Below are 55,826 nucleotides of genomic sequence, written 5' to 3' on the forward strand. Positions count from 1 at the left end.
CCGCCGAGGGGCTTGAACTTCTCGCGGTGAACGGAGACACAGCCGTGGCCGCCGGTACCGCCGGATACGTGCAGTACTACCCGGTCTACAAAGCTCGCCACGTGGATCTCCTCAGTGCTGTTTCCTGGACGTCCAAAGACACCAAGATGATTGTAATGCGGTTAAAAGAACAGTGGAGCGGACCAAATGGCCCGCCCCACCGATTTAGAACTTGTAGCTACTCTGCAGCTGCAGCAGTCACGATGTTCACAACGCGACGACCACGGCGGGTGCCGAACTGGACTGCACCGGGGGCCAGGGCGAACAGGGTGTCGTCCCCGCCGCGGCCGACGCCGGCGCCCGGGTGGAAGTGGGTGCCGCGCTGGCGGACGATGATCTCGCCTGCGGAAACTACCTGGCCGCCGAAGCGCTTGACGCCGAGGTACTGGGCGTTGGAGTCACGACCGTTGCGAGTGGAACTCGCGCCTTTTTTATGTGCCATCTGAAATGCCTGCCTTCAAAAATTCTGGGGAATCTGCTGGAACCTGAACAGTAACGAAGAGTTACTTGATACCGGTGATCTTGACCTTGGTCAATTCCTGACGGTGGCCCTGGCGCTTCTTGTAACCGGTCTTGTTCTTGAACTTCTGGATGACGATCTTCGGACCACGAAGGTCTTCGAGGATCTCAGCCGTAACCGTTACCTTGGCCAGGTCCGCAGCAGCAGACGTGACCTTGTCACCGTCTACCAGGAGCAGTGCGGGCAACTCAAAGGTGCTGCCGGCTCCACCGGGGACGCGGTTCAGGGTAACGAAGTCTCCAACGGAAACCTTCTCTTGGCGGCCGCCTGCGCGGACAATCGCGTACACCACTGGGGAACTCACTTCTCTCGACGTTTATTACTAGATTTGCGTGCGGAACCTGGTCCAAATTGTTTGGCTGGCTCACGCTGTGCCTCTACGCCGGTGGATTCCCCGGGGGAACCCATGAGCTATCCCGTGGACAATGCCATTCGATATCGAATGACGTGATCCTCAAGGTCATAACCCAAGTGTTGGCGTAAGCACCGAAGACCTAGACTACGCTAATTTTGCCTTCGGCCGCAAATGAGGCTGGTTCCGGAGGGGCCGTGCGTGATGAACGCAACTCGATCAAGACTTCATTCAATCAAGACTTCATTCAATCAGGACAGAGCGGTCCTGCAACGACTCCCGGAACCGTGCCTCACCATCGTACAGGCTGGCCGGGGAGGCCGTGCTCAGGCGTGCAGCCTCGGCGCGTCGAAGAACTCGACCTCGTAGCGGGCCGACTGCCTGAAGGCCACCGCCATGGCGTCCCGCTCGCTGGCGGAAGCGCGCCGCGCCGCCTGATCCGTCAGGGCGATGGCCTGCCGCGTCGCCGCGGCAAAGTCCTCGTCGGCGTAGGTCCGCAGCCATTCGGCGTAGGGATGACCTTCCGGGGCGCCGGCCGCCAGGAACTGCGCATGGAGTGTTGCGCCGACCTCGGCATACAGCCAGAAGCACGGCAGGGCGGCTGCGACCAGGACGCCGTAGCTGCCGGAGACCGTGGCGGCCAGCAGATGGTCCACGTAGGATTTCGTGACGGGGCCCAGCTTCACCTCCACGGCCCGTGTGCTGAGCCAGTTCCGGTGCAGCTCCGATTCGACTTCAAGGCACTGCTGCGCGGAGCGGGCCCAGAAAAGCTGTTCGGCTTCGGAAGGTGCGATGGCTGCCGCCCGGGCCAGCACCCGCGAGTAGCCATTGAGATAGAGGGCGTCCTGGGCCAGATAGTAGGCGAAATCCTTCTCGGCCAGCGTGCCGTCGGCCAGGCCCTGGATGAACGCCAGGCCATAGATCGCGTCAAGGTCCGCCGCGGCACTGTTCCCGAGGGCAGCGGCGAACTCCCCCTCGTCCGGAACGCGGTGCCCGGTATTCATCTGGTCTGTGCCGCCCTGGTCTTCGGTCAGATGCTGCACGTGGTGGAAATGGTGCACCGGACCGTTGCCCGTTCCGACGTCGAGGCGGTCCGAGGCACGCAGCGCACCCGTCAGCCAGGGCTTGACCTCGCGCAGCGCCGCCTCCCAGTCCCCCACCCGGGCCTGCACCGTGGCCAGCGCCGAGGACAAGGAGCATCCGGTGCCGTGGCTGTTGCCGGTGGGCACGCGTGCGCCGGTCACCACCACCGTCTCCTGGTCCAGGAGCCCCACGGTGTTGACGAGCGCATCGGGGCAGCCGTCGTCGTCGTTGTGGTCATCTCCACCGGCGCTGCGGCCCAGATGGCCGCCCTTCACGAGTACCGTCGTGCCGGTCAGGGCGGCGAGCCGTTTGCCCTGGTCAAGGGCCTCGGCCCAGTCGGCTGCGACGGGTTCCCGGAGGAGGATGGCCAGTTCGGCGAGATTGGGTGTGACCAGGTCCGCGAGGGGCAGCAGCGCGTGCAGGGCGGCCTCCGCCGTTTCCTGCAGGAGCCGGTCGCCGCTCGTCGCCACCATCACCGGATCCAGGACCACGACGCCGGGCCGGGCCTGTTCAAGCCAGCCGCGGACGGCAGCGATCACGGTGGCGTCCCCCAGCATGCCGATTTTGACGGCGTCGATGCCGATGTCCCCGCTCAGCGCGTCCAGCTGGGCGGTCAGGAACGACGCCGGCGGAACGTGGACGGCGCTGACGCCGCGGGTGTTCTGGGCCGTGAGGGCCGTGATCGCGGCCATGCCGTAGCCGCCGTGCGCGGCAATGCTTTTCAGGTCGGCCTGGATCCCGGCGCCGCCGGAGGGGTCCGAACCTGCAATAGCCAGCACCCGCGGGATCCGGCGCCCGGCGGGACGCGGCACGGAGGGCAGAAACGGTGAAGTCAGAACAGGTGAAGCCACGAGAGACATCCCTTCGCCGGTGCTAACCGGACAGGTTCGACGGGTTTGGATCTCAGCCGGCTCGATGCGCGGCACCCCGTGTCAGTCCTACAGCCTAGTCCGAATCGCTTAACGAAGTCACGGGGGCGGCCCGGGCCTCAGCGTATTGCTACGCCGAGTCCCGGACCGCCCCCGCGGTCACGCGGAACTGTCCCGTACTGCCGGGTTGTCAGAGCTCCGAAGCCGGGACGCCGACGCCGAGGATGATCGGCTCGTTCGCTGCCGGCCTGGCTGCTGCCTTGCCCACTGGCTTGCCCGCGGACGCGGCCGGGGCGGGCGCTTTGGCCACGTGCACCGATCCGGCCGCGGCGGAGGCCGCTGCCTCACGGTGTTCAGCCGCCTCGTGGTGTTCAATGGTCGTCTCGTTCGCTGCACCCTGGGCGCGGCTGGCGCTCCGGTTGCGGCGGACTCGGCGGCCCCGGGAGGTGCCGGCTTCGAGCTCCGTCCTTGCCGGGACCACGGCCGGGGCAGGGGCCTTGGCAGCCTGAGTCCGGTCCACGGCGGGCCTGGCTCCATCGGCTTCGCCCAGGTTGGCGAAGGCCTCGGTCAGCAGGTCGAGGGTGAGGGCAGGAGACGGTGTCTCGTCGGCGTGCTCAACGAACGGCAGGGCGACCTGCTCGCCGCCGAAGGTCAGCACGGCCGCGGGACGTCCGGCTGCCTCCTCTGTCGCGGCAAGCCGCGCGGCTGCCTCGACGGCGGCCTGGCGGGCCTCCGCCGCGTGAGCGGATACCGTCTCGCCGTCGTGGAGGTGCGCGGCATGCGCGGCGGCTGCGATGTTTGCCAGTGCGGCACGGGTCGCCTCTGCCTTGGCATGACGCTCGGCCTCGGTAGGCTCCGGATGGACGGCTGAGGCTGCCGATGGGGCGGACTCCGGCATTCCCTGGCCGCCCTTGCCGCGGCGGCGGCTCTTGCGTTCGGTCCGGGGTGCCGGCAGGTTCTCGGTCCGCGGGACATGGTGCTCGGCGGCCACGACGTTGGCGCGGCGGTGCTCCACCGGCTCGTCGTGCGTGACGATGCCGCGGCCGTCGCAGGCTTCACACTGCTCGCCGAAGACTTCCAGAAGCCCGGTGCCCATCCGCTTGCGGGTCATCTGCACCAGACCCAGGGAGGTCACCTCGGCCACCTGGTGCTTGGTACGGTCGCGGCCCAGGCACTCCACCATGCGGCGCAGCACGAGGTCTCGGTTCGATTCCAGCACCATGTCGATGAAGTCGATCACGATAATGCCGCCGATATCGCGCAGCCGGAGCTGCCGGACGACTTCCTCTGCCGCTTCCAGGTTGTTCTTGGTGACGGTTTCCTCGAGGTTCCCGCCGCTGCCGGTGAACTTGCCGGTGTTGACGTCCACCACGGTCATGGCCTCGGTCCGGTCGATGACGAGGGAGCCGCCGGAAGGCAGGAACACTTTGCGGTCCAGCGCCTTGTGGATCTGCTCGTCGATGCGCCAGGCCGAGAAGATGTCCGCGTCTTTGGTCCACTTCTCGAGCCGGCCCACCAGGTCGGGTGCCACGTAGGTGACGTAGGCCTCGATGGTGTCCCAGGCTTCCTCGCCGGAGACGATCAGCTTCGAGAAGTCCTCGTTGAAGACGTCACGGACCACCTTGATGGTCAGGTCCGGTTCGCCGTAGAGCACCTCGGGGGCGAGGACCTTGGTCGACGTCGACTGGCTCTCGATTCCTTCCCACTGCGCGCGCAGCCGGTTGATATCGTGCGTCAGCTCCTCCTCCGAGGCGCCTTCCGCCGCGGTGCGGACAATGACGCCGGCATTCTCCGGCAGGCGGTCCTTGAGGATCCGCTTAAGGCGGTTGCGTTCGACGTCGGGCAGCTTGCGCGAGATGCCCGTCATGGAACCGCCGGGCACGTACACAAGGTAGCGGCCGGGCAGCGAGATCTGGCTGGTGAGGCGGGCGCCCTTGTGGCCGACCGGGTCCTTCGTGACCTGGACCAGGACGGAGTCGCCGGACTTCAGTGCATTCTCGATCCGGCGCTGCTTGCCTTCAAGGTTGACGGATTCCCAGTTCACTTCACCGGCGTAGAGCACGGCGTTGCGGCCGCGTCCGATATCCACGAAGGCAGCTTCCATGGAGGGCAGCACGTTCTGGACCTTGCCCAGGTAGACGTTGCCGATCAGGGAATCCTGCTGGGTCTTGGACACGAAGTGCTCGGCCAGGACCCCGTCTTCGAGGACGCCGATCTGGATTCTGTCGTCGCGCTGGCGGACGATCATCTGGCGGTCCACGGATTCACGGCGGGCCAGGAACTCGGCCTCGGTGATGACGGTGCGGCGCCGGCCGGTGTCGCGGGACTCACGGCGGCGCTGCTTCTTGGCCTCAAGGCGGGTGGAACCCTTGAGGGACGTGACGCGGTTGTTGACCGGCGCCTCGGTCTGGGCACGCGGTGCACGGACGCGGGTCACTGTGTTGGGCGGATCGTCGCCTTCCCCGCCGGTCAGCTCCAGGTCCTGGTCACCGCGACGGCGGCGGCGGCGGCGCCGCGAGGTCACACCGTCCTCCAGCGTCCCCTCGGAGCCTTCGTCTGTTTCCTGGGCTTCCTCGGCTGCCTCGCCGGAGACCTCGGTTTCGGTCTCGGCACCCGGCTCGCTGTCGGCTCCCCGGCTGCTCCGTCCGCGGCGTCCGCGGCTGCGGCGGCGACGGCGGCCGCTGGCGTCTTCGCCCTCGCCCTCTTCGCCTTCTTCATCTTCGGACTCTGCGGGCGCGGCGGCAGCCGGAACCGGGCGCACGACGGCGCTCAAATCCGGAGCCTGGAAGATCATCGAGGTGACCGCTCCCGGCTCAAGGAAGAGCGAGGAGGCTGCGGACGATGCTTCGGCAGGGGTTTCCGCGGCGGGGGCTGCTTCGGCAGGGGTTTCCGCGGCGGCCGGCGTGCCGGCGGGCTCTGCCGGGGACGCGGCAACTGCTTCGGGGGCCGTGGCGGGGGCCTCGGCTACTGGCCCTGCTTCGGCCACCGGGGCGGCGGCCTTGGCTCGGCTGGCACGACGCCGGACGGGCTTTTCTGCAGGCGCTTCGGCGGCGGGCGTTTCCGCCGCGGCCGTCTCAACTACTGCGGGGACGTCCGCCACCGCAGCGCCGACTGCGCCAGATGTTTCGGTCTCTTCGGCGAAGGCCGGCAGTGGCTCGGGCACCTCGGCGACCTTGCGGGCGCGGCTCCGGCGGGCGGGTGCCTTGGCCTTGGTTTCGGGGGCCGGCGCTTCCGGAGCCTGCTCGGCGGCCGCGGCATCAGTTGCCACGACAGCGGTCTCCATGGCCTCTGCCTTGGTAGGGGCCTTGCGTCGGGTCCGGACGGGCCTCTTGGGCGGTGCTGCTGCGGTCTCTACTGCTTCCGCTGCTTCCGCAGTTTCCGCTTTTTCTTCCGCAACGATCGGTTCTTCGTTACCGGTTACAACCTGGTCATTATCCATATGTGGTGACACTCCTGCCCCTGCGTACCGCCACATCCGGCACCCGTTGGGGCAATTATTTGTCAACACCCGCAGGCATTGACAGAAGTCAATTGGATACCCTCAGGTTCGCACCGGCAGTGGGGTGCGGCAGCCCTGGAGGGCCGGCGAGATTGTTCTGGAACCCGTTGATCTACACGCCACAACCAGGTGCCGTCCAATGGCATTGCGGGACAGCCTGGATCAGAGGATCCGCAGCTCCCTGCTCATCATTGGCGGTCTTGGGAACAAAGTCGCCGGACCGGGACCCGGATGTGGATCGGGTTCCAGCCACGATCATTGTCTCACAGGAGCCGTCAAAGCAGGCGTAGGTCCGGGTTCCAATCGCAGGGCGTGCGCCCGGTCCGGGCCGCTGAAGGCAATTCCCCGGCTTCCCCCAGCCGCCGGCGATACAATCAGGGCCAGAAGCACCCGACGCAAAGGACCGACATTCCATGCCCAGCATCTCCAGTGCCACCGGCAGTTCAACCCAGCAGCAGCGATCCGGCCCGGCGGTAGCGGAACGGCCGTTGCCGCCCATGACCCGTGACCGTCCGTTCGCCTGGCTCCTGCTGATCACCGGCGTCGTCGGCTGGCTTGCCTCCGGGACCCTGGTGCTGGAGAAACTGGAGGTCCTCAAGGATCCCAGCCACGTGACCGTCTGCGACGTGAACCCGTGGATCTCCTGCGGCCAGGTGATGCAGACCTGGCAGAGTTCGCTCTTCGGCTTCCCCAACATGTTCGTCGGCATCGTGGCGTTCGCCGTCATCATCACCACCGCCATGGGCATTCTGGCGGGCGCCCGGTTCGCCCGCTGGTACTGGCTCGGGCTGCAGGCCGGTGTGACACTGGGTTTCATCTTCGTGGTGTGGCTCTGGTCCCAGGCGCTGTATTCCATCCACATCCTGTGCCCGTTCTGCATGATCGTCTGGGCCGCCATGATTCCGCTGTTCGTCTGGGTCACCGTCCGCAACGTGTCCCAGGGCGTGATCCGGCTGCCCGCCCGCCCCACCCGCATCCTGGGCGACTCGGGCTGGATCCTCACGGCACTGCTCTACGTCGCCGTGATCGCGACGATCTTCTTCGCCTTCATCCAGGTCTTCATCGGAACCTCCGGCTACTGAGCCCGGACCTACAGGCAGCGCAAACTACGAGGAGCCCGAACGTACACTTGAGGCCCCAAATCGGCATGATTTGGGGCCTCAAGTGTACGTTCGCGCTAGTAAGGGACGCTGGTCAGAACCAGATCTTGATCTCGCGCTCGGCGGACTCCACCGAGTCCGAGCCGTGGACCAGGTTCTGCTGCACCTTCAGGCCCCAGTCGCGGCCAAAGTCGCCGCGGATGGTGCCGGGGGCCGCCGTCGTCGGGTCCGTGGTGCCGGCGAGCAAGCGGAAGCCCTCGATCACCCGGTGGCCCTCGAAGATCGCGGCGACCACGGGGCCGCTGAGCATGAATTCGACCAGCGGCTCGTAGAACGGCTTGCCCACGTGCTCCTCATAGTGCTGCTCCAGCAGCTCTCGGCTCGCATCGACCTTCTTGAGCTCGGCCAGGGTGTAGCCCTTGGCTTCGATCCGGCCGAGGATGCTGCCGCTCAGGTTGCGGGCGACGCCGTCGGGCTTGATCAGGACGAGGGTGCGCTCAATGCTCACAGTTGCTCCAATGATGTGGGGTGGGGTTTGGAATAAGTCTACGGGTTCTGGTCGCCGGTATCCGGCGCCGGTTCCGGGCCGGGGCCCCTCGGATGCGCCGCCTCCCAGGCGGCCTGTTCGCGTTCCCGCTTGGCTGCCTCACGGTCGATCCGGATGCCGGTGCGGATGCCGTACCACCAGGAAATCGCGAAGAGCAAGCCCACCACGTACATCGTGGGCTCCACGATTCCGCCCAGGATCAGCACCAGCTGCAGGATCCAGCCCAAGCCCACTCCCCACGGCTTGGAGAGGACCGCGCAGGTGAACACAAACACGAGGAACAGTGCGATCCCCACCGAGAAGATCAGAACCGGAGGGAACTCGTTCCGGCGGAGGCCGAAGACCGCCAGCACGCCGAAGAGCACCACAAAGGCTTCCAGCAGCAGGACCGTGGAAGCGAACATGACCTTGGTGGAGCGGCGTTTTTTGGGCATGCCCGGGCGCCATTCGCGCTGGGCTTTGGTGAGTCTGGCCATCGCTTAGGCATCCGCCTTGCCGAGCAGGATGCGGGCTTCCGCCACGAGCGTGATGGAGCCGGTGACGAGGACGCCGCCGGCGAGGTCGTCGTTGGCCTCGGCGCGTTCCACGGCCCACTCCAGGGCGTCGTCGAGCTTGTCGGCCACGTGCAGATTGTCCTCACCGAAGCCCAGGTCCAGCGCGATTTCCGCAAGGTCCTCGGCCGGGACGGCCCGGGGCGAATTGGACTGGGTGAAGCAGTATTCGGCCGCGAGATCGCCCAGGGATTCCTTGAGCTGCCGAAGGATCTCCTCGGCGTCCTTTTCACGCAGGACGCCCACCACCACCACGAGCTTCGTGAAGCTGAAGGCCTCGTGGATGGCCTCGGCCGAGACCCGGACCCCCTCGGGGTTGTGGGCCGCATCCACGATGATTGTCGGCGCGGTGCGGACCACTTCGAGCCGCCCCGGGGAGGTGACAGAGGCGAACGCCTCCTGCAGGATCCCGGCGTCGAGCGGCTTCTCCCCGCCGAAGAACGCCTCCAGGGCGGCAATCGCGACGGCGGCATTCTCGGCCTGGTGCGCACCGTGCAGGGGAACCAGCAGCTCCTCGTAGCGGCCGGCGATGCCCTGGATACTCACCACCTGGCCGCCGACGGCGACGGTGCGGGATTCGACGCCGAACTCGACGCCTTCAAAGCGGAACGGGACGTTGACTTCCTTGGCCTTCTCCAGCAGCACCTGCGCCGCGTCACGGGGTTGCTCGGCGCTGATCAGGAAACCGCCGGGCTTGATGATTCCCGCCTTCTCGTGGGCGATGTCCTCGGTGGTGTCGCCCAGCAGATCCGTGTGGTCCAGCGAGATCGGGGTGACCACGAAAACCTGCCCGTCGCCGACGTTGGTCGCGTCCGTGATGCCGCCCAGGCCCACCTCGATGACGGCGACGTTGACGGGCTGGTCCGCGAAGACTGCGAAGCCGAGGATGGTCAGGCACTCGAAGTAGGTCAGCCGGGGCTGGCCCTCCGCCTCGAGTTCGCCGTCCACGATGGCCAGGTACGGGCGGATCTCGTCCCAGATCCGGACGAAGGTCTCGTCCGACACGGGCTCGCCGTCTATGCTGATGCGCTCGGTGACTTTGGACAGGTGCGGGCTTGTGTACCGCCCGGTGCTCAGCCCGTGGGCGCGCAGCCCGGCCTCGATCATGCGGGCCGTGGAGGTCTTGCCGTTGGTGCCGGTGACGTGGATGATCGGGAAGGCCTTGTTCGGCTCCCCGAGGATGTCCATCGCCCGGTACAGGGGAGCCAGCCGGGGCTCCATCTTGTTTTCCGGGGCGCGGCCCAGCAGCTCGGCGTAGACGCTTTCTACGGAGAATTCGTCGGTCATGGCTTAGGCCTCTACTTCTGCGGTTACTTTTGCAACGCTGATTTGGGGTTCCTTGACGTCGGCCGCAACGGTGTCCAGCTGGACCGTGAGGGTTTCGGTCTTGACGAGCCCGGCGTTGGCCAGCAGCGCGTCAATGATGTCCTGCTTCGCGGTGACGGTGGTGCGGATCCGGTCGCTGACGTTGAGTCCGGCGTCCTTGCGGGCCTGCTGGATGGCGCGGACCATGTCGCGGGCCGCGCCTTCGGCTTCGAGTTCCGGGGTGACCTCGGTGTTGAGGACCACGAAACCGCCGCCGGGCAGGACGGCCGCGGCGCGGGATCCCTCACCTTCCGCGGCTTCCGCCACGACGGTTTCCAGGGTGTATTCCTGCGGCTCCAGGGCGAGCCCGCCCGCGGTGACCACACCGGCGTCGTCGACACTCCAGTCGCCGGACTTGGCTCCCTTGATGGCCTGCTGGACGTTTTTGCCCAAGCGCGGGCCGGCGGCGCGGGCGTTGACCACGAGCTTCTGTTCGATGCCGAACTCCTCCGGGGAGGCGCTTTCGGCGTCGAGCAGGCGTACTGAGCGCAAGTTCAGTTCATCGGCGACGACGGCGGCGAAGCCTTCCAGCACATCCGCGCCGGGTGCCACGACGGTGAGTTCCTGCAGCGGCAGGCGCACCCGGAGGTTGGCGGCCTTGCGCAGCGAGGATCCGGTGGAGCAGATCTGCTGGATGCGTTCCATTGCCTCGACGAGTTCGGCATTGGCCGGGAACAGTTCCGCGTCCGGCCAGTCGGCCAGGTGCACGGAGCGCCCGCCGGTGAGGCCGCGCCAGATCTCCTCGGAGACCAGCGGCAGCAGCGAGGCGGCCACACGGGAGACGGTCTCCAGCGCGGTGTAGAGCGCGTCAAAGGCATCGACGTTCTCGTCGAAGAAGCGCTGGCGGCTGCGCCGGACGTACCAGTTGGTCAGCATGTCCAGGTAGCTGCGGAGCTCGTCGCACGCGCCGGAGATGTCGTAGCCGTCCAGCTGCGCGGTCATGTTCCGGACCAGGGCGCCGGTGTTGGCCATCAGGTACTGGTCCAGGGTGTCGGCGTAGCCGTCGTAACGGAGCTTCGCGTCATAGCCCCGCGCTGTCCCTCCGACTGCGTTGGCTGCGTTCGTGTACAGCGTGAAGAAGCTGTACACGTTCCACAGCGGCAGGATGACCTGCCGGACGCCGTCGCGGATGCCCTGCTCGGTGACCACAAGGTTGCCGCCGCGCAGGATCGGGCTGGACATCAGGAACCAGCGCATCGCGTCGGAGCCGTCGCGGTCCAGGACCTCGGAGACGTCCGGGTAGTTGCGCAGGCTCTTGGACATCTTCTGCCCGTCCGAGCCCAGCACGATGCCGTGGCTGATGACGTTGCGGAAGGCCGGACGGTCGAACAGGGCGGTGGAGAGGATGTGCAGCATGTAGAACCAGCCGCGGGTCTGCCCGATGTACTCGACGATGAAGTCCGCCGGGTTGTGCGTCTCGAACCATTCCTCGTTCTCGAACGGGTAGTGGACCTGGCCATAGGGCATGGAGCCGGAGTCGAACCAGACGTCCAGCACGTCCTCGACGCGGCGCATGACCGACTGCCCTTCCGCCGGGGTGCGCGGGTCGTCCGGGTTCGGGCGGGTGAGTTCGTCGATGAAGGGCCGGTGCAGGTCCACCTTGCCGGCCTTGTTCAGCGGCAGGCGGCCGAAGTCGGCCTCGATCTCGGCGAGTGAGCCGTAGACGTCGGTGCGCGGGTATTCCGGGTCGCTGGACTGCCAGACCGGGATGGGGCTGCCCCAGTAACGGTTCCGGCTGATGGACCAGTCGCGGGCGTTGGCCAGCCACTTGCCGAACTGGCCGTCTTTGACGTTGCCCGGGATCCAGTTGATCTCCTGGTTCAGCTCGGACATCCGGTCCTTGAACTTGGTGACCTCCACGTACCAGGAGGACACGGCGCGGTAGATCAGCGGGTTGCGGCAGCGCCAGCAGTGCGGATAGCTGTGCTCGTAGCTCGCCTGCCGGACCATGCGGCCCTGGGCGCGGAGCACCTGGGTGATGGGCTTGTTGGCCTCGAAGACCTGCAGGCCGGCGATCCCGGCGAGGTCGCCGTGGCCGAACAGCGGGAGGAACTTCGCGCCCTCGTCCACGGAGAGGACCACGGGGATGCCGGCTTCTTCACAGACCTGCTGGTCGTCTTCACCGTAGGCGGGTGCCTGGTGGACGATGCCGGTGCCCTCGGTGGTGGTGACGTAGTCGGCCACCAGGAAGCGCCAGGCGTTTTCGGTGCCGTACTTCTCGGCGTCGTTGAAGTAGTCCCACAGCGGTTTGTACGTCAGGCCGGCAAGTTCGGTGCCGGTGTGGCTGGAGGTGACCGCGGCCTCGGCGGCGGCGGCACCCTCGGCGCCGTCGCCGTAGCCCAGGTCCTTGGCGTAAGTGCCCAGCAGCTCGGCGGCGAGCAGGAAGCTGCCGGTGACGGGTGCGTCCGTGGAGGCGGCCTTGATGCCGTGGGGCCCGGCCGGCAGGACGACGTAGTGGATGGCGGGCCCGACGGCGAGCGCCAGGTTGGTGGGCAGGGTCCAGGGTGTGGTGGTCCAGGCAAGGGCCTGCACGCCGGCGAGCTGCCTGGACAGCTCCGACTCCCCCGCCGTGATGGGGAAGGTCACCGTGACGGTCTGGTCCTGGCGGTTCTTGTAGACGTCGTCGTCCATGCGCAGTTCATGGTTGGACAGCGGCGTCTCGTCTTTCCAGCAGTACGGCAGGACGCGGTAGCCGTTGTACGTCAGGCCCTTTTCGTGCAGCTGCTTGAAGGCCCAGAGCACGGACTCCATGTACTCGACGTTGAGCGTCTTGTAGTCGTTCTCGAAGTCCACCCAGCGGGCCTGGCGGGTGACGTAGCTCTTCCACTCGTCGGCGTACTTCATCACGGAGGCGCGGCAGGCGTCGTTGAACTTGTCGATGCCCATGGCCTCGATCTGGGTCTTGTCCGTCATGCCCAGCTGCTTCATGGCTTCCAGCTCGGCGGGCAGTCCGTGGGTGTCCCAGCCGAAGCGGCGCTCCACCCGGCGGCCGCGCTGGGTCTGGTAACGGCCCACGAGGTCCTTGGCGTAGCCGGTCAGCAGGTGGCCGTAGTGCGGCAGGCCGTTGGCGAAGGGAGGGCCGTCGTAGAAGACGAACTCGTTGGACCCGTCTTTGCCCGCATCGCGCTGGTCGATGCTGGCCTGGAAAGTGCCGTCCTCATCCCAGTACTTGAGGATCCGCTCTTCGATTTCCGGGAACTTCACGGAGGCCGACACACCGGAGGTGTTGGACGCAGCGGTGAGGGCGCCTGCGCCGGAGAGCGCGGCGGAGGCCTTCGGGTAATAAGTCATCTCGACATCCTGGCTTGAGCTGGTGAACAACGGATCATTCAGGATGCGAGGACGGCCCGTGCACTGTTTCCAGCACCGGCACCGCGGTACCACCTCACTTACCGCCACCGGTCCTGCTCCTTCTTGGCAAAGAAGCTGCTCCGGCGTCGGCCGCTCATTACTGCTGTGACGGGCTTACCCGTCCGGTTCTACCGGCCCTGGCGCGTGCTGACGTTGCGCCGGGGCGTTCTTCCGGAAGCTCACCGGTGATGGCCGGGTCAAAGCTGATATGTCGATGTTACCGGAGAAGTCAGTGCGTTTCACTGCCAAGCCCACTCCGCCGGGCAGTGGAACGCAGCGACGGCGTCTTATCGCCCGCGCTGGAGTTCGAAGCTTTGCGGAAGTCTCATGCCGGCACCGGCCATGACCTCGCGGAGCCGGTCCGGGTAGTCGGTGATGATCCCGTCGACGCCGGCGTCGATCAGCGCCCGCATGGTCGGCTGGTCATCGACCGTCCACGGGATGACCTGCAGTCCGGCAGCGTGGGCACGCTGCACCATGTCCGCGGTGACGTAGGGGACGTAGCCGGGGTCCGTCACCTTGCCGTTCTGCGGAGTACCGTGCACGGGAGAGACGGCGTCGAAACCGAGGGAGGCCGCTGCCGCGATGAGGTCGCCGCCAAAGTCGTCGGCGTCAATGCCGCCCAGCCACGGAGAGCTGACCGGCAGGCCGGCCTGGAGGAAGTCCTTGTTGGTCAGGGCCACGGTGCGGATGTGCGGATCGCGCTGCTGGACGAGGCGCAAGGAGCCCCAGTCGAAGCTCTGGATGGAGACGCGGCTCTGCATGTGGGCGGCCTTGATTTCCCGGAGTGCGACGTCGACGAACTGCTCGCGCGGGGCGGTTTCCTCCGGCGCGCCGGCCTCGACCTTCGTTTCGATGTTGAACTTCACCTGGCTGGCCCGGTGGGAGTCGGCGAGCGCAAAGACTTCGGCAAGGGTCGGCATCTTGGCTCCGGGAGATGCCGTCTGGCCCGGGAACTGCGGCTGGGTGAGCGAACCGCAGTCCAGGCTGCGGACCTGCTCGAAGGTCAGGTCCTTGATGTATTTGCCCACATAGGGAAACTCCGGGTCGCTGGGCGTGACCGGCGCCGTATCGAGGCACTTCTTGTCGCTGACCTTGCGGTCGTGCGTAATGACTTCGCGGCCGTCCTTCGTGATCTGGAGGTCAAGCTCCAGGGTCGACACCCCGGTCTCGAGGCCCTTGGCGAAGGAAGCCAGTGTGGATTCGACGGTCAGGCCGATTCCGCCGCGGTGGGCTTCAAGATCGAAATGGTTGTCCGTGCCGTTGGCGTTCGTGTCGGCGGCCTGGGCCTGGGCAGAGGTGGCGAGGAGCAGGGCTGCGCTGAGTACGGCAGCGCCAAGCTTAGTCGGGGTTCGCATGGGAAAAGGGTCTCCACTCTGGTGGTGTGCAGTTGCGCCTGCCACGGTTCCGTTCCGCGGCCAACTGCCGGCCACCGCGGGCTGGCCGACGCACCACGGGATGGTGAATGTTGGGCGTCACGGCCACGGCGAATAAATCAACAACGACGCCGCGGGCGGGGACTGCCTAGACTCGTGCCATGACAGTCCCCCGGGCGATTCGGGCCGCTGCGTGACGGGCCGCCGTGCGCGCCGCCGCTGGCTGCTGTCGGCTGCCCTGGTTGCCGCACCCGTGGCGGTGCTGTCCTTCTTCCGGGCCGTTCCGGCACCGTGGCCGACCCCCGTGGTACAGCTGGTCGCCTTCACTCCCTGGCTTGTGTTCCCCGCCGCGGCGGGCCTGTTGCTGGCACTGCCGAGCCGCCGTTCCTGGGCTGTCCTGCCTGCGGCAGTTCTCCTGGCCGTCCAGCTCGTGTGGCTGTTCCCGCCGGACGTGCTCCTGGCGCGGCACACGGGCCAGCTCCAGGGACGGGGGCCGGATGCTTCAGCAGCGGCGCCGGCGGCGGAGCTGAAAGTCATGAGCCTCAACGCCGGAGTGGGGGGTGCGGATGCCGCCGCCATAGTCCGGCTGGTCCGGGACAACGGCGTGGCGTTGCTGGCGGTCCAGGAACTTTCGCCGGCCCTGGAGCAGCGGCTGGACGCCGAGGGGCTGGGCGGGCTGCTTCCGCACCGGATCAGCAACCCCCGGGACGGCGCAGGCGGCAGCGGCGTGTATTCCACCCGTCCGCTGGCTCCGATGGACGCCGTGCACGGTTCCGCTTTCCACATCCCGACCCTGCGGCTGAGCCTTGATGCGGGTGGCCGGCGGGTGGCGCTGGCGGTGACGAACGTGCACAGCCAGGCTCCCGTGGAGGGGCAGGCGCCGCGGTGGCGGAGCGATCTGGCCCTGCTGGGCAGCGTCGCTTCCCGTCCGGGAAACGTGCTGCTGCTGGGCGATTTCAATGCCACCTTCGACCACGCCGAGTTCCGCCAGTTGTTGGCCGGCGGCCCGGAGGAGGCTGCCGGCGCCGGCAGCCTTGTGGATGCGGGGGTCGCGGCACTGGGCCGTTTTGTTCCCACCTGGCCCAAGGACGGCCAATGGCTGCCCGGCGTGGTGATCGACCACGTCGTCACCAGCCCGCACGTGCGCAGCAGCGGCTATTCCGTGCAGTCCGTGGCCGGCACGGACCACGCGGCCGTCCTGGCCACGCTGTCCGTCCCGGCCGGAGGCTGAGCACCGCACTGGTGCGGGCCGCGCCGCGCCAGGCTCAGCCCTTGCGGATCGTCTTGTAGTTGGAGGCCTGTGCCACCGGGCGGATCACGATCTGGTCCAGGTTGACGTGGTGCGGTGCCACGACGGCGTAGCGGACCACGTCGGCGACGTCCGCGGCGGTCAGGGGTTTCTCGACACCGGCGTAGACCTTAGCGGCGGCATCGGAATTGCCGCCGAGCCGGTTCAGGGCGAACTCGTCCGTCTGGACCAGGCCGGGAGCCACCTCGATCACGCGGACGTTGTGCTCGGCCTCTTCCAGCCGCAGCGCGCCGGTCAGGGCATGCTGGGCGAACTTCGCAGCGTTGTAGCCGCCGCCGCCCTCATAGGCGGACAGTCCCGCCGTCGAGGTGAGGTTCAGGACGGTACCTTCACCGCAGGCGCGCAGCATGGGCAGGAAGGCCCGGGTCAGCTTCATGGTGCCCAGCACGTTGACCCGGTACATCCACTCCCAGTCCTCGGTCTTGGTCTCGCCCACCCTGTCGGCGCCGCGGGCGCCGCCGGCAACGTTGATGAGCGTGTCGATGCCGCCGCCGCGGGTCACCTCCTCGAGCAGCCGCGCGACGTCGGCATCCTCGGTCACGTCGGCCGGCAGCGCGACGGCGCCGGTTTCGGCGGCGAGCGCTTCCAGCCGGTCCGCGCGGCGGGCGACGGCGTAGACCGTCCAGCCCTCGGTCCGGAGTGCACGCACTGTGGCCTCGCCGATTCCGGTGCTGGCGCCGGTGACGACTGCTGCTTTGACTACTGTTGCCTTGTTGTCGATTCCCTCGGTCATGGCTCCACAGTAACGGCACGGCCACGCTCGCCGCGCCCGGCGGCCCGCAGGACGAACCACCCCGCAGGACGACGCCGGATGGATCAGCGCTGCAGGAACGCCAGCAGCACCCGGGCGTGGTTGACCTCGGGGTCACGCGCACCATAAAGCAGCGTCACTTTCCCGTGCTCGGCGGCTAGGTCCAGCAGCGTTTGTACGGCGGGGTTCGTGTCCAGCTCGGCTTCGTAGGCGGCGCGGAAACCGTCGAACCGCTCCAGCATGTGCGCGAATTCTTTCCGCAGCGGCGGCGACGGCGCCACCTCCTTGAGCCACAGCTCCAGTTGCGCGCGTTCCTTGCTGACCCCGCGTGGCCAGAGCCGGTCGACCAGGACCCGGCAGCCGTCGTCGTCGGCGGGTTCGTCATGGACGCGCTTGATGGCAAAATGTCCGGCAGACTTCTCCATGTGCGCATGCTACCGCAGGTCCCGAAACGGGGTGCCGGAGTGCGGCCTGCAGGACACCGTGCCGTGGGATGAAAGACGCCGTGAAAGAATTGCCCCATGGCTGAAGACACTCAGGGTACAGACACGCCCACCACCGCCCCCATCAACGTTCCGGACAAGCCCGCCCTGGAGGGGCTGGAAGACGCCCTCACCAAGCGCTGGCTTGACGAAGGAACCTACAAGTTCAACCGGGACACCACCCGGGAGCAGGTCTACTCGATCGACACTCCCCCGCCCACCGCGTCGGGATCCCTGCATGTGGGGCACATGTTCTCCTACACCCAGACCGACGTCCTGGCCCGCTACCAGCGCATGACCGGGAAAAACGTCTTCTACCCGATGGGCTGGGACGACAACGGCCTGCCCACCGAGCGCCGGGTGCAGAACTACTACGGCGTGCGCTGCGATCCCACCGTCCGCTACGACGCCGGCTACCGGCCTCCCGCCGAGCCCGCGAAGAACCAGCGCGACTTTGACGTCGTTTCACGCCGGAACTTCATTGAGCTGTGCGAGGAGCTCGCCGTCGAGGATGAGTTGGTCTTCGAGAACCTCTTCCAGAAGCTCGGCCTGTCCGTTGACTGGGATCTGACGTACCGCACCATCGACGACAAGTCGCGGGCCATCTCGCAGCGGGCCTTCCTGGCCAACCTCGCCGCGGGCGATGCCTACATGGCCGAGGCGCCCACCCTGTGGGACGTCACCTTCCGCACCGCGGTGGCCCAGGCCGAGCTGGAGGACCGTGAGGTCGCGGGTGCCTACTACCGCTACCCGTTCTTCACCGCCGAGGGCGAGAAGATCTACATCGAGACCACCCGCCCGGAGCTGCTGGCTGCCTGCGCCGCCCTCGTGGCGAATCCCGACGACGAACGGTACCAGCCGCTGTTCGGCAAGAAGCTCACCTCCCCGCTGTTCGGCGTCGAGGTGGAGGTCATGGCCCACCCGCTCGCGAAGGCGGACAAGGGATCCGGCGCCGCCATGGTCTGCACCTTCGGCGACCTCACCGACGTCACCTGGTGGCGCGAACTCCAGCTTCCGACGCGCGCGATCGTGGGCCGTGACGGCCGCATCATCGGCGAGACCCCGGACTGGATCACCACGGACGAGGGCCGGGCCAGCTTCGCGGCGATCGCCGGCAAAACGGTCTTCAGCGCCAAGGAAGCCGTGGTGGAGCTCCTGGCCTCCGCCGGGCTCCTCGACGGCGAGCCGAAGAAGATCATGCACCCGGTCAACTTCTTCGAGAAGGGCGACAAGCCCCTCGAAGTGGTCACCTCCCGCCAGTGGTACATCCGCAACGGCGGCCGCGACGCTGACCGCCGCGAGCGGCTGATCGGCCGCGGCAACGAAGTGGAATTCCACCCGGCCTTCATGCGCTCCCGGTATGAGAACTGGATCTCCGGACTGAACGGTGACTGGCTGGTCTCCCGCCAGCGCTTCTTCGGCGTGCCCGTGCCCGTCTGGTACCCGCTCGATTCCGACGGCAATCCCGAATACGGCGCACCGATCGTGCCCTCCGACGCGCAGCTCCCGGTGGACCCCGCCGCGGACGCGGCTCCCGGCTTCGAAGAAGGACAGCGCGATGTGCCGGGCGGTTTCACCGGCGACGCTGACGTGCTGGACACCTGGGCCACTTCCTCGCTGACGCCGCAGATTGTGGGCGGCTGGAGCACCGACGAGGCACTCTTCGCTAACGTCTTCCCGTTCGACGTGCGCCCGCAGGCCCATGACATAATCCGGACCTGGCTGTTCTCCACCGCCGTCCGCGCCGACGCCCTGCAGGACACCGCACCGTGGAAGCACGCCGCCATCTCCGGCTGGATCCTGGACCCGGACCGCAAGAAGATGTCCAAGTCCAAGGGCAATGTCATTGTGCCCACTGATGTCCTCGAGGAGTACGGCTCGGACGCCGTGCGCTACTGGGCAGCCTCGGCCAAGCTCGGCGCGGACACCGCCTACGAGATCGCGCAGATGAAAATCGGCCGCCGCCTGGCGATCAAGCTGCTCAACGCGTCCAAGTTTGTGTTGAACCTCGGCGCCACGGAGGACTCTGTGGTTTCCGAAGACCTTTCCGTGCTGATCAATCCCCTGGACCGGGCCGTGCTGGCCCAACTGTCGGACGTTGTCCTGCAGGCCACGAAGGCGTTCGAGAACTATGACTACGCCCGGGCCCTGCAGATCGCGGAGAGCTTCTTCTGGCACTTCACGGACGACTACGTGGAGCTCATCAAGGACCGCGCGTACGGCGCCGCCGGCGAGTCCCAGCAGGCGTCCGTGCTGGCCGCACTGGCGACCAGCCTGGACACGCTGCTGCGCCTGTTCGCCCCGTTCCTGCCGTTCGCCACGGAGGAAGTCTGGGGCTGGTGGCGTGCCGGATCCGTGCACCGTGCGCCGTGGCCCTCAGCCCTCGAGATCGACGGCGACACCACGCTCCTGTCCACCGTGGGGACCGCGCTGAGCGGCATCCGCAAGGCCAAGTCCGAGGCGAAGGTCAAGCAGCGCACCGAGGTGCTGTCCGCGACCATCACGGCCTCGGAATCGCTCACGACGCAGCTGAAGGCCGGCCTCGCCGATTTGAAGGCCGCGGCCAACGCGCGTGAGCTGGCGCTGGTAGCCGGCGACGGCGAACTGACCGTCAGCGACGTCGTCCTGGCACCTGCCGAGGCGTAACGCCCAGGCTCAGTCCGCCGCGTCGGCAAAGCGACACGACAGGAAAAGGGGCCCTCCGCCGGGCTGGCGGGTTCTAGCGGTCGTTGCAACACCCAGAATTTTTGGGAGTTGCAACGACCGTGTCGTCTTTAACGAAGGAAGCTGCCAGCCGGAGGAAATACACGCCGGAGCAGAAGGCTCAGTTCTTTTCGGTGTTGGACCGGTGTGGGAGTGTGAGCGCGGCCGCGGCGGAGCTCGGCTTCAATCAGATGACGTGCTACCAATGGGTCCATAAATCTCGGCTCCCTGAGCGGGTCCCACGGAATCGGGAAGCTGGGCAGAGGAAATACACGCCTGCGCAGAAGGCTGAGTTCTTCGTCGTGTTCGACCGCGTCAGGAGCACGACGCAGGCCGCACGGGAGTTGGGACTGAATCCCGCAACTTGCGCCGGTTGGGTCCGTAAAGCCGGGCTGAAAAGCCATGGCAAAACGGGGACGGGTCCTCACCCAGGCCGGGATGAGTACTTCCGGCTGCGCAAGACCGGCGTGAGTCGGCGCAAAGCTGCCGCAGCGGTCGGGATACATCTCCGGACCGCCGAAGAGTGGGACCAGGGAATCCGTAAGTCCGGCGGCCGACGCATTTACCCGGATGGCCGAATCGTCGACTACAAACGTGGTGTGACCACCATGACCCCTCCCGCCGGCACGACCGGAACGACCCTGGTCCCCGTACCGGTATCAGCGTTGGAGAAATCTATCGATCCGCGGTTCCTGACCGTGCAGGAACGGGAGCTGATCCGGGACCTGCAGGCCGCCGGCACTTCGATCAGGGCGATCGCCCACGCCCTGGGACGATCGCCTTCAACGATCAGCCGCGAGCTGGCCAGGAATACCGATTCCCGGATGGGCTACCTGCCGCACGGGGCGCATCGGAAGGCCGCTGCCCGGCGGGCCCGGCCCAAGACGGCCAAGCTCGCTGGCGACTCGGACCTGCGCGACTACGTGAAGGACAAGCTGCTCCTACGCTGGTCTCCGGAGCAGATCAGCCACACGCTGGTCGAAGAGTTCCCCGACAACCCGGAGATGCGTGTGAGCCCAGAGACGATCTATCAAGCCCTCTACGTCCAGGCCAGAGGCGGCCTCAAACGCGAGATACAGGCAGCGCTGCGCACCGGCCGGACCCGCCGCAAACCCCACCGCACCGGCGAGCAACGCACCCCCAGGTTCCTGGACCCGATGGTCATGATTTCCGAGCGCCCGCCCGAGATCGAGGACCGCGCCGTGCCAGGCCATTGGGAAGGGGACCTCATTACCGGCGCCTATAACCAGTCAGCGATCGCGACCCTGGTCGAACGGACCACCCGCTACGTGATGCTCGTCCACCTGCCACATGACCACACCGCCGAAACCGTCCGCGACGGCCTCGTCAAGACCATGGCCACCCTGCCCGCGCACCTGCGAGGATCCCTGACCTGGGACCAGGGCGCGGAAATGGCCACCCACAAATCCTTCACCCTTGCCACCGACATGCCCGTCTATTTCTGCGATCCCGCCAGCCCCTGGCAACGCGGCTCGAACGAGAACACCAACGGGCTGCTGCGCCAGTACTTCCCGAAGGGCACCGACCTGTCCGTCTACGGGCCTGAAGACCTCGAACACGTCGCGCAGGAACTCAACGGACGCCCACGCAAAACGCTCGGCTGGAATACTCCAGCCGAGCGTTTACGTGATTTACTACTAACCACCTAACCAACAGGTGTTGCAACGATCCCTAGAATCCAAGGCTTAGGCCGGCCGGAGGGCCCCTTCTTGCTTCCCGGAGGGGCCCCAGATCCCCAAGCCCGTCTCAAAATGCGTCAGCCGCCGGCAGCGTTCCTCGCCTCGACACCAGCGCCGGGACCTGCGCTACCGGCCCGGGCCTCCGCTTCGCTGATCGCCCAGGCGGCGTTGACGAGGCCGATGTGGCTGAACGCCTGCGGGAAGTTCCCCAGGAGCTCGCTGCTGTCCGGCGCGACTTCCTCCGCCATCAGGCCCAGGTCCGTGGCGAACCCGGCGGCCCGCTCGAAGACTGCCCGGGCGCGCTGTGTGCGTCCGGCCAAGGCCAGGGCATGGGCCAGCCAGAAGGTGCACAGGAGGAAAGTGCCCTCCTCCCCCGGAAGACCGTCGTCGGCGAGGTAGCGGTACACGAGGCCGCGCGAGTCCGTGAGACGCTCCTCGATGGCCTCGATTGTGGCGAGGATACCGGGATCGTCCGCCGGGAGGAAGCCCACGATCGCGAGCATCAGCGCCGAAGCGTCGAGGTCCTCGGAGCCGTACGCCTGGGTATAGGCATTCGCCGCTTCGCTCCAGCCGTAGGTCCGGATGGACGCGGCAATCTGGTCCCGCGCCTCCTCCCAGTGCCGGACCCGCTCGGGCGCCTGCAGGAGCTCGGCAAGGGTGATGGCCCGGTCGACGGCGACCCAGCACATGAGCTTGGAGTAGAGGAAGTGGCGCGGCTCCCCGCGAACCTCCCAGATGCCGTGGTCGGCGGAGCGCCAACGGGAGGCCGCGGCGTCCGCTGCGTCGGCGAGGAACCTTCTCGTTGCCGGTGCCAGCTCCGCGAGATACTCCGGCAGCGTGGCGGCGGCGTCGAGCAGTTCGCCGTAGACGTCGAGCTGCCGCTGGTTCCAGGCACCGTTGCCGACCCGGACCGGGGAGCTGGCACGCCAGCCCGGCAGGTGGGCAAGTTCGCGTTCGGGCAGCTCGCGTTCCCCGCCGATGCCGAACATGATCTGCAGTTCCTCGCCCGCGGCCAGCTGGCTTGCGGCTGCAGTCGCAAGGAACTGGAAGAAATTTCCCGCTTCGTCCGGGCAGGCCGCCACCCAGAGTGCCTGCAGGGTCATGCTCGCATCCCGGATCCAGCTGTACCGGTAGTCCCAGTTGCGCGTGCCGCCGGCCACTTCCGGCAGGGACGTCGTCGGGGCGGCCACGATGGCCCCGGATGGGTAGTACGTGAGGGCCTGCAGAATCCGTCCGCTGCCGGCGACGAGCTCCTGCCACGGGCCGTTGTAGGTCTGGTGCAGCTCCGACCAGCTGGTCCAGCCCTGCACGGTGTCCTCAAGCCGGCGCGCGATGTCCGCCTGGCCCCAGAAGACCGGTTCCCCGCTCCCGCTGGCCTGGAAGTGGAGAGCGAAGCCAAGGACGTCTCCGGCCTGGAGGGTCAGCCGGGCGTGCGCCGTGTCCGCGCCGAGCTGGAAGGCTGCCGCAGTCGAGAATGACAGCACCACTTCCCCCGCTCGGACCACGATACCGCCGTCCACCGCGCTCAGCACCGGCCGGCCCAGCCCGTATTCCGGGCGGGGGCTGAAGACCATGTCGACCTCGACCGGCCCCTCGGTACAGGACAGCTGGCGGAGCAAGGTGCCGGGGGAATCCGCGCCGAGGTCATGGCCCCTCCTGCCGTCACCGAGGACCAGGGCGTCCGTGACGGTCACGCAACCTGCAGGGGCCGTGTGGGTGGTTTCCAGAACCATCGTGGGTCCGAGGTAGCGCCGGGTTGAGGAGTATTCTCCGGCGGGACGGATCGACCAGAACCCCGCGTCCTGGCCCAAAAGGCGTCCGAACACGGAGGGGCTGTCAAAGCGCGGAAAGCACAGCCAGTCCACGGAGCCGGCGACACTGACCAGTGCGGCGGAGGCGCAGTCTGAGAGCAGTGCATAGTCCGCAATCGGCTTACTGCTCATTGGCACACCCTGACCGCGCTGTTTCGGACCCGTCTTCTGCAGGTCTTTCCGTACAGGTCTTTCCGGACTGGCCTTCCGGGCAAGTCTTGCCCGGCGTGTCTCTTAGGGCAAAGGGGAAGCCCCATCAGCGTTTTGCCGTCGGTGGGGCTTCGACTTTCGATTATCACGTGACGTCTTAGATAATCTGGCAAGATCCTTGGATTTTCAGGTCTTCCTACCTCGTCACTGGTAGCCATCATCTAACTTTGCCGAAGGCTGCGTCGGATGAGTGTCACTGAATCTTTGGTTCCTGCGTCCCACTTCTCGCGAAGTGGGTAAGTCCTATTGTTCTCCCCCTGGTTCCCCTGCACAAGGGCCCCGGGAGAACTACATCAGAGTAGTTCAGTTGAAGACCGGGCTTTCGGTCCGGCTGCGCTTGATTTCGAAGAAGTACGGGAAGGAAGCCAGCGTCACGGTGGCGTCCCACAGCCGTCCGGCATCCTCGCCGCGCGGGATGCGGGTCAGGACAGGGCCGAAGAAGGCGGTGCCGTTGAAGGCGACGACGGGCGTGCCCACGTCCTGGCCGACCAGGGAGATGCCCACCTCGTGGCTGGTGCGGAGCTGCGCATCGAATTCATCGCTCTGGCCGGCGGCAGCCAGTTCCGCCGGCAGGCCCACCTCGGCAAGGGACTTGGAGATGACTTCGGCGATGTCGCCGTTGCCCTCGTTGTGGATCTTGGTGCCCATGGCGTCGTAGAGCGGCTTGACGTACTCGGCGCCGTGCTTTTCTGCGGCAGCAACGATGACCCGCACCGGCGCCCACGCCTTGGCCATGAACTCCTTATACTGCTCCGGGAGCTCGTCGCGGCCCTCGTTGAGCACGGCGAGGCTCATGACGTGCCAGTCGGTGCTGATATCGCGGACGTCTTCCACTTCACCGATCCAGCGGGAGGTGACCCAGGCGAAGGGGCACATCGGGTCGAACCAGAAATCGGCTTTGGTGGTCATGGTTTCAGACACAGGTGTTCTCCTTAGGGAAGTCAGTGGGAAGTTGCACCGCGGCACATCAACCTTCAACGGCACCTCAATTGCACAGGCGCATCAACACATGACAGCGGCCCGTGGCGCTAAATTATTCCGAATCAGGCAGTGTGTTCAGGCAGGTATGTCAGGCGGACTTGCGGCGCTTGACGTCGTGGCCGATCATCGTGGGCGCGGCCTTCTTGGAGACGACCTCTTCAGTGATCACGACGCTCGCGACGTCGTCGCGGCTGGGCAGATCGAACATCACGGGCAGCAGGACTTCCTCCATGATGGCACGGAGCCCGCGTGCTCCGGTGCCGCGCTCGAGTGCCTGGTCGGCAATCGTGTTGAGCGCCTCGTCCTCAAAGACCAGCTCGACGCCGTCGAGCTGAAACATCTTCTGGTACTGCTTCACGAGGGCGTTCTTCGGCGTGGACAGGATCTGGATCAGCGCCGCACGGTCCAGGTTGGAGACTGTGGTGATCACCGGAAGGCGGCCGATGAATTCCGGAATGAGCCCAAACTTCAGCAGATCCTCCGGCATGACCTCGCCGTAGGAGTCCGCGTTGTTCTTGGCCTCGTGGAGCGGGGCGCCGAAGCCGATGCCCTTCCGTCCGGAGCGTGAACCGATGATCTCCTCGAGCCCGGCAAAGGCGCCGGCCACGATGAAGAGCACATTGGTGGTGTCGATCTGGATGAATTCCTGGTGCGGGTGCTTGCGTCCGCCCTGCGGCGGGACCGAGGCGACAGTGCCTTCGAGGATCTTCAGCAGCGCCTGCTGTACGCCCTCGCCCGAAACGTCCCGGGTGATGGAGGGGTTCTCGCTCTTGCGCGAGATCTTGTCGATCTCGTCGATGTAGATGATGCCCTGCTCGGCCTTCTTGACGTCGTAGTCGGCAGCCTGGATGAGTTTCAGGAGGATGTTCTCCACGTCCTCGCCCACGTAGCCGGCTTCGGTCAGGGCCGTCGCATCGGCGACGGCGAAGGGGACGTTGAGGCGCCGGGCCAGGGTCTGGGCCAGGTACGTCTTGCCGCAGCCGGTGGGGCCGATCAGGAGGATGTTGGACTTGGCGATCTCGACGTCGTCGTGGTGACCGCCCTCGGCGAGGCTTCCGCTTTTGGGGGCGTGCCCGGCCTGGATGCGCTTGTAGTGGTTGTAGACCGCCACGGCGAGCGAACGCTTGGCGGGCTCCTGGCCGATCACGTACTCCTGCAGGAAGTCAAAGATTTCGCGGGGCTTGGGCAGTTCGAAACTGCCCAGATCGGCGACTTCCGCGAGTTCTTCTTCAATGATCTCGTTGCAGAGTTCAATGCACTCATCGCAGATGTAGACGCCGGGCCCGGCAATGAGCTTCCGGACCTGCTTCTGGCTCTTCCCGCAGAAAGAACACTTCAGCAGATCGGTGCTCTCGCCAATCCGAGCCATATGTGAACCCCTTTAGTATCGTGCTGGTGCCTGTGACAGGTTCCACTCTAGGTCACTTTCGGCCTGTTGGGTGGATACCCGACGCCGGTGCGGCCATTTGTGGTGAGCCGCACCGGCGTCGTGGATTGGCTATTGCCTGGCGGTGATCGCCTGGGGCTTCATCTTGCGTGAATCGAGGACCTGGTCAATCAGGCCGTACTGCATGGCCTCGGCTGCGGTGAGGATCTTGTCCCGCTCGATGTCGTTATTGACCTGCTCGGGGGTCCGGCCGGAGTGCTTGGCCAGGGTGTCTTCGAGCCAGGACCGCATCCGCATGACCTCGGCGGCCTGGATCTCCAGGTCGGAGGCCTGTCCGCCCTGTCCGCCGGACAATGAGGGCTGGTGGATCAGCACACGGGCATTGGGCAGGGCCAGGCGCTTGCCCGGCGTGCCGGCCGCAAGGAGCACGGCGGCGGCGCTGGCGGCCTGGCCGAGGCACACGGTCTGGATCTCCGGCCGGATGTACGTCATGGTGTCGTAGATCGCTGTCATGGCGGTGAAGGAACCACCCGGGGAGTTGATGTAGAGCGTGATGTCGCGGTCCGGGTCCGTGGACTCGAGCACCAGCAGCTGCGCCATGACGTCGTCAGCCGAGGCGTCGTCGACCTGGACGCCCAGGAAGATGATGCGGTCCTCGAACAGCTTGGTGTACGGGTCCTGGCGCTTGAAGCCGTAGGGGGTGCGCTCTTCGAACTGCGGCAGCACGTAACGGCTGCTCGGCAGGTTACCGGCAGTCGATCCGAAATTGTAGTTCATGTTCATTGCTCCTGAATTCATTTCTGTCTACGTGCCGGTCAGTTCTCGGTGGCTGCGTCAATGCCCGTGGCAGTGTCAATGCCAGTGCCGGCGCCGGCGCTATTGCCGTTGGCGTTGGTTCCGCCGCCGCCGGCCACGGAGCCCGCGTGCGCGGCGATCTTGTCGAAGAAGCCGTAATCGAGGGCGTCCTTCGCGGTGAACCACTTGTCGCGGTCGTTGTCCTTGAGGATGGTCTCAACCGTCTGGCCGGTCTGGTCTGCGGTCAGTTCGGCCATGACCTTCTTCATGTGCAGGATCAGCTCGGCCTGAATCTTGATGTCCGAGGCCGTGCCGCCGATGCCGCCGGAGGGCTGGTGCATCAGGATGCGGGCATTGGGGGTGGCGTAGCGCTTGCCCTTGGTGCCGGAGGAGAGCAGGAACTGACCCATGGAGGCTGCGAGGCCGGTGGCTACGGTGACGACGTCATTCGGGATGAATTGCATGGTGTCGTAGATGGCCATGCCGGCGGTGACGGAGCCGCCGGGTGAGTTGATGTAAAGGTAGATGTCCTTTTCGGGATTCTCCGCCGAGAGCAGCAGCAGCTGCGAGCAGATCGCGTTGGCGTTCTCGTCGCGGACCTCGGAGCCGAGCCAGATGATGCGCTCTTTCAGCAGGCGGTTGTAAATGTAGTTATCCTGGGCTGCCGGATCGACGGTCGCCATCCGGGGTGCCCCTGCTTGCTGTGACATATGTACTTACCTCTCGCTGGCGACGGTGACGCCACTGGACGACGTCACTGAACTTTCCTACAGCGACACTAACCGTTTTCGCGCCCGCTTTGTTCGCAGGCGCAGGGCTGTTCGCTGACGGCGCACGATTGCCGGGGGCGGGTCCGCGGAGTCCCGCAGGCGTGAAGCGCAGGGCTTAAATGCGGCAGCCCCCGGATCGCTGATCCAGGGGCTGCCAGTACTGCCTGGCTGCTGTTAGAACTTCACAGCTGCCGGGTCGTCGTTCTTCGCGGTCTCGGTGGCCGCTGCTTCCTCGGAAGCCTCGTTCGCGACCTCGGCTTCGGCCTCTGCGTCAGTCCCGGCAGCTGCCTCAACAGGGACCTCCTCGCCGCCGGGGCGGACGAAGTCGCTGAGGTCAACCTTGTTGCCCTCGGAGTCGGTGACCTCGGCCTGGCCCAGGACCACGGCCAATGCCTTGCGGCGGCGGACCTCGGAAACCATCATGGGGACCTGGCCGCTCTGATCGATGATCTGGGCGAACTGGTTCGGGTCCATGCCGTACTGGCTGGCGGTGGTGACGATGTAGTCGATCAGCTCGTTCTGGCTGACATTGACTTCTTCCTTTTCGGCGATGGCGTCAAGGATGATCTCGTTCTGGAAGGCACGCTCGGTGTTGGCCTTGACCTCGGCGCGGTGCTCCTCGGTGTCGTGCTCGCCTTCACCGTGGGCGTTCTCGGCGTTGAAGTGCTGCTCGAGCTGCTCGTCGACGACGGAGGCCGGAACGGGGACCTCGACGAGCTCAACGAGCTTGTCCAGGACCTTGTCGCGGGCCTCTACGCCCTGCTCGACAACCTTCGATTCGGAGGCCTGCTTGGCGAGGTCTTCGCGGAGCTCGGCGAGCGTGTCGAACTCGGACGCCAGCTGGGCGAAGTCATCGTCAGCTTCGGGCAGCTCGCGCTCCTTGACGGACTTGACGACCACCTTCACCTGTGCGGACTCACCGGCGTGGTCGCCGCCGACGAGGGTGGTGTCGAAGATGGCGTCATCGTCGGCGCTCAGGCCGGTGACGGCCTCATCGAGGCCTTCCAGCATGGTGCCGGCGCCGACCTGGTAGGACAGGCCCGAGGCGGAGTCAACCTCGGCTCCGTCGATGGTGGCGGTGATGTCGATGGTGAGGAAGTCCTTGTCGGCCGCCGGGCGGTCGACGGACTTCAGCGTGCCGAAGCGGCCGCGGAGCTCGTCCAGGGCCGTGTCGACGTCGGAGTCGGTGGACTCGGCGGCGGCAACCTCAACCTTGATGCCGGCGTAGTCAGGCAGTTCGATCTCGGGGCGGATGTCGACCTCGGCGTGGAACTTGAGTTCACCGTCGGTGGCGGTGGGGTCCGGGACCTCGGTGATTTCAACCTCGGGACGGCTCAGCGGGCGGATGCCGGTTTCCTGCACGGCGGCCTGGTACCAGCCGTTGAGGCCTTCGTTGATGGCAGTCTCCAGCACATAGCCGCGGCCGACGCGCTGGTCGATGAGCTTGGAGGGGACCTTGCCCTTGCGGAAACCCGGGACCTGGATCTGGGAAGCAACAGTCTTGTATGCCTCTGCGATGCTGGGCTTCAATTCCTCAAAGGGGACCTCAACATTGAGCTTGACCCGCGTGGGGGTGAGGTTCTCGACAGCGCTCTTCACAGTCTAAGTACTCCTGGTTTTAGGGGGTGGGGATCTGCCTTTGCCACGTTCTGGCGGTTCCTGCAGAGTCGGGGTGACAGGATTTGAACCTGCGACTTCCTGCTCCCAAAGCAGGTGCTCTAGCCAAGCTGAGCTACACCCCGTAATGCACAGAACAGTCTACGGTCATACTGTGCTGATTTGCACATTTGACACCGGGGCCCTGAATTAGGTTTAGTTGTATCCGGCTTCAACAGCCGCCCGGAAAGTTGCAGGATGGCTCAGGCAAGTTCCCGGGGACGTAGCTTAGTGGTAAAGCCTCAGTCTTCCAAACTGATGATGCGGGTTCGATTCCCGTCGTCCCCTCCAATGCAGGACGCAAATCCACCGCAGGATCCTCAAGAGCCCCTCTCCGGAGGGGCTCTTTTGTGCCTGCTGGCCTGGCCTTCTGGCCCGGCTGCTGGTCACCTGCTGGTCAGGCCTGCTGGCAGCCGGGGCACCAGTAGAGTTTCCGGGCGCCGAGTTCCGTGAGTGCCACCGGGGTCCCGCAGTCGCGGCAGTCGAGGCCCTGCCGCCGGTAGACGAAGTGGGATTCCTCCGGGGCCGGCAGTCCGCCGGCCGCTTCTGTGGCGCCGCTCCCGCTCCAGCCGGTCCCGCCCCAATAGCGCGGCGGCGTGGTGATGATCCGGCCGTCGCGGACGCCGTCGGACATCATGGCGACGGTGTCATCCCAGAGCAGCTCCGCGGCCTCCGCGGGCAGCGCCTTTCCGGTCAGCCAGGGGTCAAGGCGCTGGCGGAAGAGCAGTTCGGCACGGTAGACGTTGCCGACGCCGGCAATCACCTTCTGGTCCATCAGCAGCGCCGCCAGGGGCGTGCGCCTGGCAAGAATCCCGGCGACGAAGGCGTCCCGGTCGCCTGACCGGTTGCGCAGCGGGTCCGGGCCCAGCCGCGCCATCACGGCCTCGGCCTCCGCCTCGATGATCGTCTCGCAGGTGGTCGCTCCCCGGAGGTCGGCCCAGCCATGGGTGCCGGCGAGCCGCACGCGCACGGCACCGACGGGGTCTGGGGGACCGTCGTAGCTGTCAGGCCCGGAGCCGGCGGGTGCGTCCGCACCGGCAGCGTCCCCACCGACGGCGGAGTAGACTTCCCGCTCCCCCACCTTCCGGGGTGCGCCGATGCTGGAGGCGCCGCGGAAGGTGGCGTCCCCGCCGAAGTCCCAGGCGCCGTAGAGGCCCAGATGGACGTGGAGCAGCAGACCGTGCTCGAACGCCAGGAAGAGGTGCTTCCCGTGCGCGACTGAACCGGTCAGGACGTGGCCGTCCAGCAGCGCCGCGCCCTGCACGAACCTTCCCTGCGGGCTCGAGACGGCGAGCCGCTCCCCCGTGAAGACGTCCCCGAACTGGCGCGCCAGCCGGTGGACGGAGTGCCCTTCCGGCACTACTCGAGGACCTCGCCCGTGCGCTCGTACGTGGCGATCTTGCCGATCCGGCGGACGTGGCGCTGGTCGTTGCTGAAGGGCTCCGCCAGGAAGGCCTCGATGATGGCGGTGGCCTCCTCGACGCTGTGCTGGCGGCCGCCGACGGCGACGACGTTGGCGTCGTTGTGTTCCCGGGCCAGTTTGGCGGTGGACAGGTTCCAGGCCAGCGCAGCCCGGACGCCCTTGACCTTGTTGGCGGCGATCTGCTCCCCGTTGCCGGATCCGCCGAGGACGATCCCGAGGGCGTTGTTCCCGGCTTCCTTGTCGGCCACGACGGCGAGCGCGGCGTTGATGCAGAAGGAGGGGTAGTCATCCTGGGCGTCGTAGGCCTCGGGACCGTGGTCGATCACGTCGTAGCCCTTGGCGCTGAGGTGGCTCACCAGGTGGGCGCTGAGTTCCATGCCGGCGTGGTCCGTGGCAATGTGCACACGCGGGAGATCAGTTGGGGTCACGGCGTATCCGTTCGGTTGGGGGCAGGTCGGTGAGGGAAAATGAGCTGCCGGAGCGGGTCTTGGGGCTGCTTCCTAGCCTACTAGGGCGCCGGAGGCCGGCAGGCCCGGCGGCCCGGCGGCCCGCAGGCCGGGAGACCGGTCTTCACAAACCGGTCATAGCTCGGCGGTTTCGCCACCGCGGCGCGCCCGTGCCGCCACCCTGGACAGGGCTTGCGCGACGTTATCCGCCGTCGCGGCGCTGCCGCCGCTGACCGTCAGTTTCCGTCCGTCGGAGCGGTCGACGACGACGGCGGGGCCGCTGCTGACCAGCAGTGCCGTGGTGGTGCCTTGGCTCCGGTAGCCCAGGCCGCCATAGTCGGCGGCCCTGACCTCTTTCGGCGTTGCTGCGTCGATGGCGGCGGCAGGAACGTCCATGACCCGCACGAATCCCGCGGCGAAGACCCGGAGGCCGCTGCGGTCCACCCGGATGCGGGCGAACAGGAATGCGGCGGCGAACAGGGCCAGCGCCACGAGAACCGCGGCCAGCCAAGGCACTGCGATGGTCAGGAGGGCGGCGGGCAGCAGGGTGGCAATCCCGAGCATCACGAAGACCGAACTGCGGGCGTGGACCCACAGGCTCAGGGAGTCCCGGGCCAATTCAGGGTCAACTTCACGCTGCAGGGCCTCCCGCATGGCACGGTCATCATCCGTGGACCAGCGCTCGTCCGCCTTGAAGACGAAGCCCATCACAAAGCCCAGGCCCAGGGCCGCACCGCTGCCCATGGCCAGCACGGCGACGTCCACCCGGGACTCCCTCGCGTCCGCCAGGCCAAGCTGGCCGACGAGCACGGCGGCGAGGACTGTGGTGACGAAGAGGCTCATCGACAGGCCAGCACCCATCATGATCCGGCGCATCACCGCCGGACGGGAGAGCGGCACCGCCTGCACCAGCACGGCCCAGCCGATCAGCACGATCATCGCCGCCCCGACCCCCACGACAGCTGCAAAGGGCGCAAAGTCCGCGGCGCCGCCCTGGTCCCAGCGGACGGCCAGCGGATCGGGCAAATCGGAGCGGATCAGGAAGGCGCAGACCACAAACGCGGCTGCGAGCATCAAGGGGAAGCCCACTGCGAAGCGCAGTGCCCTGGCGTCGACGGAATCCCGGAGCTTTCCCATATCCCCAACGCTACCGCTCCCCGAGGCTACCGCTCCCCAACGCTACCGCGGGGGCTGCAGGCAGACATGTGATTCACGCAACTTGCCAAGCGGCGCTGACGTGAAAGAATAATTTCACGTTAACGCTGATACTTTCTGGAGGCCCCACTTTGCCCGGTATGAACCTGACGCGCGCCGAAGCACGCGAGCGCGCCGAACTGATCGCCGTCGAATCCTACGAGGTCAGCCTTGACCTGACGCGCGGCGAGAAGTTCTTCGGCTCCACCACCGCCGTGAAGTTCTCGGCCACTCCAGGGTCCTCGACCTTCATCGACGCCGTGACGCACGCCGTGCACAGCGTGACCCTCAACGGGCGCGAGCTTGATCCGGCGGAGGTCTCGGACGGCATCCGGATCCAACTGCCCGAGCTGGCCGCCGAGAACAATCTGCTGGTCGTGGCGGACGCCCCGTACATGAACACCGGCGAGGGCCTGCACCGCTTCGTGGACCCGGTAGACAACGAGGTCTACCTCTACACCCAGTTCGAGGTCCCCGATTCCAGGCGGATGTTCGCCGTCTTCGAGCAGCCCGACCTCAAGGCAAGCTTCACCTTCACCGTTACAGCGCCCTCGCACTGGGACCTCATCTCCAACTCCCCCACCCCGGTGCCGGTCGAGACGATTCCCGGCGAGGACGGCGGCGCGCGGTCCGTCTGGGAATTCACCCCGACGCCGCCGCTCTCCTCCTACGTCACGGCCCTGATCGCCGGGCCGTACCAGTCGGTCCGCAGCGAGGTCACCTCCGCCAACGGCAAGGTCACCCCGCTGGGCATCTTCGCCCGCAAGTCCCTCATGAAGTACCTGGATGCGGACAACATCTTCGAGCTCACCCGCCAGGGCTTCGAGTTCTTCGAGGCGCAGTTCGGCTGCCCGTACCCGTTCGAGAAGTACGACCAGCTTTTCGTGCCGGAGTTCAACGCCGGGGCCATGGAGAACGCCGGAGCCGTCACCATCCTGGAGGGGTACGTGTTCCGCAGCAAGGTCACCGATGCGCAGGTGGAGCGACGCGCCATCACGGTGCTGCACGAGCTCGCGCACATGTGGTTCGGGGACCTCGTGACGATGCGCTGGTGGAACGACCTCTGGCTGAACGAATCCTTTGCCGAGTACATGTCCCACCTGGCCGCCGTCGAGAACACAACGTTCGACCACGCATGGACCACGTTCGCCTCGGTGGAGAAGTCCTGGGCCTACCGGCAGGACCAGCTGCCCACAACGCACCCGATCTTTGCCGAGATCAACGACCTGCAGGACGTCGAGGTGAACTTCGACGGCATCACCTACGCCAAGGGCGCGTCGGTGCTGCGCCAGCTCGTGGCCTGGGTGGGCCCGGAAGAATTCATGGCCGGCGTCCGCGAGTACTTCAGCAAGCACGCCTGGCAAAACACCGAGCTGAGCGACCTGATGACCGAACTCGAGAAGGCCAGCGGCCGGGATCTGGACCAGTGGGGCCGGCTCTGGCTGGAGACCGCCGGGGTCAACACCCTCGAGCCTGAACTGGCCGTGGGCGAGGACGGGAGGATCTCCTCCTTCACCATCGTGCAGTCCGCCACGGAAGACCAGCCCACCATCCGCCCGCACCGCCTCGCCGTCGGCTTCTACAACCTCACCGCCGCGGGGAAGCTGGAGCGCGTCCACCGCGAGGAGCTCGACGTCGACGGCGAACGCACTCTAGTCCCGGCGCTGGCCGGACTCTCGCAGCCGGACCTGATCCTGCTCAACGACGACGATCTCGCCTACGCCAAGGTCCGGCTGGACCCGAAGTCGCTCGCGACGGCCACGGCGCACCTCAAGGACTTCAGCCAGAGCCTCCCCCGCACCCTCGTGTGGGGCTCGGCCTGGGATGCGGCCCGGGACGGCGAAACCCCGGCCCGCGGCTACGTGGAACTGATCCTGGCCAACATTGCCGAGGAATCCGATTCCTCCGTGATCCTGGTCCAGCTCCGCCAGCTCGCCACCACACTGAACTTCTATGTGGCCGAGGCGCACAAGGAAGCCACCGCGGCCGCCGCGGCCGACCGGCTCTGGGAGCTCGCCTCCAGTGTCCCGGCCGGCTCCGACGCGCAGCTGCAGTTCGTGAAGTCTTACGCCCTGCTGGCCCGCAGCGCCGGGCAGCTGGACACCGTGTCCGGCCTGCTGGAGGGCACCCTGACCCTGGGTGGCCTCACCGTGGACCAGGACCTCCGCTGGGAACTGATCGCATCCCTCGTCACCGGGGGCCGTGCCGGCCGGGACCGGATCGACGCGGAACTGGAACACGACAACACCGCCACCGGACAGAACGCGGCCGCCCTTGCCAAGGCTGCCATCCCCACCGCCGAGGCCAAGGCCGCGGCCTGGGAGTCGATTGTGGTCAAGGGCGAGCTGTCCAACGCCCTCCAGGGCTCGGCCGTCACCGGCTTCACCCGGGTGCTGGACACCGCCCTGCTGGCGCCCTATGCCGAGAAGTACTTCGAGGCCGTCCCGGGCATCGTCAGGGGCCGCACGCACGCGCTGGCGCAGCAGATCGTCGTCGGGCTCTACCCGGCGCAGCTGACCACGCAGGCCACCGTGGACCGCACGGATGAGTTCCTGGCCTCGCTGCCGGAAGACAGCACGGCGCTGCGGCGGATGATGCTGGAGAACCGCGACGGCGTGGCCCGCGCCCTGCGGGCCCGCCAGGCGGACGTCGACGCATGAGCCTCGACGAGCACCGTTATGCGTTAACGGTCCGCTGGACCGGCAACCTGGGCAAGGGGACAGCGTCGTACCGGGGCTATTCCAGGGACCACGACGTCGAGATCCCGGGTCTCCCGGTCCTGCCGGGCTCCGCGGATCCGACGTTCCACGGCGACCGGAACCGCTATAACCCGGAGCAGCTGCTCCTGGCGGCGCTCTCCCAGTGCCACATGTTGTCCTTCCTGCATGTGGCGGTGAAGCACGGCGTGGTGGTCACCGCGTACGAGGACCGGGCCGAGGGGCTGATGCGGACCAGCCGGGACGGAAGCGGCCAGTTCGAGTCGGTCACGCTCAAGCCCCGGGTGACGACTGCCGCCCCGGTCTCCGATGAGCTGCTGGGGCAGCTGCACACCGAAGCCAACAAGGTCTGCTTCATCGCCAGGAGCGTGAACTTCCCGGTGCTCCATGAGCCCACCGCCGCGGTTCAGAACCCGGAGGGCTGAGCCCTTCAGCCGAACTCTGCCCGGTACTCGGTCAGGAGCCGGCGCTCGGCCTCCGGGCTGAGCCCGGCCCTGCGCTCCCGGCCGAGCCCGCGGCTGCGTTCATCCGCCAGGGTGTCCCGCAGGGTGTCCATCCACGGGCGGATTTGAAGCCCGGCCGCGCGGGCGGCGTCATTGCCGCGGGCCATAAAGCCGTCTTGTCCGGGCGGCAGCCAGAGGGGCAGCGAGTCCGGTCCGGCCCAGTAGTTGGCGCCGTGCTGGGCCAGCCACTCGCCCGGGACGGCCACTACCTCCGCTTCACCGTCGGTGAGCTGCCGGGCTTCTTCGAGGTACGCGGCAAACGGCACTATCTCGCCCACGGCGTTGAGCGCTCCGGTGACGCCGGTCTCCGCTGCAGCCAGGACCCAGCCTGCAAGGTCGCGGACGTCGATGATCTGGGTGGCGTCGGTGGGGATGTCCGGGACCAGGACGGGCTCCGCGTCCCGGGCGAAGCGGGCCGGCCAGTAGCCGTAGCGGTCCGAGCCGTCACCGGGTCCGCCGATCAGCCCGGCGCGGCAGATGTGGGCCTTGTCCCCGGCCAGTTCCTGGGTCCATTGTTCGATTGCGGACTTGGCTTCGCCGTAGGTGTCCATGGTCAGCACGGCGCCGGCAGCCAGCGGGGGCAATACCGCGGCGTCCTCCGCCGCGCCGGCCACCGAGTGGTCGGCATACACGGAGCAGCTGGAGATGAAGGTCCAGTGCCGGGCGGAGCCAGCCAGCACCTCAAGCGCCTCGCGCGCCTGCCCGGGATCCCGGGAGACCTCGACGACGGCGTCCCACCCCGCTGTATCCCTCCCAGCTGTGTCCCTCCCAGCGGCGGCCGCTGCCCCCGCATAGGCGGTCTTCCCCTGGGCGCGGTCTGCCCGCAGCCAGGCCGCGCCGTCCGGCGGCGCGGAAACAGTCCCGCGCGCCAGGCAGGTGACGTCGTGCCCGGCCACAAGGGCCTGCCGGGCTATTTCAGCAGAGAGGAAGGCCGTACCGCCAAGGACCAGAATGCGCATGCGGCTACGCTACGGCGCTAATGTTGAAAGTGAACAGAGCGTTATGCGCCCGGCGAACGCCGAACGGCAGCAGAGCGCCCCAGCGCAGCAGCAAGGAGCACCCCCAGACGATGTACGGCCTGTCCACGACCACCCCCATCACCCCTCCGGATATCTCGGCCATCAACCTGCCCGGAGTCCTCATCAGCATCGGGCTCGGCGTCGCCATCTGGCTGGGGGCGTCCTTTGTCATCGTGGGCATCACCAAACGCGTCGCCGCCGGAACCACTTTCTTCAAGAAACCGCACTTCCGCTGGGTGGCACCGGCACTGCGTGCCCTGGACCACGAACGCCGGGTCCAGCGGGCCAACACCATCGGCTCGCTGCTCAACAGTGTGGTCGGCGTCCTGGTCGCGGTCATCACCATCATGTACGTACTCAAGAACCTGAATGTGGACATCGCGCCGCTGCTCACCAGCGTCGGAATCCTTGGTATCGCCATCGGCTTCGGCGCCCAGCAGCTGATCCGCGACTTCCTGGCCGGCATCTTCATCACCCTTGAGGACCAGTACGGGATCGGCGACGTCATCGAGACCAGCGAAGTCGTCGGCGAGGTGGAGGCCATGGGCCTCCGGATCACCCGCGTCCGCGCGGAGGACGGCGCCATCTGGTACCTGCGCAACGGCGAGATCCTGCGTGTGGGCAACCGTTCCCAGGGCACCTATGTCCCTCCCGCCGAGGAACAGGCGGACGCTCCCGACGCCGGGGCGGCACCCCAGCAGAAAGCCGGAGAATGAAATGACGATCCCCATCGCCGGCGAACCCCGGCAGCCCAAGCAGCTGATGCAGAACGACCCGTTCAGCCAGCCCGGGTACACCGACAACTTCTATGACGCCGTCGGCGGGCACGAGACCTTCGTGAAGCTGATCGACGTGTTCTACGACGGCGTCGCGACGGATCCGCTGTTACGGGAAATGTACCCGGAAGAGGATCTCGGCCCCGCCAAGCGGCGGTTCCTGATGTTCCTCGAGCAATACTGGGGCGGGCCGACGACATACGGCGAGGAACGCGGGCACCCGCGGCTGCGGATGCGGCACCAGCCCTTCCGGGTGACGCCTGAGGCCAAGGAGCGCTGGCTGCATCATATGCGGACCGCGGTGGACGCGTTGGAACTCCCGCCGCTGTACGAGGGGACGCTCTGGGACTACATGGAGCGGGCTGCCCTTTCCATGGTGAACAGCCCGTCCGGCCCCTGACCAGGGCCCGCTGCCCGGCGGCGGGTTAACGCGATTCCGGGTCAGAGCCCGGAGCCGGTCCGGGCCAGGACGTGCCCGCGGCTGCCGCTGAGCCGGAACCAGCGTCCGGCACGGTACAGCTGCTGTTCGCCGTCGGCCAGGAAACCCAGGGTGAGCGCCGCGAACGCAGCACCTGCCGGGAGTCCGGCCCCGCCGGGGAGTTCCCTGCCCCAGACCGCGGCGCGGGCGTTGTTGACGATCAGTGCGCCGGGCTTGTCCGGCATGATGGCGGCGACCTCGGTGATGCCGGCCTCGGCCGACTGCCGCAGGGCCGAATCCTGCAGGGTGCCCACCAGCTCCCAGCCGCCCCGGGGTGCGCCCACGCCCGCCCAGGACTCGGTGACGGTCACCGGCGGCAGCGGCAGCTCGACGTCGTTCTCCCCCGCCCGCGCCAGCCGGTCCAGCACCGCCGACAGCGGCACCGTCATGTCGGTCTCGGCAGGCTGCGCCAGCGCCATGGTCCGCAGGCCAAGGATGGTGGGGGTGGATTCCCCCAGCAGCCGCGGCCGCAGCACACACACGTAGGCGGCCAGCACCGGGCCGGAAGCCTGGAGCCGGATGGCGCCGTCGTCGATCGACTTGGCACGGGCGGCGAAGGTGCGCAGGTCGGCAAGGTCTCGGGGATCGGTGAACTGCAGGGGCTGGGTTAGGACGTCAGACACAATATGGACTCTACCGGCTGTGCCTCTTTTGAGCGGTGCCGGGGTGACGTCTAGAGTCAGACCATGACTGACGCCGACGCCGGATTGCAGGGGCTGCCCACCCAGGACCCCACCTCCTCGCTCATCCAGCTCCTGGACCTTGGTGAGCTGGAGGGTGCCCGGACCGACGAGGACATCTTCATGGGACCCTCGCAGCAGCAGCCACGGCAGCGCGTCTTCGGCGGGCAGGTGCTGGCGCAGTCCCTGGTGGCAGGGAGCCGCACCGTTGAGCCGGGACGCGGCGTGCACTCCATGCACGGCTACTTCCTGCGCCCGGGCGATGCCAACAAACCGATCACCTTCGGTGTCCAGCGGTTGCGGGACGGGCGGTCCTTTTCGGCGCGGCGGGTCCACGCCTACCAGGAGGGCATGCCCATCCTGTCGATGATCGCGTCGTTCCAGACCGAGGACGAGGGCATCGAGCACCAGTCCGAAATGCCGTCGGGGATTCCGGACCCGGAGTCGCTGCCCAGCACGGCCGACCTGCTCGGCAAGTATGACCACCCGGTGGCCCGGCACTGGGCCTATGAGCGCCCCTTCGACATCCGCCACGTCGATCCGGCCCTCTACGTCTCGGCCAAGGGGGACAAGGAGCCGCGCAACGCCGTCTGGATGAAGACGTTCGGCCCGATGCCTGATGACCCGGAACTGCACCGCTCGGCCCTGGCCTACGCGAGCGACTACACCATCCTGGAGTCCGTCCTCCGCCAGCACGGCATGAGCTGGATTACGCCGGGGATGTCCGTGGCCAGCCTGGATCACGCCATGTGGTGGCACCGCCCCGTCCGCGTTGACGAGTGGCTGCTGTACGTCCAGGAGTCCCCCAGCGCCCAGGGTGCCCGCGGACTGGCGACGGGCAAAATCTTCAGCCGCGACGGCCGGCACGTGGCCACGGTGGCGCAGGAGGGCATGATCAGGGTCCCGACCGACCTGAAGAACAAGGTCAAGGGCGCCGTGCAGTCCAAGGTGCTGCAGCACCAGGTGCGGAAGGCCGAGCGCGGCTAAGGCGCACTGCTCCCCTGGGACCCAGGGATACACGAAAGGCCGGCTCCCCCGGGGAGCCGGCCTTTCTGCGTACTGCCGCGGCGCTTAGTCGCGGGTGAGGCGGCGGTGCGTCACGCGGTGCGGCTTGGCGGCATCCGGGCCGAGGCGCTCGACCTTGTTCTCCTCGTAGGACTCGAAGTTGCCCTCGAACCAGTACCACTTGGAGGGGTTCTCCTCGTCGCCTTCGTAGGAGAGGATGTGGGTGGCAACCCGGTCCAGGAACCAGCGGTCGTGCGAGACCACGACGGCGCAGCCCGGGAATTCGAGCAGGGCGTTTTCGAGGCTGCTGAGCGTCTCGACGTCGAGGTCGTTGGTCGGCTCATCGAGAAGCAGCAGGTTGCCACCCTGTTTGAGGGTCAGTGCCAGGTTCAGTCGGTTGCGCTCACCACCGGAAAGCACCCCGGCCTTCTTCTGCTGGTCCGGGCCCTTGAAGCCGAAAGCGGCCACGTAGGCGCGGGACGGCATTTCGACGTGGCCGACCTGGATGTAGTCGAGACCGTCGGAGACTACCTCCCACAGCGTCTTGTTCGGGTCGATGCCGCCGCGGCTCTGGTCGGCGTAAGAGATCTTGACGGAGTCACCGATCTTCAGCTCGCCGCCGTCGAGGGGCTCCAGCCCGACGATGGTCTTGAAGAGGGTGGTCTTGCCGACGCCGTTGGGGCCGATGACGCCCACGATGCCGTTGCGGGGCAGCGTGAAGGACAATCCGTCGATCAGAGTGCGGTCCTCGAAGCCCTTCTGCAGGTTCTTCGCCTCCAGCACGAGACCGCCCAGGCGCGGTCCCGGCGGGATCTGGATCTCTTCGAAGTCGAGCTTGCGGGTCCGGTCCGCCTCGGCAGCCATCTCCTCGTAGCGGGCCAAACGCGCCTTGGACTTGGTCTGGCGGCCCTTGGCGTTGGAGCGGACCCATTCGAGTTCCTCGGTGAGTCGCTTGGCCTGCTTGGCGTCCTTCTTGCCCTGGACTTCCAGGCGGGCGCGCTTCTTCTCCAGGTAGGTGGAGTAGTTGCCCTCGTACGGGTAGAGGTGGCCGCGGTCCACTTCGGCGATCCACTCGGCGACGTGGTCAAGGAAATACCGGTCGTGGGTGACGGCCAGGACTGCGCCGGCGTAGCTGGAGAGGTGCTGCTCAAGCCACAGCACGCTTTCGGCGTCCAGGTGGTTAGTGGGCTCGTCGAGCAGCAGCAGGTCCGGCTTCTGGAGCAGGAGCTTGCAGAGGGCGACGCGGCGGCGCTCACCACCGGAGAGCAGCGTGACATCCGCATCGGCCGGCGGGCAGCGGAGGGCGTCCATTGCCTGCTCGAGCTGGGAATCGAGGTCCCAGGCATCGGCGGCATCGATCGCCTCCTGCAGCTGGCCCATTTCCTCGAGGAGGGCATCGTAGTCAGCGTCCGGGCTGGCCATTTCCTCGGAGATCGCGTTGAAACGCTGGATCTTCCCGTAAATCTCGCCCACGCCTTCCTGGACGTTGCCAAGAACGGTCTTGTCTTCGTTCAGCGGCGGCTCCTGCAGCAGGATGCCGACCGTGTAACCGGGACTGAGCCGGGCTTCTCCGTTGGAGGGAGTGTCCAGGCCCGCCATGATCTTGAGAATGGTGGATTTACCGGCACCATTCGGGCCAACGACGCCAATTTTTGCCCCAGGGAAGAAGGACATGCTGACGTCGTCGAGGATAAGTTTTTCGCCAACAGCCTTACGGGCCTTGGTCATTGTGTAGATAAATTCCGCCATGCCTACAAATCTAGTGGCTCGGCTCGGATATCTCACATTCCGGGTACGCCCGCGCCGACAAGGCACCGTCCGTCCGCCAGTACGGGAAGGACGGTGACGTTGACTGTGCCGTTCCGGACCTGGCCGACGATGCAGTCATCGCCTTCCCTCACCGCGATTTCGACCGCGTCGGCGTCGAGACCCGTGGGCGTGCGGCTTGCGGTGACTTGAATGTCCCCGGCAGGGAAGCCCGCCGCAGTCACCGCGTCTCGGAGTTGTTCCGTGCCGGGTTTTCCGCCGCCGGCAACCTGTCGCAGGGCCGCCTCCAGCCTGGTCTTCGCAGCCGGCGTGGCCGGGGACATGGACCCGGCCATTGACCCAGCGCTGGGGTTTGGGGCGGACGCCGGCGCGCCGCCCACCGGGGCCGGCACCTCCGGCGCGGAGGCCGCCCCGGCCGCGGGCGGCGTGGCACTGCTCGTGCCTGCGCCCTTGCCCGCCGAGCAGCCGGCCGCTGACAGAAGGCACAGCGCGAAAATTCCGAGAGATGCCGCGAGCCGGTACCCGGGGATGCGTCCTAAGCGTCCGTCAGGGAGGATCGGCATCCCTCCCCTGGGCGCCGTCTCCCGCATGTTCACGCTGGCCCACATCACCCGGCAATTCTGCCATGCGGCCCGGGATCAGGCTGCGGCCGCTTTCAGTTCGCCGGTCTCCTCGTCCACCTCCTCCGCCTCGCCGCCCGCGTCGTCGATGAACATGGTGTGGGAGTCAGCCCCTTCATCAGCCCCGTGATCGTCCGCGCCGTCCTCCGGCAGATGCTGGTTGTGGCTCCCGTCATCGACTGCGGACGCTGCGACTGGGGCGGCGGCGGCTTGGACACTGGCCCCGGCCATACGGGTGAAGTTCGCGGATCCCCACATGAGGTCATGGCCGACGGATTCGGCGTCGATTTCCGCCACATGGTAGATCCGCCCATCTTTTTCCCAACTCCGCATCTTCAGCCGCCCCACAACGACGACGCGCTGGCCCTTCTTGATGCTGCAGCCGATGTTCCCCGCCAACTGCCGGTACCCCTGGACCGTAAACCAATTCGTGTTCCCGTCGATCCATGCGTTGGAGGCGCGGTCGTAGCGCCGCTCGGTGGAACCCAGCCGGAATGACGCTGTGGCCACGCCACCAGGCGTGGTCGAACTTCTGATCTCCGAGGCAACGAAGCCACGGACCGTGATGTTGTCACTCATTCTCATGTCCTGTCTCGAATTGTCGTGCCCTAGCGGGCAACTTCAGCTTCGGACAGCGGACGCCCGGCGGGGAGGCCGCACAGACGCTATGTGGAAAACCAGCGCCCCTCGAGGTTGTTGGGGACGAGCCGGGGCACGGTGGACAAGCCGCCCGGTGGACCTGACCACCTTCCGGGGCAGGGCACTGTAAACTTTTTGAGGCGCCCCCCGGCAGCAGCCGGACGGCGCCGACAGTGCCCCAGTAGCTCAGGGGATAGAGCAGCGGCCTTCTAATCCGCCGGTCGGGGGTTCGATTCCCTCCTGGGGCACCAGAGCGCGGCTCTGGCCTGCCGGATTTTTTCCGCACAGGTCAGGGCCGCGACACTAGATCCACTTGTTGTGCTTGAACGTCCAAAACAGCACCAGGCCCATCGCCACCATGAGTCCCAGCGCCATCGGGTAGCCGAAAACCCAGTCGAGTTCGGGCATGGCGCGGAAGTTCATTCCGTAGATGGTGCCGATCAGCGTCGGAGCGAACAGGATCGCCGCCCACGAGGAAATCCGCTTGACCTGCTCGTTCTGGGCGTAGCTGGACTCGGTCAGCAATCGCATTTCGTCATTCTGCCGCTGCGCCACCAGGGCCGCGTTGACGGCGAGCGCATTCTGAAGCAGTGCCCGGAAGGCCGTGATCCGTTCACTCAGCCGCAGGACGTGGTCCAGGACGTCCCGGAAGTGGTCCTGCAGCTCCGGGTCCGGATGATGGTCCGATGACTCCACCATCAATGACTGCAGGATCCCTGTCAGAGGGGCCGTCGCGCGCTGGAACATGATGACTTGGCGCGAGAGTTCGTAGATCCGGCGCGACACGCCCGGGTCTGCTGCGAAGAGGTCGTCTTCGATTTCATCGACGTCGTTCTCCAAGCCGGCAGCAACCGGCTCGTACTCATCGACCACCTGGTCCAGAATCGCGTAAAGCACAGCGTGCGGCCCGAGGGCCAGGAACTCCGGTTCGGATTCCATCCGCCGGCGCACCCGCGCGAGGTCCGGTGCTTCGGCACGGCGGACCGTGACAACAAAGTCCAGACCGGTAAAGACATGGATCTCGCCGAACTCAACCTTCTCCACGTCGTCGAGGTAACGCGCCGGCCGCAGCACCAGGAAGAGGGTCTCGCCGTAGTGTTCCAGCTTCGCCCGCTGGTGACCGGCGAGCGCATCCTCCACAGCCAGATGGCTGAGGTCGAATTCATCGGCGACCGAACGGAGTTCCTCCGCATCCGGCCGGTAGAGCCCGATCCAGGCCATTCCCTGGCGCTGCCGTAAGACGAAGAACGTCTCGTCCAAACCCTCCGGGTCCGCAGTCCGGTAACCGTCCACGTACACGGCGTTGTCCACGATGGTCACGGCCGCGCCTCTTCCGCCAGACATCCCTTGGCTGCGACGTTATACCGTGGCATCACGGGTGCCAACAGCTGCAAGATTCGCTACCGGTGCAGGCCGCCCGAGACTAAAATGCGCCATAGGCCGATCGGCCGAGTTCCTTCCACTATGGAGGCGAAAAATGTTGGGTGAATCCTTGGTCCATACGACCTTGCCAGCGCTGGATCTGGAACGGGCGAAACAGTGGTATCAGGAGAAGCTGGGATTAAAGCCAGTCGAGGAAACCAGCGGCGGATTCCGTTATGAGGCTGCCGGCGGGTCCGGCTTCGTCCTGTACGCCACCCCCAACCCGGACCGCGGCGGGCACACGCAGATGGGATTCCAGGTGTCCGACCTGACCGCGGAGATGGCGGCGCTCCGGGGCAACGGGCTCGTGTTCGAGGAATACGACCGTCCTGGGTTCAAAACCGTCGACGGGGTTGCCGAGGTTGATGGCCGGCAAGCGGCATTCTTCAAAGACAGCGAAGGCAACATCATTGGGATCGTGCAGTCCGCCTGATCCGGAGGCGCGCGAGGGTGCGGCAGGGGCCGGAGGAGCCCGGGCACCTTGTCACAACCGACGCCGCATCGGTGTCGAGCCGCTCTTCCCGCCAGGCGGGAAGACTCGTGAAAGGTAAGGCCGCCATGACCGAGACACCCCGGGGATTCGACCCCAATGAACCAGCGACGGCCCGGCAGCCTGAAACCGCCGGCGCCTCCGGATACCCCGAGGATGGCCACCCTACGCAGCCTCCGGCCGACGGCGCCCCGATGGTCCCGGACCGGTCGCCGGCCACCGTCGGAACGCCGCGCCCGGCCAGGGCAGGCAGGACGGCCAGGGCAGACAGGACTGACAGCGCGGACAGGGCAGCACCGGCGCGCCGTGCCGGCGGAACAGAACCCCGCCAGGTCACCCGCGCGGGAATGGTCTGGGCCGCCGTCGCCAGCGCCCTGGTGGTGCTGATCCTGCTGATCGCGTTCATCCTGCAGAACCAGGACTATGTCCAGGTGAGGTTCTTTGGCCTGCAGGGAGCTGTAGCGCTCGGCGTCGCCCTGTTCATCGCGGCGGTCGGCGGGGGCGTGCTTGTCGCCATTGCCGGCGCCGCCCGCATCATCCAGCTCCGGCTCGCCGCCCACCGCCGGCGCGTCAGGCCCAAGGGACGCCGCTGAGGCATCGCCGTGCGGCCGCCACTCCGACGGGCTGGCGGCCAGGCGCGGTGCCCTGGGCCGTCGGCAAACCCTACGGCAGGGTCAGGATGACCGGTCCGTCCGCCGTGATCGCCACGGTGTGCTCGCTGTGGGCGGCGCGGCGGCCGTTCGCCGAGCGGAGGGTCCACTCGTCGTCGTCGTGGAAGTAGTCGTCCTGGCCGCCCAGGATCAGCATCGGCTCGATCGCGATGACCAGCCCCTCGGTCAGCTTGATGCCCCGGCCCGGCCTGCCGTCGTTGGGAACGTGCGGTTCGGCGTGCATGGTCTTGCCGATCCCGTGGCCGCCGTGGTCGGCGAGCAGCCCGTAGCCTGCGCGGCGTGACGCCCCGCCGATCGCGTAGCCCAGGTCCCCCATCTTGTTCCCGGTCCGGGCGGCGTCAATGCCCCGCGCCAGGGCGGCGTCCGTGGCATCGATCAGGGCCTGGTCCACCGGATCGGCCGCGCCCACGATGAAACTGACGGCCGCGTCCCCGCACCAGCCCTCGAGGAAGGCGCCGCAGTCGACGCTGAGCAGGTCGCCGTCCTGCAGCCGGTAATCGTTGGGAATGCCGTGCACCACGGCATCATTGACGCTCGTGCAGATCACACCGGGAAACGGCACGGAGGCCCAGCGCGGCTTGTAGTTCAGGAACGCCGGGGTCGCTCCGGCACCGGCGATCGTCGCCGCGGCCACCGAATCCAGTTCCTTCAGGGACACTCCGACGGCGGCGGCTTCCCGGACCGTCGCCAGCGTGTTCGCCACCACCCGGCCGGCTTCGCGCATCAGGGCAATCTCGGCGGGACTCTTGATCATCGACATGGCTTCAACTCTAGAGCCACCGGGAACTCGAGAGCCACGGTGGCCGTGGCTAAAGTGGGCTCATGGCCAACGCTGAACTGACCGACGCCATCCGCTCCCGGCTGCGGGCCGCCGCCGATCCCGTCCGGGCCGCCGGGGCGCAGGCCTACATGAAATCGGAGATGCCTTCCCTCGGCGTGCGGGTGCCGGAAGTCCGCCGGATCGTCAAGGCCGCCGCCGCGGAGCTGCCGCCCGGCCCCCTTGGGGAGCTGAAATCGACGGTGCTGGAACTGTGGCGCGGCGCGAGCTGGCGTGAGGAACGGTATGCCGCCATCGACCTGACCGGGCTCAGGCTGGCCGCCGGCGAGCTCAGCATGTTGCCGGTGTACGAGGAAATCATCCGCAGCGGGGCGTGGTGGGATCTCGTGGACGGGGTTTCCCACCGGCTGTGCGCCCTGCTGCAGGCACACCGGGAAGACCTCACCCCGGTGCTCCGCCGCTGGAGTACGGACGAGGACTTCTGGATCCGGCGGGCGTCGATCACGGCGCAGCTGGGCGCGAAAGCCGCGACCGACGCCGCCCTGCTCCGGGACGTCATCGAGGCGAACCTGGTAGACCGGGAATTCTTCATCCGGAAGGCGATCGGCTGGGCGCTGCGCGACTACTCCGGAACGGAACCGGACTGGGTCCGAACGTTCGTTGAGCGGCACGGGCAGGAGCTCAGCGCACTCTCGCGCAAGGAAGCCCTCCGGAACCTGCCCTGAGGTAAGTTGCCGGCGGATTAGATGACGGGCCGGGTGGTGACAGGTTCCTCCTGCTTGCTGAACAGCATCTTGGTCTTCGGGTCCAGGAAGATCAGGTACAGGGCAAAGAGCAGCGCGATGATGGCCGCGGCGTTGCGTGCCAGTGCGAGGGCCAGTCCCAGGTCAGCGGTCTGCAGGTACGGGAAGACTTCCAGCTGGTCCGAGATCGCGTACACCATGAAGAAGGACACGATGAAGTACAGTGCCTTGACCTGCCAGTCATCCCGGATGCCGGTGACGGCAAACAGCGGAATGAGCCAGACGACATACCAGGACTGGATCATCGGGGCCAGGACGACGACGGCGGCGAACGCCAGCGTGAGCCGGCGCATCAGGCGGTCGTGGTCCCCGCGGAAGATCTGCCAGGCGACGATCCCGAGCGCAAGCAGTTTGCCGGCGTCGTACACCCACTTGGCCAGCCCCCAGCCATCGAGCCCGACAGCGTTGAAGATGGAGGCGACGACGAGGCCGAGCAGGCCGATCGGGGCGTACCAGATCCAGATGCTGCCCGGCGCGGACAGTCCGTTGATCCAGCCGAAGCCGAAGCCGTTGACCAGGCTCATGGCGTAGAGCAGCGCCAGGCTGATCCCGGCCGTGAGTCCCCAGAAGACGACCTTCCGCGGCCAGCTGGCGTTCTTACCCGCCCACAGCAGGCCGATGAACGGCAGGAAGACGATGGTGATCGGCTTGACCGAGATGGACAGCGTCACGAGGACCAGTCCGAAGATGACCCGTCGGGTGGCGCAGTAGTAGAGGCCTGCGAGGGCCAGGCCGATCATCAGGGCGTCGTTGTGGACGCTGGCGATGAAGTTGGTGAGGAACAGCGGGTTGGCGGCGGTCAACCACAGCGCACGGTGCGGGTTGACGCCATGAAGTTCCGCGAGCTTGGGCACGTAGATGATGCAGAGCACGATCCCGACCAGCGCCGCGAGCCGGAACAGCATGATGCTGGCTTCCGGGTGCACGTTCGTGGACCAGACGACGAACTGCTCGATCCAGAGGAAAAGCTGGCCGTACGGGACGGGCGCCTCGGTCCACATCCTGTCGGCACCGAGCTGGAAGTAGTTGGACAGCGCCGAGATGCCGTTTTCGTAGGGGTTGAAGCCCTCCACCATCAGGCGGCCCTGGCCGATGTAGGCGTACACGTCCCGGCTGAAGAGCGGCACGGAGAACATCAGGGGAAGCCCCCAGGCCACCACTGCCTGCAGCGTCGCCGTGCGGGCATCCGCCCCCCAGACGCGCACCCGCTGGCCCAGCCGCAGCCAGGCCCGGACCAGCAGCATCCCGCCGATGGCAAGGAGGACGATGCTCAGGGCGACGCCGACTGACTCCGTCCGCAGCCAGATGAACAGCGGAACCCTGCGGAGTTCGGAGGCCGGCGCGAGCCAGCCGACGCCGAGCGAACCGATCGCCATGAACACTGATCCGACGAATCCGGCCAGGAGGGGGGAACGGGCGTTGTCCACGTCGGCAACAGCTGCCGTTTGGGCGGTGCGGGACGTACCGGCGGCCGTTTTCCCCGCCGCAGGTACAGGCGCCGTCATCTCAGGATCGTCCAATCTCTTGTGGGGCTGAAATCCGCCCGCAGCCGGCCGTTTGAAATGGCCCGGGGCACGCCGCGATGACGAAAAAATTCGACGGCCGCGTACCCGAAATCCTAGCACCGGACGGCTCTACGGCGACGAAACGGTAGGCTGGGCGCGTGCCTATAACTAACGAACGCATCGTCTGGATCGACTGCGAAATGACCGGCCTGGACACCAGGAACGATGCCCTCATCGAGGTGGCCGCCCTGGTGACCGACTCCGAGCTCAACATCCTGGGGGACGGCGTCGACGTCGTCATCAAGCCGGACGACGCCGCGCTTGCCCAGATGAGCGACTTCGTGCGCGACATGCATACCCGCTCCGGGCTGCTGGAGGAGCTGCCGCACGGCAAGACGATGGCCGAAGCCCAGGCCATGGTGCTGGACTACATCAAGCAGTGGGTGCCGGACCCCAAGAAGGCGCCGCTGGGCGGCAACTCGGTGGGAACCGACCGCGTCTTCCTGGTCCGGGACATGCCGGAGCTGGTGGAACACCTGCATTACCGGGTCATCGACGTAAGCACCATCAAGGAGCTGTCCCGGCGCTGGTATGCGCGGTCCTACTTCCAGTCCCCCGCCAAGCTTGGCGGCCACCGCGCCCTCGGGGACATCCAGGATTCCATCGACGAGCTGCGCTACTACCGCGAGGCCGTCTTTGTTCCCGCCCCCGGACCGGACAGCGCCACCGCGCAGCGGATCGCCAGGAAGGTCATGGGAACGGCAGAATCAGCCGCCGCGGAGTAGCCCCGGAGTAATCTGCGCCACGTTTGACGGAAAATTTTGCCGAAAACCCCAAAAATGGCGAAAGCAGCCCCGAACAGCAGGTAAGCTATTTGTCGTTGCCTTTTCAGCCAGCCGGTTCGCCGGAGGGCATGGCCGGGCACATGGTGGGCGTAGCTCAGTTGGCAGAGCGCCTGGTTGTGGTCCAGGAGGTCGCGGGTTCAACCCCCGTCGCTCACCCTCATGAAGGACGGCAGAATTGTCCGACCTTAGACAAAGGCCGCACCGGATAACCGGTGCGGCCTTTGTCGTCTGTGCAGTTGTTTGCCTGTGCAGTTGTTTACTTGTGCAGTGGCATCCCAGGATCTGTCAACGGAAGGACCCGCAATGAGGCGCAAGCTCTTTGAAGAAGACCACGAGATGTTCCGGGAAATGGCCGCCGAATTCAACGCGCGCGCGGTCGCCCCGCACTACGCCCAGTGGGACAAGGACCACATGATGTCCCGGGAGCTGTGGACTGCGGCCGGCGAGCAGGGCCTGCTGGGCCTCGCGGTCCCGGAGGAATTCGGCGGCCTGGGCATGGACGACTACCGCTACCGGGCTGTACTCGACGAGGAATTCGCCAAGAGCAACCACCTCGCCGTGGGCCTGGCCTTCCACCTGCACGACGACATGGTCCTCCCCCATCTGCTGGCCTATGGTTCCGATGATCTCAAGGGCCGGTGGCTGCCCGGCATGGTGTCCGGCGAGATCATCACCTCCATCGCCTGGACCGAACCCGGCGCCGGCTCGGACCTGCGCGGCATCCGCACCAAGGCCGTGCGCGACGGCGGCGACTGGCTGATCAGCGGCCAGAAGACCTTCATCGGCAACGGCATTTCCGGCGACGCGTCCCTGGTCCTGGCCCGGACCGACGGCGGCACCGGACGGGGAAACCGCGACTCGTTCTCCCTGTTCATGGTCCAGAAGGGCGAGGGCTACAACACCGGCAAGCAGCTGGACAAGATGGGCCTCAAGGCCTCGGATACCGCGGAACTGTTCTTCGACAACGTCCGGGTCCCGCACGCGGATCTCGTGGGTGAGGAAGGCAAGGGCCTGCAGTACGCCGCCGAACAGCTCCCCCAGGGCCGGCTCGCCATCGCCACCGCCAGCTCCGCCGTCGTCCGCGCCATGTACGAGGCGACCGTCCGCTACACGAAGGAACGCAACGCCTTCGGTGAGCGGATCATCGACTTCCAGAACAGCCGCTTCGAGCTCGCCGATATCCTCACCGAGGTCGAGGTCACCGAAGCCTACGTCGACCAGGCGATCCTTGCCTTCAACGCCGGAGAACTCGACGCAGCTTCCGCCGCCCGCGCAAAGCTGTGGGCCTCCGAGCGCGCCAAGTCCATCACGGACCGCTGCCTCCAGCTGCACGGCGGGTACGGCTACATCCTGGAATACCCCGTGGCCCAGGCCTACCTCGCCGCCCGGCTGCTGACCATTTTCGGCGGCACCAACGAAATCATGCGCGACGTCGTCGGCCGCACCATCGCCGGCTGACGTTCCGGAAGCGACCAGCCAGCAAGCATTAGAGGAAAACACCTGAGATGACCGTTCTGCCAATCACGATCTGGGGCGAGCCCGTGCTGCACCGCCGGGCCGCGGAAGTCGCCGCCTTCGACGACGAACTCCGCACCCTGATCGCGGACATGTTCGAGACCAACGACGCCGCCAACGGCGTCGGTCTGGCTGCGCCCCAGGTCGGGGTGGGCAAGCGGCTCTTCGTGTACAGGTACGAGAACGACGACGGCGCGCCGCCATCCGGCGTCGTGGTCAACCCGGTGCTGACCCTCTCCAAGATCTCCGGCGCACTGCCGGACCCTGACGAGGAAGAAGAGGGCTGCCTGTCCTTTCCCGGCGGGCAGTACCCGCTGAAGCGCGCCGAGTGGGCCCGGGTGCAGGGCTTCGACGGCGACGGCAGACCGGTCGACTTCGAGGCAACAGGCTGGTTCGCCCGGCTGATCCAGCACGAGTACGACCACCTCGACGGCAAGCTGTATGTCAACCGGCTGATCGACCGCTACGCCCGCAAGGCCATGAAGCAGGCCAAGAAAAGCGGCTGGGGCGTCCCCGGGCTGATCTGGATGCCTGGCGTGGATCCGGACCCGTTCGGGCACTGAGAGCCGACGACGGCCGGCCAGCTAGCGCGGCCCTGCAGCTCCGTGGGTCTGAACCCCTTCACGACGAGCGGTCGACGGCGGCAAGAATCGCGGCGCCGAGCTCCGCCGGCCGGGTGAACTGGGGCCAGTGTCCCGTGGGCAGATCCACGTATTCGACGTCGCGGATCCTCCCGAGTTCAGCCACGTACGGGTGGCCCCCGGCGATCATTTCCGACAGCAGGGAGGACGGAAATTCGCAGGCGATGACGGTGGCCGGAACCTCGAAGCGGTGTTCATCCCTGAGCTGCTGCCGGTCCTGGGCTACGCCGCGAGGCTGCGGGATGGCGCGGGCGCGGAACATGGCCCGCAGCTCGTCGGTCAGGTCGACAAGGTCGTCGTCGTCGAACAGCTCCCACGGCGGCAGCGGAATTCCGTCGCCGTCGGCCGGCAGCTCGTCATTGATGAGACCGCCGTCGGCGAGCGGGCCGCTGTCCACGTAGATTGCCCGGGCCACCCGGTGCGGGCGGGCATCGACGGCGCCGTGGATGATGGCGCCGCCGCCGGAGTGGCCCACAAGGACCACAGGTGCATCGAAGGAATCGATCTTCGCCACGACGGCGTCGATGTGGGTGCGCAGGCCGATGCCGGCGCGCGGCGCATCGGCCGACTCCAGGCCCGGCAGCGTCAGCGGGTAGACCTTGTGCCCGGCCGCGGTGAGCGGCGGGGTGACCTCCTCCCACGACGAGGCGTCCAACCAGAATCCGGGTACGAGGATGATGTCCATGCCGGTACCCTACCGTTCGAGTACCAGCTCCACCACCTGATAGGGGTCCTCACCTGGGACGACGTTGTGCATGGTGAGGCGTCCGCCCCGGCCCTCCCCCGGGTGGATGTGGATCTGCCAGCCCCAGTCCGGGCCGGTCGGCGCCGCGTAGGAGCCGTTGAGCCGGAGGACACCGTCCCCGCCCACGGTCCCGGAGAACTGCATCAGTGCCCGGCCCGTGTGCCAGGAGTCCACCCACACGGCGGTGGCCGGCTCCGCGTCGGACGGTCCGCCGGCCAGGAGCAGCAGACCTTCCTGTGGGCTCTCACCGTCTGACCAGGTGTAGGCGGCGCTCGCGAAGTGCGCCGCGGTCACCCTCACTGTGGCGGTGGCCGCCGAGTCCTGTTAGTCGTCCGTCGGCATGATCCGGGAGCGGTTTTCTCCCTGCCAGGTGCCAAGCAACGGCGTAACGTATCTCACAATGTCCATGCTGCAGTCTACTGAGCAAGTCAATTGAGTACCGTCAACCCCGCTTCCCGGCCCCTCAGCGGACCCGGCGCGGAACGATCGTCTGTTGCTCAGGGCACGACGTGAGGATCCGTTTCATCGCCTCCTTCTCCGCCGGCGTGACCCACAGCCGGTAGGCCGCCTTGACCGAAATCTGCCGGGCGACGTAATGGCAGCGGATGGCCTTGTTCGGGGGCAGCCAGGTGGCGGCGTCGGACGCACTCTTGTCCTGGTTCGCCTGGCCGTCCACGGCGATGAGGTTCAGCGGATCATTCGCGAGGTGCTCGCGCTGCTGGGCCGTCAGCTGTTGCGCGCCTTTCTGCCAGGCGTCGCCAAGTGCCACGACATGGTCGATCTGCACGGCCTTGCTGCTCTCGGCGCCCCTGCGGAAGGCGATGAGCTGTCCGGTGTACGGTTCCTGCAATGTCCCGGCGGCCACCCGGCAGCGGGAGGCTTCGGTGAATTGAGCGTCCGGCAGGTCGCGGCGGAGGATGTCGTTGCGGGTATCGCAGCCGTTGCGGTCTACGTCCAGCCAGGCCTGGCCGAAGGCGGCGCGGTCGTAGTTGCCGCTCGCCGCCCGGCCCTTGACCGGCAGCGTGTCCAGCGCAGCAGCCGCAGCGCCCGGCGGAACAGGGTGCACGGAGTGCACGGCCGTCATCCAGCCCTTCGCCAGGACCGGCGCCTCGCTGGGTCCGGCGGCCGGCGGCTCCATGGCGGCGAACTGTCCGCTGGTGAAGAACCAGCCCAATCCACCGGCCAGAACGATAGCCACGGCGGCCAGCAGGGCCCAGGCCTGGCGGGACCGGCGTCGCGCCCGGCGGAAATCCGCCCAGGTGACCGTCATGACCCGGCGCGGTCATTGAGCTCCGGAGCGGTTCGTTCTGGCTGCACCCCAGAATCCTAGGGCAGACCCCCGACGCTCAGGGCGTTCTCCACAATGTGGAGGACAAGTGCCCTGCTAGTTCTCCTTCATCACCCGCACGAGGTCCTCGTTGGCCAGGTCCATCAGCTCCTCGAGCTGCTTGACCCTTGCGTCGTCGATCTCGCCGGCATTGTGCTTGGCGAGGGCATCATCAAGGAGACGCTTTGCTTCCTTGACGTTCCGGCGGGCGATATCCAGCGCGCGTTCCAGGGTGGTTTCGTGCTCCACAGCCGAGTTCTGTTCCATGGCTCCATTGTGGTTCCCTTTCCCGGCCGATTCCAGAGCATCGGCCGGGAAAGGAACAATAAGTCCCGGTCAGGGGCGTGCAGCGAAGCCGCCGGCGTCAGACGCCGGCAGGCAGACCGGCGGCGGCAAGGATCGAAGCCGCATCCTTGGCGGGGAACGACGGCGGGTTCACACCGGCCATTTCCTCCATGACGCGGACAACCTGGCAGCTGTAGCCGAACTCGTTGTCGTACCAGACGTAGACGACGAGGTTCTTGTCGTTGGAGATGGTGGCCAGTCCGTCGACGATGCCTGCCCGGCGGGAACCGACGAAGTCCGTGGAGACAACCTCAGGAGAATCGATGTAGTCGAGCTGCTTGCGCAGCCCCGAATGCAGCGACATTTCCCGCAGGTAGTCGTTGACCTCATCCTTGGTGGTGCCGTTTTCCAGGCTCAGGTTGAGGATGGCCAGGGACACGTCCGGGGTGGGGACGCGGATGGAGCTGCCCGTGAGCTTGCCGAGCAGTTCGGGCAGGGCCTTCGCAACGGCCTTGGCGGCACCGGTTTCGGTGATGACCATGTTCAGCGCGGCCGAGCGTCCGCGGCGGTCGCCCTTGTGGAAGTTGTCGATCAGGTTCTGGTCGTTGGTGAAGGAGTGGACAGTTTCCACGTGGCCGTGCACCACGCCGTAACGGTCGTTGATCGCCTTCAGGACCGGGGTGATGGCGTTGGTGGTGCAGGAAGCGGCCGAGACGATCCTGTCCGAGTCGGTGATGGTGCCCTGGTTGATGCCGTGCACGATGTTCTTCAGCTCGCCCTTGCCCGGAGCGGTGAGGAGCACGCGGGAGGCGCCTTTGCTCTGCAGGTGCTGGGACAGGCCCTCCGCGTCGCGCCAGCGTCCCGTGTTGTCGACGATGAGTGCGTCATGGATGCCGTAGGCGGTGTAGTCCACCGTGGCGGGGTTGTCCGAGTAAATGACTTGGATCTGGACGCCGTTGGCCGTGATGGTGTCGTTCTCGAGGTCCACCTTGATGGTGCCTTCGAAAGAGCCGTGGACGGAGTCTCGGCGCAGCAGGCTGGCGCGCTTGGCCAGGTCGTTGTCCGAACCGCGGCGGACCACGATCGCGCGCAGACGCAGGCCGTGCCCGCCGCCTGCCTTTTCGATCAGGAGGCGGGCCAGGAGCCGGCCGATGCGGCCGAATCCGTAGAGGACGACGTCGGTGCTGGTGCGGTCGTCGCCGCCGCGCTTCCCGACGACCTCGGCGAGTTCCTCGCGCAGGAACTCATCCAAGCTGACGCCATCGCCCTCGGCACGGTACTTCTCGGTGAGGCGGGCGATGTCGATAGCCGCCGCGCCGAGATCAAGCTTCGTCAGGGCGTCCAGCAGCGGGGCGGTCTCCTCGAGGCGGAGTTCTTCCTTGCTCATCCGGCGGGCGAAGCGGTGCGCCTTGAGGATATTCATGGTGGACTTGTTGATCAGGCTCCGACCATGGATGCTCGTCACCACGTTGTTCTCGCGGTACAGCCGGCCAATCACCGGGATCATGGCCTCGGCGAGCGCCTCGCGGCCCATCCACGTATCAAGACAAGAATCTGACGTCTGGCTCACAGAACTACCTTCCTAAAATCCACCACATACGTCCTCGTATGTGGAAGTCGGCCGCCGGAGGGTGTCCGGAACCTGGGTTTCGCCGGGGATTCGGTCCACCCCGGGCGCCTGCGTGTGGCGCAAAGAAAAACCACCGGCCGCAAACGCAGACCCGGTGGCAGAACTTCTACGTTCGCTATCCATTCTAAGTCGGCAACGCGGCGGCCGGTGCCCCGTTACGCGTGAAATCACTCACACGGGAAGGGCGCAACCCGCTACGCTGAGGCGATGGTCAAGCGTTGGGCCCTTTGGCTCGCGTTGCTGCTGTGTACCGGCTGCGCCGCGCAACAGCCGGCGGCAACGCCGTCGTCGTCCGCGGCTGCAGAGCCGACGCCGTCCGCCTCGTCGTCCTCCGCCCCAGCCTCTTCCGCCCCAGCCTCTTCCGCTAGGGACCAGGCCGCGGCCGGCTTCACGCTGGTGGCGCACCGCGGCGGCTCACTGGTGTATCCGGAATCGTCCGCGGAAGCCTTCGAAGCCGTCAGCAAGACGGCGTTCCCGATCGAGACGGATCTGCGGCCGCTGAGGGACGGGACCCTCGTGCCGCTGCATGACGACACCGTGGACCGGACCATGTCCGGCGTGACCGGCAGCCCGGCGGACATCACCCTGGAGCAATGGAAGGCGGCGCACATCAAGAACCCGCGGGGAGGCGCCGAGGGTTCTCCCACCACCTGGGAAGCCATGCTGGACGAGTACGGCGGACGCAGTGTCCTGGT

Annotated in this window: 50 protein-coding genes, 4 tRNA genes and 1 riboswitch (2 of these 55 cut by a window edge); of the genes, 19 read left to right on the top strand and 35 right to left on the bottom strand. The window is 66.8% G+C overall.

Annotation, left to right across the window (positions count from 1 at the left end; genetic code table 11):
- The 5 genes from obgE to ACQCSU_RS03415 form a co-directional block, all read right to left on the bottom strand.
- Positions 1-101: the 5' end (the start) of a GTPase ObgE gene (gene obgE, locus ACQCSU_RS03395; RefSeq protein ID WP_426978280.1), read on the bottom strand. 1,489 nt of this gene lie to the left of the window's left edge; only the first 101 of its 1,590 coding nucleotides appear in the window; it begins with the start codon at positions 99-101; its stop codon lies beyond the left edge, outside the window.
- A 116-nt stretch (positions 102-217) separates the two neighbouring features.
- Complete coding sequence (rpmA, locus tag ACQCSU_RS03400; RefSeq protein ID WP_354243581.1) at positions 218-481, bottom strand: 50S ribosomal protein L27; 264 nt, start codon at positions 479-481, stop codon at positions 218-220.
- Between the two features lie 61 nt (positions 482-542).
- Positions 543-851, bottom strand: coding sequence for a 50S ribosomal protein L21 (gene rplU / locus ACQCSU_RS03405; RefSeq protein ID WP_018773353.1), 309 nt, complete (start codon positions 849-851; stop codon positions 543-545).
- Between the two features lie 386 nt (positions 852-1,237).
- Positions 1,238-2,854: a bifunctional hydroxymethylpyrimidine kinase/phosphomethylpyrimidine kinase gene (locus ACQCSU_RS03410; RefSeq protein WP_426978281.1), complete on the bottom strand. Its 1,617-nt coding sequence runs from the start codon at positions 2,852-2,854 to the stop codon at positions 1,238-1,240.
- A riboswitch (TPP riboswitch) is annotated at positions 2,837-2,934 on the bottom strand. Its footprint overlaps the gene before it by 18 nt.
- A 119-nt stretch (positions 2,935-3,053) precedes the next feature.
- The gene (locus ACQCSU_RS03415; RefSeq protein WP_426978282.1) at positions 3,054-6,302 is read right to left on the bottom strand and encodes an Rne/Rng family ribonuclease; all 3,249 of its coding nucleotides are present in this window, start codon (positions 6,300-6,302) and stop codon (positions 3,054-3,056) included.
- Positions 6,303-6,775: 473 nt separating this feature from the next.
- Here ACQCSU_RS03415 and ACQCSU_RS03420 point away from each other — a divergent pair, with 473 nt between their 5' ends.
- Complete coding sequence (locus ACQCSU_RS03420) at positions 6,776-7,444, top strand: vitamin K epoxide reductase family protein (RefSeq protein ID WP_426978283.1); 669 nt, start codon at positions 6,776-6,778, stop codon at positions 7,442-7,444.
- Positions 7,445-7,556: 112 nt separating this feature from the next.
- Here the strand turns inward: ACQCSU_RS03420 and ndk are convergent, their stop codons facing one another.
- The 5 genes from ndk to ACQCSU_RS03445 form a co-directional block, all read right to left on the bottom strand.
- The gene (ndk, locus tag ACQCSU_RS03425) at positions 7,557-7,970 is read right to left on the bottom strand and encodes a nucleoside-diphosphate kinase (protein ID WP_426978284.1); all 414 of its coding nucleotides are present in this window, start codon (positions 7,968-7,970) and stop codon (positions 7,557-7,559) included.
- 38 nt (positions 7,971-8,008) lie between these two features.
- Positions 8,009-8,485 carry a DUF4233 domain-containing protein gene (locus ACQCSU_RS03430; protein ID WP_426978285.1) on the bottom strand — a complete coding sequence of 159 codons (477 nt, stop codon included), beginning with the start codon at positions 8,483-8,485 and terminating at the stop codon, positions 8,009-8,011.
- 3 nt (positions 8,486-8,488) lie between these two features.
- On the bottom strand, positions 8,489-9,847 hold the full coding sequence (locus ACQCSU_RS03435) for a bifunctional folylpolyglutamate synthase/dihydrofolate synthase (RefSeq protein WP_426978286.1): 1,359 nt from the start codon (positions 9,845-9,847) through the stop codon (positions 8,489-8,491).
- A gap of 3 nt (positions 9,848-9,850) precedes the next feature.
- The gene (ileS, locus tag ACQCSU_RS03440) at positions 9,851-13,216 is read right to left on the bottom strand and encodes an isoleucine--tRNA ligase (RefSeq protein ID WP_426978288.1); all 3,366 of its coding nucleotides are present in this window, start codon (positions 13,214-13,216) and stop codon (positions 9,851-9,853) included.
- Positions 13,217-13,563: 347 nt separating this feature from the next.
- Positions 13,564-14,634, bottom strand: a complete 1,071-nt coding sequence (locus ACQCSU_RS03445; protein WP_426978290.1) for a glycerophosphodiester phosphodiesterase — start codon at positions 14,632-14,634, stop codon at positions 13,564-13,566.
- A 211-nt stretch (positions 14,635-14,845) separates the two neighbouring features.
- Between ACQCSU_RS03445 and ACQCSU_RS03450 the strand changes: the two genes are divergently transcribed.
- Positions 14,846-15,883 carry an endonuclease/exonuclease/phosphatase family protein gene (locus ACQCSU_RS03450; protein ID WP_426978292.1) on the top strand — a complete coding sequence of 346 codons (1,038 nt, stop codon included), beginning with the start codon at positions 14,846-14,848 and terminating at the stop codon, positions 15,881-15,883.
- A 34-nt stretch (positions 15,884-15,917) separates the two neighbouring features.
- Here the strand turns inward: ACQCSU_RS03450 and ACQCSU_RS03455 are convergent, their stop codons facing one another.
- Together ACQCSU_RS03455 and ACQCSU_RS03460 are read right to left on the bottom strand one after the other, a co-directional pair.
- Positions 15,918-16,694: an SDR family oxidoreductase gene (locus tag ACQCSU_RS03455; protein WP_426978293.1), complete on the bottom strand. Its 777-nt coding sequence runs from the start codon at positions 16,692-16,694 to the stop codon at positions 15,918-15,920.
- Between the two features lie 83 nt (positions 16,695-16,777).
- Positions 16,778-17,137 carry a DUF488 domain-containing protein gene (locus ACQCSU_RS03460; protein ID WP_426978295.1) on the bottom strand — a complete coding sequence of 120 codons (360 nt, stop codon included), beginning with the start codon at positions 17,135-17,137 and terminating at the stop codon, positions 16,778-16,780.
- A gap of 96 nt (positions 17,138-17,233) precedes the next feature.
- Between ACQCSU_RS03460 and valS the strand changes: the two genes are divergently transcribed.
- Both valS and ACQCSU_RS03470 read left to right on the top strand, forming a co-directional pair.
- Complete coding sequence (gene valS / locus ACQCSU_RS03465) at positions 17,234-19,840, top strand: valine--tRNA ligase (protein WP_426978296.1); 2,607 nt, start codon at positions 17,234-17,236, stop codon at positions 19,838-19,840.
- A 524-nt stretch (positions 19,841-20,364) separates the two neighbouring features.
- A complete protein-coding gene (locus ACQCSU_RS03470) occupies positions 20,365-21,567 on the top strand; it encodes an IS30 family transposase (RefSeq protein WP_426976513.1) in 1,203 nt (400 codons plus the stop codon).
- 107 nt (positions 21,568-21,674) lie between these two features.
- Here ACQCSU_RS03470 and ACQCSU_RS03475 read toward each other — a convergent pair whose 3' ends face one another.
- The 7 genes from ACQCSU_RS03475 to ACQCSU_RS03505 form a co-directional block, all read right to left on the bottom strand.
- A complete protein-coding gene (locus tag ACQCSU_RS03475; protein ID WP_426978298.1) occupies positions 21,675-23,540 on the bottom strand; it encodes a glycoside hydrolase family 15 protein in 1,866 nt (621 codons plus the stop codon).
- Positions 23,541-23,921: 381 nt separating this feature from the next.
- On the bottom strand, positions 23,922-24,527 hold the full coding sequence (locus ACQCSU_RS03480; RefSeq protein WP_426979702.1) for a DsbA family protein: 606 nt from the start codon (positions 24,525-24,527) through the stop codon (positions 23,922-23,924).
- 160 nt (positions 24,528-24,687) lie between these two features.
- Positions 24,688-25,968 (bottom strand): ATP-dependent Clp protease ATP-binding subunit ClpX, encoded by a 1,281-nt coding sequence (gene clpX / locus ACQCSU_RS03485; RefSeq protein WP_426978300.1) that lies wholly within the window; start codon positions 25,966-25,968, stop codon positions 24,688-24,690.
- 129 nt (positions 25,969-26,097) lie between these two features.
- Positions 26,098-26,763 (bottom strand): ATP-dependent Clp protease proteolytic subunit, encoded by a 666-nt coding sequence (locus ACQCSU_RS03490; protein ID WP_426978301.1) that lies wholly within the window; start codon positions 26,761-26,763, stop codon positions 26,098-26,100.
- Between the two features lie 38 nt (positions 26,764-26,801).
- The gene (locus tag ACQCSU_RS03495) at positions 26,802-27,464 is read right to left on the bottom strand and encodes an ATP-dependent Clp protease proteolytic subunit (protein ID WP_426979703.1); all 663 of its coding nucleotides are present in this window, start codon (positions 27,462-27,464) and stop codon (positions 26,802-26,804) included.
- A gap of 261 nt (positions 27,465-27,725) precedes the next feature.
- A complete protein-coding gene (gene tig / locus ACQCSU_RS03500; RefSeq protein ID WP_426978302.1) occupies positions 27,726-29,150 on the bottom strand; it encodes a trigger factor in 1,425 nt (474 codons plus the stop codon).
- Between the two features lie 68 nt (positions 29,151-29,218).
- Positions 29,219-29,293 (bottom strand) — tRNA-Pro (locus ACQCSU_RS03505).
- 131 nt (positions 29,294-29,424) lie between these two features.
- On the opposite strand from ACQCSU_RS03505, the gene ACQCSU_RS03510 reads away from it, so the two are divergent.
- Positions 29,425-29,498: transfer RNA gene (locus ACQCSU_RS03510), tRNA-Gly, on the top strand.
- 106 nt (positions 29,499-29,604) lie between these two features.
- Here ACQCSU_RS03510 and ACQCSU_RS03515 read toward each other — a convergent pair.
- From ACQCSU_RS03515 to ACQCSU_RS03525, 3 genes are all read right to left on the bottom strand, one after another.
- The gene (locus tag ACQCSU_RS03515; RefSeq protein ID WP_426978303.1) at positions 29,605-30,567 is read right to left on the bottom strand and encodes an Fpg/Nei family DNA glycosylase; all 963 of its coding nucleotides are present in this window, start codon (positions 30,565-30,567) and stop codon (positions 29,605-29,607) included.
- Entirely contained in the window at positions 30,567-31,007 is a 441-nt protein-coding gene (locus ACQCSU_RS03520) for a ribose-5-phosphate isomerase (protein WP_426979704.1), read from the bottom strand. Before ACQCSU_RS03520 ends, ACQCSU_RS03515 begins: the two co-directional genes overlap by 1 nt.
- Positions 31,008-31,211: 204 nt before the next feature.
- Entirely contained in the window at positions 31,212-32,213 is a 1,002-nt protein-coding gene (locus ACQCSU_RS03525; protein ID WP_426978304.1) for a hypothetical protein, read from the bottom strand.
- 158 nt (positions 32,214-32,371) lie between these two features.
- Here ACQCSU_RS03525 and pepN point away from each other — a divergent pair, with 158 nt between their 5' ends.
- The gene (gene pepN, locus ACQCSU_RS03530; protein WP_426978305.1) at positions 32,372-34,930 is read left to right on the top strand and encodes an aminopeptidase N; all 2,559 of its coding nucleotides are present in this window, start codon (positions 32,372-32,374) and stop codon (positions 34,928-34,930) included.
- Positions 34,927-35,412, top strand: coding sequence for an OsmC family protein (locus ACQCSU_RS03535; RefSeq protein WP_426978307.1), 486 nt, complete (start codon positions 34,927-34,929; stop codon positions 35,410-35,412). Before pepN ends, ACQCSU_RS03535 begins: the two co-directional genes overlap by 4 nt.
- Positions 35,413-35,417: 5 nt before the next feature.
- On the opposite strand, the gene ACQCSU_RS03540 is transcribed toward ACQCSU_RS03535, so the two are convergent.
- A complete protein-coding gene (locus ACQCSU_RS03540; RefSeq protein ID WP_426978308.1) occupies positions 35,418-36,449 on the bottom strand; it encodes an NAD-dependent epimerase/dehydratase family protein in 1,032 nt (343 codons plus the stop codon).
- A 110-nt stretch (positions 36,450-36,559) separates the two neighbouring features.
- On the opposite strand from ACQCSU_RS03540, the gene ACQCSU_RS03545 reads away from it, so the two are divergent.
- The gene (locus ACQCSU_RS03545) at positions 36,560-37,225 is read left to right on the top strand and encodes a mechanosensitive ion channel family protein (RefSeq protein ID WP_426978309.1); all 666 of its coding nucleotides are present in this window, start codon (positions 36,560-36,562) and stop codon (positions 37,223-37,225) included.
- Position 37,226: 1 nt separating this feature from the next.
- Entirely contained in the window at positions 37,227-37,685 is a 459-nt protein-coding gene (locus ACQCSU_RS03550; RefSeq protein ID WP_426978310.1) for a globin, read from the top strand.
- A gap of 41 nt (positions 37,686-37,726) precedes the next feature.
- Here the strand turns inward: ACQCSU_RS03550 and ACQCSU_RS03555 are convergent, their stop codons facing one another.
- Entirely contained in the window at positions 37,727-38,386 is a 660-nt protein-coding gene (locus ACQCSU_RS03555) for a hypothetical protein (RefSeq protein ID WP_426978312.1), read from the bottom strand.
- Positions 38,387-38,449: 63 nt separating this feature from the next.
- Between ACQCSU_RS03555 and tesB the strand changes: the two genes are divergently transcribed.
- Entirely contained in the window at positions 38,450-39,430 is a 981-nt protein-coding gene (tesB, locus tag ACQCSU_RS03560) for an acyl-CoA thioesterase II (protein ID WP_426978314.1), read from the top strand.
- A gap of 84 nt (positions 39,431-39,514) precedes the next feature.
- Here the strand turns inward: tesB and ettA are convergent, their stop codons facing one another.
- From ettA to ACQCSU_RS03575, 3 genes are all read right to left on the bottom strand, one after another.
- Positions 39,515-41,197, bottom strand: a complete 1,683-nt coding sequence (gene ettA, locus ACQCSU_RS03565; protein ID WP_426978316.1) for an energy-dependent translational throttle protein EttA — start codon at positions 41,195-41,197, stop codon at positions 39,515-39,517.
- 32 nt (positions 41,198-41,229) lie between these two features.
- Entirely contained in the window at positions 41,230-41,778 is a 549-nt protein-coding gene (locus ACQCSU_RS03570; RefSeq protein WP_426978318.1) for a DUF6993 domain-containing protein, read from the bottom strand.
- Positions 41,779-41,853: 75 nt separating this feature from the next.
- The gene (locus ACQCSU_RS03575) at positions 41,854-42,414 is read right to left on the bottom strand and encodes a single-stranded DNA-binding protein (protein WP_426978319.1); all 561 of its coding nucleotides are present in this window, start codon (positions 42,412-42,414) and stop codon (positions 41,854-41,856) included.
- 235 nt (positions 42,415-42,649) lie between these two features.
- On the opposite strand from ACQCSU_RS03575, the gene ACQCSU_RS03580 reads away from it, so the two are divergent.
- A tRNA-Arg gene (locus tag ACQCSU_RS03580) sits at positions 42,650-42,725 on the top strand.
- Between the two features lie 52 nt (positions 42,726-42,777).
- Here the strand turns inward: ACQCSU_RS03580 and ACQCSU_RS03585 are convergent.
- The gene (locus tag ACQCSU_RS03585; RefSeq protein ID WP_426978320.1) at positions 42,778-43,794 is read right to left on the bottom strand and encodes a magnesium and cobalt transport protein CorA; all 1,017 of its coding nucleotides are present in this window, start codon (positions 43,792-43,794) and stop codon (positions 42,778-42,780) included.
- Between the two features lie 157 nt (positions 43,795-43,951).
- Here ACQCSU_RS03585 and ACQCSU_RS03590 point away from each other — a divergent pair, with 157 nt between their 5' ends.
- Both ACQCSU_RS03590 and ACQCSU_RS03595 read left to right on the top strand, forming a co-directional pair.
- Complete coding sequence (locus ACQCSU_RS03590; protein ID WP_426978321.1) at positions 43,952-44,329, top strand: VOC family protein; 378 nt, start codon at positions 43,952-43,954, stop codon at positions 44,327-44,329.
- A 125-nt stretch (positions 44,330-44,454) separates the two neighbouring features.
- Positions 44,455-44,979, top strand: coding sequence for a LapA family protein (locus ACQCSU_RS03595; protein ID WP_426978323.1), 525 nt, complete (start codon positions 44,455-44,457; stop codon positions 44,977-44,979).
- Positions 44,980-45,049: 70 nt separating this feature from the next.
- On the opposite strand, the gene map is transcribed toward ACQCSU_RS03595, so the two are convergent.
- Complete coding sequence (gene map / locus ACQCSU_RS03600; protein WP_426978324.1) at positions 45,050-45,817, bottom strand: type I methionyl aminopeptidase; 768 nt, start codon at positions 45,815-45,817, stop codon at positions 45,050-45,052.
- A gap of 62 nt (positions 45,818-45,879) precedes the next feature.
- Here map and ACQCSU_RS03605 point away from each other — a divergent pair, with 62 nt between their 5' ends.
- Positions 45,880-46,560 (top strand): DNA alkylation repair protein, encoded by a 681-nt coding sequence (locus ACQCSU_RS03605; RefSeq protein ID WP_426978325.1) that lies wholly within the window; start codon positions 45,880-45,882, stop codon positions 46,558-46,560.
- Between the two features lie 17 nt (positions 46,561-46,577).
- On the opposite strand, the gene mptB is transcribed toward ACQCSU_RS03605, so the two are convergent.
- Complete coding sequence (gene mptB / locus ACQCSU_RS03610) at positions 46,578-48,143, bottom strand: polyprenol phosphomannose-dependent alpha 1,6 mannosyltransferase MptB (protein ID WP_426978326.1); 1,566 nt, start codon at positions 48,141-48,143, stop codon at positions 46,578-46,580.
- Between the two features lie 200 nt (positions 48,144-48,343).
- Here mptB and orn point away from each other — a divergent pair, with 200 nt between their 5' ends.
- The 4 genes from orn (at position 48,344) to def (ending at position 51,066) form a co-directional block, all read left to right on the top strand.
- Positions 48,344-48,928 carry an oligoribonuclease gene (orn, locus tag ACQCSU_RS03615; protein ID WP_426979705.1) on the top strand — a complete coding sequence of 195 codons (585 nt, stop codon included), beginning with the start codon at positions 48,344-48,346 and terminating at the stop codon, positions 48,926-48,928.
- Between the two features lie 143 nt (positions 48,929-49,071).
- Positions 49,072-49,144: transfer RNA gene (locus ACQCSU_RS03620), tRNA-His, on the top strand.
- A gap of 147 nt (positions 49,145-49,291) precedes the next feature.
- A complete protein-coding gene (locus ACQCSU_RS03625) occupies positions 49,292-50,446 on the top strand; it encodes an acyl-CoA dehydrogenase family protein (RefSeq protein ID WP_426978327.1) in 1,155 nt (384 codons plus the stop codon).
- A gap of 47 nt (positions 50,447-50,493) precedes the next feature.
- Positions 50,494-51,066, top strand: coding sequence for a peptide deformylase (gene def, locus ACQCSU_RS03630; protein ID WP_426978328.1), 573 nt, complete (start codon positions 50,494-50,496; stop codon positions 51,064-51,066).
- Between the two features lie 58 nt (positions 51,067-51,124).
- Here the strand turns inward: def and ACQCSU_RS03635 are convergent, their stop codons facing one another.
- The 5 genes from ACQCSU_RS03635 to ACQCSU_RS03655 all read right to left on the bottom strand — a co-directional run bounded on the left by ACQCSU_RS03635 (position 51,125) and on the right by ACQCSU_RS03655 (position 55,035).
- Positions 51,125-51,829 (bottom strand): alpha/beta fold hydrolase, encoded by a 705-nt coding sequence (locus tag ACQCSU_RS03635; protein ID WP_426978330.1) that lies wholly within the window; start codon positions 51,827-51,829, stop codon positions 51,125-51,127.
- A gap of 9 nt (positions 51,830-51,838) precedes the next feature.
- A complete protein-coding gene (locus ACQCSU_RS03640) occupies positions 51,839-52,183 on the bottom strand; it encodes a DUF1579 family protein (RefSeq protein WP_426978331.1) in 345 nt (114 codons plus the stop codon).
- Positions 52,184-52,352: 169 nt separating this feature from the next.
- A complete protein-coding gene (locus ACQCSU_RS03645) occupies positions 52,353-53,159 on the bottom strand; it encodes an HNH endonuclease family protein (protein ID WP_426978332.1) in 807 nt (268 codons plus the stop codon).
- 114 nt (positions 53,160-53,273) lie between these two features.
- Entirely contained in the window at positions 53,274-53,483 is a 210-nt protein-coding gene (locus ACQCSU_RS03650; protein ID WP_426978333.1) for a hypothetical protein, read from the bottom strand.
- 97 nt (positions 53,484-53,580) lie between these two features.
- The gene (locus tag ACQCSU_RS03655) at positions 53,581-55,035 is read right to left on the bottom strand and encodes a glyceraldehyde-3-phosphate dehydrogenase (protein WP_426978334.1); all 1,455 of its coding nucleotides are present in this window, start codon (positions 55,033-55,035) and stop codon (positions 53,581-53,583) included.
- Between the two features lie 303 nt (positions 55,036-55,338).
- Here ACQCSU_RS03655 and ACQCSU_RS03660 point away from each other — a divergent pair, with 303 nt between their 5' ends.
- A protein-coding gene (locus tag ACQCSU_RS03660; protein WP_426978335.1) for a glycerophosphodiester phosphodiesterase crosses the window boundary here: on the top strand, positions 55,339-55,826 show its 5' portion. It continues 385 nt past the right edge of the window; only the first 488 of its 873 coding nucleotides appear in the window; its start codon is at positions 55,339-55,341; the stop codon falls past the right edge of the window.

It is taken from the genome of Pseudarthrobacter sp. O4, from assembly GCF_050157025.1.
Classification (GTDB): Bacteria; Actinomycetota; Actinomycetes; order Actinomycetales; family Micrococcaceae; genus Arthrobacter.

What these genes read in the sequence shown, in the direction of transcription:
- rpmA (WP_354243581.1), bottom strand. Translation starts at nt 481, where the DNA reads ATGGCACATAAAAAAGGCGCGAGTTCCACTCGCAACGGTCGTGACTCC.
- ACQCSU_RS03410 (WP_426978281.1), bottom strand. Translation starts at nt 2,854, where the DNA reads ATGTCTCTCGTGGCTTCACCTGTTCTGACTTCACCGTTTCTGCCCTCC.
- ACQCSU_RS03415 (WP_426978282.1), bottom strand. Translation starts at nt 6,302, where the DNA reads ATGGATAATGACCAGGTTGTAACCGGTAACGAAGAACCGATCGTTGCG.
- ACQCSU_RS03420 (WP_426978283.1), top strand. Translation starts at nt 6,776, where the DNA reads ATGCCCAGCATCTCCAGTGCCACCGGCAGTTCAACCCAGCAGCAGCGA.
- ACQCSU_RS03430 (WP_426978285.1), bottom strand. Translation starts at nt 8,485, where the DNA reads ATGGCCAGACTCACCAAAGCCCAGCGCGAATGGCGCCCGGGCATGCCC.
- ACQCSU_RS03435 (WP_426978286.1), bottom strand. Translation starts at nt 9,847, where the DNA reads ATGACCGACGAATTCTCCGTAGAAAGCGTCTACGCCGAGCTGCTGGGC.
- ileS (WP_426978288.1), bottom strand. Translation starts at nt 13,216, where the DNA reads ATGACTTATTACCCGAAGGCCTCCGCCGCGCTCTCCGGCGCAGGCGCC.
- ACQCSU_RS03445 (WP_426978290.1), bottom strand. Translation starts at nt 14,634, where the DNA reads ATGCGAACCCCGACTAAGCTTGGCGCTGCCGTACTCAGCGCAGCCCTG.
- ACQCSU_RS03455 (WP_426978293.1), bottom strand. Translation starts at nt 16,694, where the DNA reads ATGACCGAGGGAATCGACAACAAGGCAACAGTAGTCAAAGCAGCAGTC.
- ACQCSU_RS03460 (WP_426978295.1), bottom strand. Translation starts at nt 17,137, where the DNA reads ATGGAGAAGTCTGCCGGACATTTTGCCATCAAGCGCGTCCATGACGAA.
- valS (WP_426978296.1), top strand. Translation starts at nt 17,234, where the DNA reads ATGGCTGAAGACACTCAGGGTACAGACACGCCCACCACCGCCCCCATC.
- ACQCSU_RS03475 (WP_426978298.1), bottom strand. Translation starts at nt 23,540, where the DNA reads ATGAGCAGTAAGCCGATTGCGGACTATGCACTGCTCTCAGACTGCGCC.
- ACQCSU_RS03480 (WP_426979702.1), bottom strand. Translation starts at nt 24,527, where the DNA reads ATGACCACCAAAGCCGATTTCTGGTTCGACCCGATGTGCCCCTTCGCC.
- clpX (WP_426978300.1), bottom strand. Translation starts at nt 25,968, where the DNA reads ATGGCTCGGATTGGCGAGAGCACCGATCTGCTGAAGTGTTCTTTCTGC.
- ACQCSU_RS03490 (WP_426978301.1), bottom strand. Translation starts at nt 26,763, where the DNA reads ATGAACTACAATTTCGGATCGACTGCCGGTAACCTGCCGAGCAGCCGT.
- ACQCSU_RS03495 (WP_426979703.1), bottom strand. Translation starts at nt 27,464, where the DNA reads ATGGCGACCGTCGATCCGGCAGCCCAGGATAACTACATTTACAACCGC.
- ACQCSU_RS03520 (WP_426979704.1), bottom strand. Translation starts at nt 31,007, where the DNA reads ATGGAACTCAGCGCCCACCTGGTGAGCCACCTCAGCGCCAAGGGCTAC.
- ACQCSU_RS03525 (WP_426978304.1), bottom strand. Translation starts at nt 32,213, where the DNA reads ATGGGAAAGCTCCGGGATTCCGTCGACGCCAGGGCACTGCGCTTCGCA.
- pepN (WP_426978305.1), top strand. Translation starts at nt 32,372, where the DNA reads ATGAACCTGACGCGCGCCGAAGCACGCGAGCGCGCCGAACTGATCGCC.
- ACQCSU_RS03535 (WP_426978307.1), top strand. Translation starts at nt 34,927, where the DNA reads ATGAGCCTCGACGAGCACCGTTATGCGTTAACGGTCCGCTGGACCGGC.
- ACQCSU_RS03540 (WP_426978308.1), bottom strand. Translation starts at nt 36,449, where the DNA reads ATGCGCATTCTGGTCCTTGGCGGTACGGCCTTCCTCTCTGCTGAAATA.
- ACQCSU_RS03545 (WP_426978309.1), top strand. Translation starts at nt 36,560, where the DNA reads ATGTACGGCCTGTCCACGACCACCCCCATCACCCCTCCGGATATCTCG.
- ACQCSU_RS03550 (WP_426978310.1), top strand. Translation starts at nt 37,227, where the DNA reads ATGACGATCCCCATCGCCGGCGAACCCCGGCAGCCCAAGCAGCTGATG.
- tesB (WP_426978314.1), top strand. Translation starts at nt 38,450, where the DNA reads ATGACTGACGCCGACGCCGGATTGCAGGGGCTGCCCACCCAGGACCCC.
- ettA (WP_426978316.1), bottom strand. Translation starts at nt 41,197, where the DNA reads ATGGCGGAATTTATCTACACAATGACCAAGGCCCGTAAGGCTGTTGGC.
- ACQCSU_RS03570 (WP_426978318.1), bottom strand. Translation starts at nt 41,778, where the DNA reads ATGCCGATCCTCCCTGACGGACGCTTAGGACGCATCCCCGGGTACCGG.
- ACQCSU_RS03575 (WP_426978319.1), bottom strand. Translation starts at nt 42,414, where the DNA reads ATGAGTGACAACATCACGGTCCGTGGCTTCGTTGCCTCGGAGATCAGA.
- ACQCSU_RS03590 (WP_426978321.1), top strand. Translation starts at nt 43,952, where the DNA reads ATGTTGGGTGAATCCTTGGTCCATACGACCTTGCCAGCGCTGGATCTG.
- ACQCSU_RS03595 (WP_426978323.1), top strand. Translation starts at nt 44,455, where the DNA reads ATGACCGAGACACCCCGGGGATTCGACCCCAATGAACCAGCGACGGCC.
- map (WP_426978324.1), bottom strand. Translation starts at nt 45,817, where the DNA reads ATGTCGATGATCAAGAGTCCCGCCGAGATTGCCCTGATGCGCGAAGCC.
- ACQCSU_RS03605 (WP_426978325.1), top strand. Translation starts at nt 45,880, where the DNA reads ATGGCCAACGCTGAACTGACCGACGCCATCCGCTCCCGGCTGCGGGCC.
- mptB (WP_426978326.1), bottom strand. Translation starts at nt 48,143, where the DNA reads ATGACGGCGCCTGTACCTGCGGCGGGGAAAACGGCCGCCGGTACGTCC.
- orn (WP_426979705.1), top strand. Translation starts at nt 48,344, where the DNA reads ATGACCGGCCTGGACACCAGGAACGATGCCCTCATCGAGGTGGCCGCC.
- ACQCSU_RS03625 (WP_426978327.1), top strand. Translation starts at nt 49,292, where the DNA reads ATGAGGCGCAAGCTCTTTGAAGAAGACCACGAGATGTTCCGGGAAATG.
- def (WP_426978328.1), top strand. Translation starts at nt 50,494, where the DNA reads ATGACCGTTCTGCCAATCACGATCTGGGGCGAGCCCGTGCTGCACCGC.
- ACQCSU_RS03635 (WP_426978330.1), bottom strand. Translation starts at nt 51,829, where the DNA reads ATGGACATCATCCTCGTACCCGGATTCTGGTTGGACGCCTCGTCGTGG.
- ACQCSU_RS03645 (WP_426978332.1), bottom strand. Translation starts at nt 53,159, where the DNA reads ATGACGGTCACCTGGGCGGATTTCCGCCGGGCGCGACGCCGGTCCCGC.
- ACQCSU_RS03650 (WP_426978333.1), bottom strand. Translation starts at nt 53,483, where the DNA reads ATGGAACAGAACTCGGCTGTGGAGCACGAAACCACCCTGGAACGCGCG.
- ACQCSU_RS03655 (WP_426978334.1), bottom strand. Translation starts at nt 55,035, where the DNA reads ATGGGCCGCGAGGCGCTCGCCGAGGCCATGATCCCGGTGATTGGCCGG.